The organism is Bacillus sp. 007/AIA-02/001, from assembly GCF_004634455.1.
GTDB lineage: Bacteria > Bacillota > Bacilli > Bacillales > Bacillaceae_G > Bacillus_A > Bacillus_A cereus.
On the sequence record NZ_SEIY01000003.1, the window covers coordinates 191,721 to 249,391 of the forward strand.

A 57,671-nucleotide genomic window follows, 5' to 3' on the forward strand; every position below is an offset into this window, starting at 1 on the left:
CCTTTTATTTTATACACAAAAACTGGAGAACCTTTTGAAGCATTTGCACCATCTTCAAGCCTTACTAGCTGCCGATCTCCTATTTTCCGCGTAGAAAGTATAGATGATGATGACTGTGCTGTATTGCGTGTATTAACTGTAGTTTTAGGTGATGGTACCGCTGTACCACCTGGTGACGACCCAATCTGTACGTTTTTAGCTGTACCAAATGCAAGACTAATATCAACCTCCACTTGCATTACTGTTGATTTAAGTTGCTTCTGCGCTATTCAATGCTTACGTGATGTTTCTATTTAAAACTAAATAATGAGTTAAGCATGGATTGGGTGGCAGAGTATTCTGCCACCCAATCCATGCTTAACGAGTATTCTTATGTAAATTTCTTAAAATTGGGAACTTGTCTAGAACATAGAACCTGTCCTTTTCATTAACTGAAAGTAGAAACAGATAAAGGAGTGAAAAACATGTTCTCTTCTGATTGCGAATTTACTAAAATCGATTGTGAGGCGAAGCCAGCTAGTACACTACCTGCCTTTGGTTTTGCTTTCAACGCGTCTGCACCTCAGTTTGCTTCACTATTTACACCACTATTATTACCTAGCGTAAGTCCAAACCCAAATATTACTGTTCCTGTAATAAATGATACAGTAAGTGTCGGAGATGGCATTCGAATTCTACGAGCTGGTATTTATCAAATTAGTTATACATTAACAATTAGTCTTGATAACGTACCTACTGCACCAGAAGCTGGTCGTTTCTTCTTATCATTAAATACACCAGCTAACATTATTCCTGGATCAGGTACAGCAGTTCGTTCTAACGTTATTGGTACTGGTGAAGTAGACGTATCCAGCGGTGTTATTCTTATTAACTTAAATCCTGGTGACTTAATTCAAATTGTGCCAGTTCAGTTAATTGGAACTGTAGACATTCGTGCTGCAGCATTAACAGTTGCACAAATTAGCTAGTAAAAAGCGGTATTTCTTATACAGAAATACCGCTTTTTATATATAATAAAAAACACTCACAGTAGCATGAGTGTTTCATTCTTCATATTGTTTTATTGTGTTCTTCTTTTTCCCACAATTGCATCCCTTTTTCTTCACAAATCCTTGTTGTTGTAATTGTTCTTGATATGCCTGTTGTTGTGCTTGGTGTTGTTGCTGTATATGATACCACTGCTGCAGGTCATATGAATTCTGCCTTAGATTATTGCTCACAGCAAACATCTCCTCTACTGTCAATTCTGTCTATTTACTATATGAACAACTCTTTATTTCCGTTCCCTCATTCTTTTAAACTCCGCTTTTTCTCGTATTATGAAAATATATTATTCTCCCATAAAATATCCTGTAATTGTTTCAATGATTGCTGCCGCTCCTGCAATAGCTAATAATGCAAGTAACGGTTCCGCAACGATAGGGATCCAATTATATAAGACTAATAAAAAAGCACTAACCCATACACCTGTACACCAATAACAGCTTAATAATTCGCCAATCCACTTTCTTAATCCATTACCTTTCACTTTTGTAAACGTTGATACACTTCCATCCGGCTCCGTAATCTCTAATTCATCAATAAATGGTCTTCGCAAAAAGGCTGTAATTTTATCATAAACAATTAAACGAGTGAGCCTAAAAGCAGCTAACGCAAAAATAAAAAATAAAAGCCAGCTTGTAAACAGCATAATTCCACCTACCCTTATCCTCTTTCGCCTATTTAAAAAAAAAGGTCTTGAGATTGTGACCAAATCTCCTCGACTCCAATATCTTATTAATGTAAATACAAACAAGAAGATAAGGAGTGACATTAATGAGTTGTAACGAAAATAAACACCATGGCTCTTCTCATTGTGTAGTTGACGTTGTAAAATTCATCAATGAATTACAAGATTGTTCTACAACAACATGTGGATCTGGTTGTGAAATCCCATTTTTAGGTGCACACAATACTGCATCAGTAGCAAATACACGCCCTTTTATTTTATACACAAAAACTGGAGAACCTTTTGAAGCATTTGCACCATCTTCAAGCCTTACTAGCTGCCGATCTCCAATTTTCCGTGTGGAAAGTGTAGATGATGATAGCTGTGCTGTGCTACGTGTATTAACTGTAGTATTAGGTGACGGTACTCCGGTACCACCTGGTGACGATCCAATTTGTACGTTTTTAGCTGTACCAAATGCAAGATTAATATCTACAACTACTTGCATTACTGTTGATTTAAGCTGTTTCTGTGCGATTCAATGCTTACGCGACGTTTCTATCGTAAAGTAAACTAAAAAACTATTGGGGTGGTAGAAGCTTTCTACCACCTTTACATATTTAAAAACCGGCCATACTAATCGATTGGATATCATCTATAGACAACCTAATATCTCTCATACTATTTTGCGGCATAATAGATACAATGCCATGACGATACGATATGATCGATCCAACATATGAGACTGTAGCTGTTTTTATTCTGCATCTTACTTTCGGAATGTAATGAGGGCGGTTTAGTAAAAAATGAATTTTTTCATCATTATTCATATCCTTAAATGATTTATTATACGGGACAGTTCTTACTGGTTCTGGTTCTTGCTCTTCTTGTTCTATGTGTTCTTCTTTTTCTTCTTCTATTTTTTCTTCCACTTGCTGCTCTTCTTGTTGTTCTTGTTCTATTACCTCTTCCACAGCACTTCTTACAATATTTTCCTGTCTATTACTTTTCTCTTTTTGATCTTCATTTTCAAAGTTTGTAAGGATAATCCTTTTTATTTTCGGTGCAGCAAGTTCTAAACTTACTTGCGTGATATATAACAACGGTTTTCCAACTGTTGAACTTTTATTTTTATTCTTCACACTCGTCCCTCCCACTTCCATACGTAGCTAAATAAATCGTGTACTATTATAGTTATATTCATCACGTGGTAAGAACTTTCGTTAAAAATCGTTCTTTCTAAGAACAAATAAAAAGGACAATCTCAGCATTTAGAGATTGTCCTTTAAAAATTAATATTATATTTATCCTAGGATATGATACCCTGAATCAACATGAATGTTTTCTCCTGTTACACCGCGTGCTAAATCACTGAATAGGAATACTGCTGTATCGCCAACTTCTTCTTGCGTTGTTGTACGACGAAGTGGTGCGCGCTCCTCAATTTCTCTTAAGATTGAGTTGAAATCGCCTACACCTTTTGCAGATAACGTACGAATTGGTCCTGCAGAAATAGCGTTAACACGAATACCGTGTTGACCTAAATCGTTCGCTAAATATTTCACGCTCGCTTCTAATGAAGCTTTCGCAACACCCATAACGTTATAATTTTTCACAACGCGCTCGCCGCCAAGGTATGTTAATGTTAAAATATTTCCGCCTTCTGTCATTACTTTCTTCGCTTCTCTTGCTACAGCTGTTAAAGAGAATGCGCTAATATTTTGTGCAAGTAAAAATCCATCGCGAGAAGTATCTACAAATTCACCTTTTAAGTCATCGCGATTTGCAAAAGCAATACAATGTGCTACACCGTGAATAGTACCTACTTCTTGTTTAATTGTTTCAAAGCAAGCTGTAAGTTCCTCATCATTCGTTACATCACAAGGTAATACAAGTGATTCTTGTCCTTCTAATGTGTCCGCTAATTCACGAACGTTTCTTTCTAAACGTTCTCCTGCATATGTGAATATTAATTTTGCACCTGCATTATGCAAAGAGCGAGCTATTCCCCATGCAATACTTCTTTGGTTCGCAACGCCCATAACAACAAATGTTTTCCCTTGTAATAGTTCCATGATATATCCTCCCAGAAATACTTATACTTGTTATTAGTACCTGATACTATAATTATAGTACCATAAAACCGCTTAAAGGCAAACAAAAAAGTCATTAACAGAAATTTGTTAATGACTTTTGGTTTCTATAAAAAACCGCTCTAATCCTTCTTCCCAAGACGGCATTTGTGAAAAACCATTTAATCTTAGCATGTTATGTTGAAAAATAGAATATTTGGGCCTCGCAGCCGCAGCCCCGAATTCTTCCGTTGAAACAGGTAATACATTCACTTTCATATTGGCGTACGAAAATATCTTTTGTGCAAATTCAAACCAAGAGCATGAACCTCTGTTTGATACGTGGTATGTACCGTATAAAGAAGTATGAATGAGCTTATTAATAACCATATTCAAATCCGCCACATACGTAGGAGAGCCAACTTGATCCGCTACAACAGATATTTCATCTCTTTCTTTTCCTAATCGCATCATCGTTTTCACAAAATTATTCCCATATTTACCATATAGCCACGATGTGCGAACGATAAAATATTTATTATGTAACTCTTTGACGAACTGCTCCCCCGCATACTTAGAGGCCCCATATATATTTATCGGCGCTGGACTATGAAATTCGTCGTATCCATCTGGTCTGGCACCTTGAAATACATAATCAGTACTAATATAAACTAGCTTCGCCCCTACTAATTGTGAAGCAACCGCTACATTTCGAGCTCCGATTGCATTTATTCTATACGCAAAATCCTGTTCTTTCTCCGCATGATCTACTTTCGTATAGGCAGCACAATGAATAATTATATGTGGTTTTATTTCTTGTACCACTTGTTGTATTCGGGATATATTTGTCACATCTAATAACTTTTTATCAAATGGATATATATCATATTCTTCAGAGTCTAACTCTTCAAATAGTTGCTTTCCTAATTGACCGTTTGCTCCTGTTATGATAACCCTCTCTTTCATTTAACATGCCCCTTACTAATCTTTTAGTGGTTTCCACCATTCCTTATTCTTTTCATACCATTTCACCGTCTCTTGTAATCCTTGTTCAAACGTGTATTTCGGTTCCCAATCAAATTCATTCTTCATTTTCTCTGCATCAATCGCATAACGACGATCGTGCCCTAAACGATCTGTAACATATTCAATGTCTTTTTTTGTTTTTCCTAAAAGAGTAATAATTTGTTCCACAACTTCTACATTTGTTTTTTCATTATTTCCACCTATATTATATACTTCTCCGACACGTCCCTTATGCAAAACAACGTCAATCGCACTGCAATGATCCGTTACATGTAACCAATCTCTTACATTTAAACCATCACCATATAACGGTAGTTTTTTTCCTTCTAGTGCATTCGTAACCATTAATGGAATTAATTTTTCAGGATACTGGTACGGTCCATAATTGTTAGAACAACGCGTTACTATAACCGGTAATTGATATGTTTTATAGTAAGATAGAGCTATCATGTCCGCGCTCGCCTTACTTGAAGAATATGGACTATTTGGAGCTAACGGCGTTTTCTCTGTGAACTTCCCTGTTTTTCCTAAAGAGCCATACACTTCATCCGTTGATACTTGCACAAGTTTTATATGCGAATATTTTTTAACTAGTTCTAATAAAGTGACCGTCCCAATTACATTTGTATCATAAAAAGGAATCGGATTTTCAATACTACGGTCCACATGTGATTCGGCTGCAAAATTTACAATCACTTGTACGTTTCGCTCTTTTATAACGTGTTCTAATAGCTCTCCATTTTGAATTTCTCCCTTTACAAAAGAGTAATTCGGGTGATCCAGAAGAGATTTTACGTTATTTAAATTCCCGCTATATGTTAATGCATCGTAATTAATAATTTTATATGTTTCATAACTTTGTAGCATGTAATGAACGAAATTACTTCCAATAAATCCAGCCCCACCTGTCACTAATATATTCATAAACAACGCTCCTACTTAAAAACTATCTTCATATTCCTCTAATAATGGTAATATCTGATCCTTATCGGACAATATAGGATCGGTTACTGGCCAAGGAATTGCTAAATCTTTATCTTCCCAAAGTAATCCTGAGTCATGCTCTGCGCTATAATATTCATCTACTTTATACATAACGATAGTATGCGGAACAAGCGTGCAAAATCCATGCGCAAACCCTTTTGGCACTAGTAATTGTCGATGGTTATCTGCACTTAAAATATATCCTTTCCATTGTTTAAATGTTGGTGATTTTTTTCGTAAATCAACGATAACATCATAAATTGCCCCTTGCATAACTTGAATGAGTTTCGTTTGTGCTTTCGGTTTTTTTTGAAAGTGTAGTCCCCGAATCGTTCCTGCCTTAGCCGAATAAGATACGTTATCCTGTACAAATGAATACGTTATCCCTAATGTTTCTAGCACCTGCTTATTATAACTCTCTGAAAAAAAGCCACGCTCGTCTCCAAACAACCTCGGTTCTAACAATTTTACATCGGTAAAATTTGTTTCTACAACTTTCATATTCTCACCTATTCTCCGTTAAACTGTTTCCCAAAATTAATATCACGCGCTAACGTATTCGCCTTTTGAAGCGAAGCATGAGTTCCCGCATCAGTCCACCAGCCGCTCATTTCATTATAAGTAAGTACCCCTCGTTTTAAATACCAATTATTTATATCTGTAATTTCAAGTTCTCCCCGTGCAGAAGGTTTTAATTCTTTAATATAAGAAAAGACTTTCGAATCATACAAATAAATTCCCGTAACCGCATAAGAACTTTTCGGCTCTTTCGGCTTTTCTTCAATTTCAACTATTTTTCGGTTTTGAATATGTGCTACGCCAAATCTTTCGGGATCTTCTACAGATTGCAATAGCACTTTCGCACCTTCTTTTTGATTTGCAAACTCTTCAACATACGGAAGAATATCATCTGAAAAAATATTATCCCCTAATATAACTACCATACGATCATTCCCGACGAAATCTTCACAAAGCCCTAACGCCTGTGCGATCCCGCCCGCTTTATCTTGCACACGATACGTAAAGGACACTCCAAATTCATGACCACTCCCTAAAAAGCTAACAACATCCCCCATATGCTCTTTACCCGTAATAATCATAATATCTGTAATATCGCATTGTTTTAGCTTATATACCGCATGATAAATCATCGGATACCGACCAACAGGAAGTAAATGTTTATTCGTTACTTTCGTTATTGGATATAATCTCGATCCAGTACCACCTGCTAAAATAATTCCTTTCACTTTTCATCTCTCCTTTATGATGGAGATAATATATCTTTGTAATGTTCTACAAACACTTTCCGGTACTTCTCATATGTATCCGCATCAAACTCATCCCCGTTGTAATGAATACACCATAAATTTGCTTGATTTGGGATACCAATTAAATAACCAGCCCTTTGAAACTCTAAAGACTGTGACACATCATAAAAGTGAAACCCTTGAAACAAATCTTCTCGCCACGGAATATCATACTGCGTTGCCATGAATAAACCATCAATTGCCTGAACTGACAAAAATGGTTGATTACCATAAAAAACCTGATCTAAATTTAATAATTGATAATTCCGTCTTCTATACTCAATCACTTTCCCTACTAAATTTTTTCCTTCCCACCATATCCCGTTATTCGGTAAAAACTGAGCCCCAGCGACTCCTATTAAACCAAGCTTTTCATTTTCTTTAAAAAGAGATATAAGTGTAGAAAACATGTCTCGATTAATAAGATATGTATCTTGATGTATATACACTTTGTATTTCGCTGGATATGAAAGGGCTCGGTTGTATGCACTTGCCATACTTTGCGCATCTCGTATCGGAAAAATTTGCACGACATAACCAGAGGGAACAAAAATGTTTCTTATTTGGCTCTCACATTGTTTGAAAAGCTCCTCATTATTTACACAAACAACGACTAATATTGTATGATCTTTCATTTTTGTCCCCCCTTTTATTCTTCCTTATTTACATCTGACATATAGTGTTCCACAAATATTTTCCGATACTTTTCATAGTTCGCCATATTCACATCAAAATGATAATGGATACACCAAGCATCGCGCTGTACAGGTACACCGACTGTATATCCTGCTTTTTTAAATTCAAATGATTGGGATACATCATAAAAATCAAATCCGTCAAATAAGTCTTCTCGCCACGGAACATCATATTGTGTCGCCATTAATAAACCATCAATACATTCTACAGGAATAAATGTTTTTGATTCATGATACGGTTGTTCTAAACTTGCCATATAAAACAAATCATTCATATAACCAATGACTTTTCCTACAATTCCACGCCCTTCGTTCCATACGCCAGTCGGAGGAACATATTGCGCTCCAACCATCCCAATCATCCCAAGGTCTTCATGTTCCTCAAATAATTGAAGTAATCCGTATAAAAAAGCCCTATTTATAATAAAAACATCTTGATGTAAATACACTTTATACTTTGCTGGATGCGAAATGGCTTGATTGTATCCACTCGTCATACTTTTCGCATTTCGAATCGGCATAAATTGGACAATATACCCTGGCGGTACTAACAATTGCAATATATGTCGCACGCAGTTTGCATACAATTTCCGATCATTTATGCATGTAACAAATAATATTGTTTTGTCTGCAGCACTCATAATTGTGATTTTTCAGCTTCAATAATATACTGAAATACAACTGTCTCAGCCATGAAGCCACTTCCAAGACGATATTTTTTACAAATTCCATATAACTCCTCAATAAGCGACTCATACATTTTATGATCAACATATACACGATCTACTTTACTAATTGAATATCCTGCTTTTAAAAACATTCTTAGCATTTCATTGAATGTAAAGAAACGAATATGTGTTTTATCTAATAAACCATATTCTGTATACGTCCAATTTCCAGCAAGTAAGGGAGCTAATACTGAAATATGAGCAACGTTTGGTATACTTGCTAAAATCACACCATTTTGCTTTATATATGGCTTAACCTTTTCAATCACAGCCCACGGATCAAATAAATGCTCTAATACATCCCCAAATAGGACGCAATCAAATTGCCCCTCCTCATAAGGAAGATCTATTTTTTCTATATCCCCTAAAATAACATGATCTAGTCTTTCCTTCGCTTTTTCTGCCGCCTCTGGAAATGCCTCTATTCCTGATACACGTGTACCGTTTTCTTTAATAGCTGCTCCCAATGCACCGCTCGAGCAACCAATATCAAGAACTTCTTTCCATTCCTTTTTTATATGCTTTAATAAATTCGGATTCGCTGCATTATAATAATGCTCGGATTTTTCTTCATATAAAGAACTTTTTTCGCGATTCATTTCACACACTCCTTATGCAAATTGAATTAGAAATATAAATCTCATATGAATTCTATAAAGTGCAGATTTTGTTCATCCCCCAATGATTATTAGCCCGCAAATAGCAGTATAAAATCTTTTATTTATATTGGTTACGTTACTGATACTCTAATATATAACCAATCTATTAGAGTTAGAATAGCGATAAATCATTTCTAAAAAACGAAACCTATTACACTTTATATGGTTTATCAAAAACTCCCCGAAAATATTTACGGTTATATTCAATTGCAGCATTATTCGGAACATAAGAAGCTGCTAATTCATTGTAATAATACGCTTTATCCTGCTCCCCTAACCTGCTATAACAAATACACATTTGTAAATAGGGTAGCCATGTGTAGCTAGCTGGACTATGGAAAGGACTTTCCGTTGCCATTGGTACTTCCGTGGCAAGTTTAAACCAAAATATCGCTTCATTATATTTTTCTTGTTCCATATATATATATCCTATTCTTGTACAATTCTCTCCTCTAGGGACGTCATACCGAAACGACTTCACACAAGATTCGATTGCCTTCTCCCACATTCCTAGCTTTGCATAGCAATCTCCTAACTTACCACATGCATAAATTTTCTCTTCATACCATCCTTCGTCTTGATTAAGAAATGTTTCATATAGAAGAACTGCATCATCATATTTTTGGTTATCCGTAGATTCATTTGCGTAATAAAATAAATCTCTCGGACTTAATTCTTCACCTGCCGCTACAGTATTTTGAAAAATTTTCAAATTACGATTTGTTACTTTTTTTTCTTTTTTATGTGTAATAGCAACATTACTACTAAAAACCTCACCAGAAATAGCTAAATACTCATGAACCTTTCCAAACCATTGAAATTGTTTTTCACGCTTTACAAGTCGATTTCTTTTTGTACAATATAAAGGTTTCCCGTTAGAATCCATTGCAAGATGATAAGGCATCGAAACAGCATCAATTTTAGGATCTAATTCTCTTTTTAAAAGTTTCAATGCTTCTTGAGCATCTTCTAATAAGACATCATCTGCATCTAGCCACAATATATACTCTTGCGTCGCTTTTGAAAAAGAAAAATTTCTTGCTGCTGCAAAATCATCAATCCACTGGAAATCATATATGTTAGAAGTGTATTTCTCTACGATTTCTTTCGTTCGATCGACGGAACCTGTATCAACTACTATAATTTCATCCACAATTTTTTCAACTGTTTCTAAACAACGGGCTATTGTCTCCTCCTCATCTCGAACAATCATACATAAACTAATTGTAATTCCTTGCTTGTTCAACATAATCACCCTCTTCCAAATCAATCATATGTTATACATATACTAAACTTTCCATTTTTTTAAATTGTTCAAGTAGTTTAAGATTTCTTTTCAATAATTCAAATGTCCGTGTCATTTTCTTTCGGTTTTGCATCTACTATATAATGAACGCTTTATGGAGGTGAATTTATGTCAAATAATAATTATTCAAATGGATTAAATCCCGATGAATCTTTATCAGCTAGTGCATTTGACCCTAATCTTGTAGGACCTACATTACCACCGATACCACCGTTTACCCTTCCGACTGGGCCGACCGGGCCGACTGGACCTACGGGACCTACGGGGCCGACTGTACCTACCGGGCCAACTGGACCTACGGGGCCAACTGGACCTACGGGACCTACAGGACCTACAGGACCGACTGGTGGCACTGGGACTACTGGACCTACGGGGCCGACTGGTGGCACTGGGACTACTGGACCTACGGGGCCGACTGGTGACACTGGGGCTACTGGACCTACAGGGCCGACTGGTGACACTGGGGCTACTGGACCTACGGGGCCGACTGGGGCTACTGGACCTACGGGACCTACGGGACCATCTGGACTAGGGCTTCCAGCAGGATTGTATGCATTTAACTCCGCTGGGATTTCTTTGGATATTGGACTTAATGCTCCAGTACCATTTAATACTGTTGGATCTCAGTTTGGTACAGCAATTTCTCAATTAGATCCTGATACTTTCGTAATTAGTCAAACTGGATTCTATAAAATTACCGTTATCGTATACACTGCAGCAGTAAGTCTATTAGGAGGACTTACAATCCAAGTAAATGGGGTATCTGTTCCAGGTACTGGGGCCACTTTAATCTCAGTTGGAGCACCTATCGTTGTTCAAGCAATTACGCAAATTACGACAACTCCATCATTAATTGAAGTAATCGTTACAGGGCTTGGGCTATCATTAGCTGTTGGTACAAATGCATCTATTATTATTGAAAAAATCGCTTAATTTTTTACTTAGCAGTAAAACTGATATCAGTTTTACTGCTTTTTCAATTTCAAATTCAATCATGAAACATTCGCTATCTACATAATCATATTGTTGTATGACATTTTGCAGGAGGCACAAATATGGAAAGTAAATCTGCTGTTCAGCTTTATCTCGAATTGCTAAAGAAGACCATTTTATTTGAAATATGGTTAGAATATGAGGCATACTTACCCGCATCTCTACATATTTCAAAAGAACTAGAATTCGAGCCAGTTACAGTCCCCCTCCCTTTATTCATTAAGCAATATGCTGAAAACCATAACTTAAAAATTGTAAAACCAAATGTTTCAAAAAGTGAACGCCATGATGGAATGGATTGGCCAAGAGCAGCACATAGCATGATCGGTCGAGAACGTATGAACCAATTACAAGAGGCAATGGAAACCGTTGTTCGTGAAAATATAGAGGGAGATTTTATTGAAACAGGTGTATGGCGCGGAGGATCGTGCATTTTTATGAATGGTTTTTTACAAGCAAACAACATTACGAATCGTAATGTGTGGGTCGCTGATTCATTTGAAGGTTTGCCAGCACCGAATCTAGAACAATATCCAAAAGATTACGGTGATTATTTGCACACATTCGATTACTTACGCGTCTCTTTAGAACAAGTACAAGAGAATTTCAAAAAATATGATTTACTAAATGATCAAGTGAAATTTTTAAAAGGCTGGTTTAAAGATACTTTACCAACAGCACCAATTGAAAAAATAGCAATTGCACGGCTTGATGGTGATATGTACGAATCCACAATGGATGGTCTCGTGAACTTATATGATAAAGTTTCTAAAGGTGGCTATATAATTATCGATGACTACGGGCTACCGCCATGTGCTGAGGCTGTGACAGACTTTAGAAACCAACGAAATTTAAAAGCCCCTATTACTAAAATTGATGTATTTGGCGTTTATTGGAGAAAAGAATAAAAAAGATTTAATCTATAGGAGATTTCATTTTCACTCATCCTTCTCTCACTTCTAATCCAATTAAGTATTCTTTTTCGGAATCTCCTTACATATAACAATTGTTTTCCTGTGTTCTCTCAATACAAATTGAAAATTTTATTAATAGACTTACTGCATCTTCTCATACAAGAAAGGGGTATACTCATGAGTGAACTTAACAAAGAAATGACTTTACTCCCCCCTCCTGAACTCGTCCAATATGTAGGTGGCGACTTCAAAAAAGTTGGAAAAGAGTTCCTAAAGCATTTTATTCAAATTGGCGCTTTAAAACCAAATGAAAAAGTATTAGATGTAGGCTGCGGCGTCGGTCGAATGGCTGTACCATTATTGAATTACTTAAATGATGATGGAGCGTATTATGGATTTGATTTGTTTAAAGATGGAATTACTTGGTGTCAAAATAACATTTCAACTATGCGTAATAATTTTCACTTTGAACATGTTGACATATACAATCAATTCTATAATCCAGAAGGAAAAGAAGATGCCTCTCAATATCGTTTCCCCTATGAAGACGGGACATTCGATTTTATCTTTTTAACTTCTGTATTTACGCATCTTCTCCCAAAAGAATTAGAACATTACGTATCTGAAATTGTACGTGTATTAAAAAAAGACGGGAGATGTTTCATTACATTCTTTCTTATAAATCCTGAATCGTCCTATTATTTAAATGCAGGACAAAGTACATTAGGTTTTTATCATCGAATCGAAAATTGCTACGTTGTAAATAAAGATATTCCGAATTTCGCAGTTGCTTATCCTGAGACAGATATTTGCAATCTATTGAATAAGTACGGCCTAGAAATAATCAATAAGCCGCATTACGGTTTATGGTGCGGCAGACATGAATATACAAGTTACCAAGATATTGTTCTTACAAAAAAAAGCTTCTGAAAGGAAGTTATGTATGATGAATGAAAAAAATCCACCTCTCGTTTCCATCCTTATTCCCACTTATAATCGGCCTCATTATTTCAAAATTGCTCTAGAAAGTGCATTGGCACAAACTTATTCTAATATTGAAATCATCATCGGAGATGATAGTACAAATGATGAAACAGCAACTTTAATACGCGAACAATACTTACCAAATTATAAAAATATAACATACATTCGAAATATCCCTACTCTAGGACAATTTCACAATGACCTTATGCTCATAGAAAAATCAAATGGTGAGTATATAAATTTTTTAATGGACGATGACGTGTTTTATAAGCATAAAATACAAAAAATGATGACCTATTTTGAGCAAGATCCCAATAAAAATCTTGCTCTTGTTACTTCTTATCGAGTACGCATTGATGATCATGGAAATCTAATAGGTGATTCCCATCCAACACAAAAGTTATATAGTGAAGACACCCCATTAAACGGGATATTTTTAGGTAATTGGATGTTAAAGGGTGGACACAACATTATCGGTGAGCCTACAACTACCTTGTTCCGAAAGGAATTGCTCACTGAACCTTTTGGCACCCTTAAAGAGCGACAATATTCTTGTAGTGTTGATATGGCCTCATGGATTTCTTTACTTTCTAAAGGAAATGCAATATACATTTCTGAGCCTTTAAGTCAATTTCGCTACCATGCTGGACAACAAATACACAATAAGCTCCTTCAAGGTTGTGAAGATTTCACACACCTCGTTATAACAGCAAAAGAATATGGCTTTTTACAAAATACTACAGACTATAGAGCAGCTCTACTTAGTGCTTACCAATGGTGTAAAAGTTCCTTAAAATACTATCTTCATCAACTAGATATTTTTCCTGACGCACATGTACGTCTTTCCCATTGTTTGGATATAATTATTAAAGAGTTAAACAATTAAACTACTCTGCAAAATTAAAAGTGTATGGACTATATGTGAATCATTCGTATAGTTCATACATTCTTTCTCATACTATAAAGTGAAACTTTAATCAGCTCTCACCAATCGGGCTTTTACGGGCAGTTGATCCCCCACCTAACTTCTTCGCTTTCGCTGAATTTTGAGGTAGGGGTCTTACTGCCCATTAATGCGGGATAAAATCCATTACTATAAAGAGCAGTAGAAAGGAATACCTACATTGAAAGATCCAAATTCTCAATATCAAATAGACTACGTATTACTATTTATTTTATTTGCCATTGGGATTGTTAGTTGTTGTGCTATTGCAAGTGCGCAAGCCTCTTTACCGCCATTTTTACAAAACGTCAATTTTGTACTAAAGCAAATCCAATGGTATTTCATTGGATTTATAGCCATTGGTGTTATTATGATTATCGACTTCGATCGTTATCAAAAAATTGCTTGGTATTTGTACAGCTTTGCAATGGTACTACTTATTGGACTAGAACTTCAAGTACCAGGTGCCGTTACAATTAAAGGCGCTACCGCTTGGTACAGGCTCCCAGGCATCGGAAATTTTCAGCCTTCTGAAATTATGAAATTATTTTTAATTATCGTCATTGGACGAATTATAGCAAACCATAATGAGAAATATTTTTCCCAAACAATACATGACGATTTTTTACTACTTGGAAAAATATTTGCAACAAGTTTGCCACCACTACTACTCATCGCAAAGGAACCAGATTTAGGAAATACAATGGTCATTTCAGCGATGCTTGCAGCAATGATACTAGTTTCTGGCATACGATGGCGTTTTATCTTCGGATTAGTTTCAGCTACTTTCGTTGCTGGAACTACATTAATATATATTTTTTTTACTCACACAGATTTCTTTAAAGCACACATTTTAAAAGAATATCAATTAAATCGCTTCTACGGATGGTTAGCACCTTACAAATATGATGCACAAGGCTATCAATTAAGACAAGCATTCTTAGCGACTGGATCCGGAGAAATGCAAGGAAAAGGGTGGGAAAATGGACAAGTATATTTTCCAGAACCACATACAGATTTTATTTTCACTAATGTCGCTGAACAATTTGGATTTCTAGGCGCAAGTGTCATTATTTCTCTTTTTTTCTTACTCATTTTTCGAATGATTCATATTGCTTTAGAAAGTAATGATCCTTTCGGTAGTTACATTTGCGCTGGTACAATCGGAATGTTTACTTTCCAAGTATTCCAAAATATCGGGATGACAATCGGATTACTTCCCATTACAGGGATAACATTACCTCTTATGAGCTACGGAGGAAGTTCACTGCTTACATACATGATTGCGATTGGATTCATTTTAAATGTTCGCTCAAGAACGAAAATCTTTATGTTTAAATGAACAACACAAAAACGCTATATTTTTATCTCTATCCTTTTTTAGATATACTAATGAAAAATACGATGGAGGTTTAAATATGAAATATGACATTATAGGAGATATTCATGGATGCTTCCAAGAGTTTCAAAATTTAACAGAGAAGCTAGGATATAACTGGAGTAGCGGTCTACCGGTTCACCCTGACCAACGTAAACTTGCATTCGTTGGCGATATTACAGACCGTGGTCCTCATTCATTACGTATGATTGAAATTGTATGGGAACTTGTCATACATAAAAAAGAAGCTTATTACGCTCCTGGAAATCACTGTAATAAACTATATCGATTTTTCCTTGGGCGTAATGTAACAGTCGCTCACGGACTTGAAACAACTGTTGCTGAATATGAGGCACTTCCTCCTAATAAGCAAAACATTATAAAAGAAAAGTTTATCACTCTTTATGAACAATCACCGCTCTACCACATACTAGATGAAAAAAGAGTAATCGTATGTCACGCTGGGATTCGGCAAGATTACATAGGAAGACGAGATAAAAAAGTACAAACCTTTGTATTATATGGTGATATTACAGGAGAAAAGCATGCCGATGGCTCACCTGTCCGTCGCGATTGGGCGCAAGAATACAAGGGGCAAGCTTGGATTGTATATGGACATACACCAGTAGCAGAACCTCGATTCGTCAATCAGACAGTCAATATTGATACTGGTGCTGTATTTGGTGGCAAATTAACCGGATTACGTTATCCTGAAATGGAGACTATCTCTGTCCCTTCTTCTTTACCTTTTGTCGCTGAGAAATTCCGTCCAATTTCATAACTACCTTACTTAGCGAGAGATTACCGTATTATTTAGGCAGATTTCATATGAAACTAGGTAAAGTAATTAAAAAAAGATGCAATAAAGTGCATCTTTTTTTAATTACACTACATATAATGTCGCAGGAGGTGACAGAATGAAGAAAAAATCTTCTAAACAAAAAAGAAAATTCCCCCCTTTATATCTGCCCATGTACGGAATTAACAACTGGTGTAGTATTCGGGCTGCAGCGATAGAAGAACTGGAAGAACAAGAGTCATCAAAAAAAAGCAAAGTAAAACCAACATATGTCTCTTTAGAAAATGCTGTGATGAGCCGCATAATCGATCGCAGAAAAATAAAGATGCAACAAAAAAATAAACAGCTTTCAAATCAAGATGAACAGATACTACATTCTAACCAAACAGAAGAAAAGACGGAAGAAAATATTTCTGTAGCAATGAATAAAAAAGTGGAACCAGAAATTCCAGCTGCTATTATAAACAAAGTAAAAAAAATAAAAGAAGCATTAGCTTCATCGAATGATATACAAATTGAAAAACCACTCATAATTGAGACACCTACACCTGAAAATACAAAAGTTAAAAGGGGCGGCCGGTATGCATATGCAGAGGGGCTTCACTCTCATGCGGAGGGCATGGCAGCACATGCGGAAGGCTTATTAACACACGCAAAAGGTTCTTTCTCTCATGCAGAAGGATCAAACTCAAAAGCAACTGGACATAGTTCGCATAGTGAGGGAAGTGAAACGACAGCAGGCGGGGCTTATTCTCATGCGGAGGGTAAACAGACAATTGCTTTAGGCGAAGCAGCACACGCAGAAGGAAACGCAACTATCGCTAACGGATCCTCTTCTCATGCGGAAGGTCATCATACATCAACAGCTCATTTTGCAGGTAGCCATATTATGGGGCGCTTCGGCACTGCAGAAGAAGCTTATTCTTGGTTTATTGCAAATGGTGTAAGCGACACCGACCATAATATCGGGGCTAAATGGCTTGCTCATAATGGAGAAATGTACATTGAGGGCGCGTCTTACAATGCAAGCGGAACGGATTTTGCACAAATGTTTGAAACCGAAGGTTATAAACCTATTGATGTCGGTTATTTCGTTACATTTAGTAACGAAGAAAAAATTCGGATAGCTACTTCACGCGATTCGTTCATTTTAGGAATATCTAGTGCAACCCCTGCCCTTATAGGAAATAGCGGGGCTTTAAGTTGGCAAAAACGTTATAAAACAGATAACTTTGGAAAACGCCAATATGTATGGACGGAAGCCGAAGAAATACAACCTCTTTTAAATACAGAATGGGATCCAACTTGCAAATATGTAGCAAGAAAAGATCGCGCCGAGTGGCTTCCTGTCGGATTAATTGGACAAATGTTAGTACGTGATGACGGCACTTGCGAAGCACATGGATATTGTCGTCCAAATGACAATGGCATTGCTACAAAAGCCGAAAGTGGATTTTTCGTTATAAAGCGTACGGGTGAAAACCAAATTTTAATATTATTCCGCTAAGAAAAAAGGGACCAAAATTCTTTATAATATAAGAATTTTGTCCCCTTTTTAAGTATGCCGCAACACTTCTTGCATATCGCTTGGAAGCTTTATAGTGAAAGACATCTCTTTCTCTAAAATAGGATGATAAAACGTCAAAGATTTACTATGAAGTGCTTGCCGTTTCATTTCATCCCTTCTCCCTCCATATAAGCTATCACCAAGTAACGGATGTCCTATATGAGCCATATGCACACGAATTTGATGCGTTCTTCCTGTCTCAAGCTCAAGCGCTACATGTGTCTTATGATATGTACTATCAATTACCTTAAAATGAGTAACTGCCCTTTGTCCATCCTCACAAACCGTTCGCTCAATAATGCTATCAGATTTTCGACCAATTGGTGCATCAATCATTCCTTCTCGTTCTACAATCTTTCCGTGAACAATTGCTTCATACGTTCGTTTCACAGCTTTTTGTTGATGCTGCTTCGATAAAAGATGATGCACGAAACGATTTTTTGCAATAAGCATAAGCCCCGAAGTATCACGATCTAAACGTGTTACGATGTGCACTGTACTTGCAAGGTGCTGCTTATCATAATGAGATAAAAGCGCATTGGCAACACTCCTTGTCGGATGTTCTCTAGACGGAATCGTTGACATGTTCGCCTCTTTATTAATGATAAGAACCGCGTCATCTTCATATACAATGCTTAAAGGGATATCTTCTGCCATCATCCCTTCACTTCTTTCCTCAACTGGAAAAAAGACACGTAATTCTTCACCAGCACGCAACTGATGACGAACACTCGCATGTTGACCATTTACTTCAATTGCCCCGCCGTGAAACTTTATATCCGTTAAAGCGGCTTTAGAAATACATTTCGTTTTCAAAAATTCCCTAACTAAAGTTCCCTCTTCAGCCGGACCTATATCCCATTTCAATGTAAATCTGTTCAAATATATAACCCTTTCTATTTATCTGCAACAAACGAGTCACGAACTCGTTTCCAGAACGGGAATGGACGGAAACGAACAAATCGTACTTTCTCGTTTGCGACGCGATACTGGATTGATTTCACATCTTGATGAACCATCGTTAAATGATCCACTGTAATTTGTAAGTTCATTCCTGCAGCTGGCTTTAACACACATGTATGATGCTTCGGCAATACAAGTGGAGATCCTACAGTACGAAATACACGATTGTTAATGGACGCCATTTCTGCAATTTGTATCGCTTCAATAGATGGGTGAATAATCGCTCCGCCAAGCGCTTTATTATACGCGGTACTTCCTGAAGGAGTAGAGATACAAAGGCCGTCTCCGCGGAATGTTTCAAAATATTCTCCGCGTATTTCTACTTCTGTTACTAATGTACCTTCTGCACTTTTTACAGTCGCCTCATTCATCGCTAAATACTGTGACTCTTTACTTCCATTCACATAGCGAATAATAACTTCTAAAAGCGGATATTCCACCACTTGGAATGGTGTTTTCGCAATTGCAATTACTAATTTCTCTACTTCTGTCGGTAACCAATCTGCATAGAAACCTAGATGTCCTGTATGTACACCAACAAATGCTGTTTCATCCAATCGATTATAATAACGATGAAACGCATATAAAAGCGTTCCATCTCCCCCAACAGAAATTACAATATCGGGTTCCTTTTCATCCATTATAAATCCAAAATCTAGCAAGTACTCTTTCATCGTGCTTGCCAGTGTATCTGATGATTGATCTCCCTTTGACATAATTGTAAATTTCATCGCCCAACACCCTTTAGTTTATGATTCAGAATCTTTCGTTTCTTGCTTTCTTGAAAAAGCCTTTTGCGCTTCTTGAATTTCAAGACGAATAGAAGACATTTCTTCATCTAATAAAAACGCCGCTTCAGCTGCACGTTGCAACCTTATTTTAATATCTTCAGGAAAACGTCCACTATATTTATAATTTAAAGAATGCTCAATTGTTGCCCAAAAGTTCATTGCTAGCGTGCGTATTTGGATTTCTACCAATACTTTTTGTTCACCCTGAATCGTTTGAACAGGATAACTAATGACAACATGATAAGAACGATAACCGCTATCTTTCTTTTGCGTAACATAATCACGTTCTTCCACGATTTCAAAGTCATTTCGTTTTCGAAGATATTCTACAACAGGCTTAATCTCATCAACAAATTGACACATCATTCTAAGCCCAGCAATATCCTGCATATCTTCTCTCAATCGGTCTAGCGGTACATTTCTCTTCTCCGCTTTATCAATAATACTTGCAACCGACTTTACCCTTCCTGTTACAAACTCAATTGGAGAATGCTCTGTTAACATTGCAAATTGAGTACGCATTCCTTTTAGTTTCACTTTCAGCTCTGCCACCGCTTGGTGGTAAGGTGCTAAAAATTCTTCCCAATTTCGATTCATTTCAACCACCACCAAAATCAATCCATTTGCTTATAGAAATACTTTTTCTACAGCAGTTACTAATTCTTCTCCGTAATTTGCATTACCTTCAATATTTTCAACTAAATATTCTACTTCTTCTTTTAATCCTTCTAATTCCATTTCAATGTCATTCACGCGAACGAACATAACCACATCGTTATTCATCGCTTCATGCATTGCTTCCCAGCATGTGTGCGGAATACTTACATAAATGAAAGATGATTCATTTTCTAAGATATATAAAAATGATAAATTGTCTGAGTCTACAAGTACGTGATTACGCGCACTTAACTCCTTTACCTCTATTTCACTATTTTCCGCACAAAAAATAAGAGCATTCTCTCTCTTTTCTACGCTCTTAACTTGGATTTTATTTTGCATGCTCTAACTCCTCCATCTCAACTTCCTGTCTTACTTAACAGTATTATTGTATCATAACATGGACGCAAACAAATAAAACATTGAACCAAATTTATGAAAAAGCGATAATGTGTAAAGAATTATTTTTCAAAAGGAGATTATACAATGACACAAGAAATTGAAATTGAATTCAAAAATATCGTTACAAAAGAAGAATTCGATACATTATGTAAATCGTTTTCTATTGAAGCATTTACAAAACAAGTGAATCACTACTTTGAAACACCTGACTTCTCGTTAAAAGAAGCTGGCTCTGCACTTCGTATTCGTCATAAAGGAGAAACTTATACGTTAACGTTGAAACAACCTGCAGAAATCGGTTTATTAGAAACGCATCAAGTCGTAACAGAAGATGAAGCAAAAATGATGATGGAAACAAACACAATCATTCAAGGAGCAGTAGTAGATCAATTACACAAATTACAAATTCCTGTTTCTGCTTTAACATATATGGGTAGTTTAACAACAGAAAGAGCAGAAACATTATTTAAAGGCGGAACGCTTGTCTTTGATCATAGTTTCTATTACAATCACGATGATTATGAAATTGAATTTGAAGTGCAAGATGAAGAAACAGGAAAAGTTGCATTTATTGATTTATTAACGCAACATAACATACCTGTTCGCCATACAAATAACAAAGTAAAACGCTTTTTCCTTGCCAAACAAAACAAAGCACGCTAAAGTGAAAATTCCACTAGTGAATATGTTTCACTAGTGGATACATCTCACTAAAAAAGGTTACACCCGTAGAATAAGCAAAGAATCTTTGAGAAGGCTGTTTATTTGCCCTCTCGAACATTCCATTGCTACAATAGATATACATTTCATGGAAAAAGGAGTTTATAAAGGATGAGCAAGCAACCGATGACACCATTTGAAGCAATTGGCGGTGAACAATGCATTGCAATATTAGTAGATACATTTTATTCCTATGTCAGTAAACACCCTGACTTATCTCCCATCTTCCCGGAAGATTTAACAGAAACCGCTAGGAAGCAGAAGCAATTTTTAACCCAATATTTAGGTGGTCCTAATTTGTACACTGAAGAACATGGTCATCCTATGTTAAGAGCACGCCATCTCCCGTTTGAGATTACCCCAAAACGAGCAGAGGCTTGGCTATCATGTATGGAGCAAGCAATGGATGATACTGGAGTGCATGGTCATATAAGAGAGTTTGTTTTTGAACGTTTAGCATTAACCGCTCAGCATATGGTTAATACTCCAAACGAAACAGGTGAAGTGTAATGGATAAGCAGGAAGCAAAGCATATAAATATGCCATCTCCTTCCGCATGCGAGCATAAGTCTGTAGAAGCATATTTATTTATTGATCCACTTTGTAAAGATTGCTGGGAAATTGAGCCTTTTATTATTAAACTATGGCTTGAATACGGGAAATACTTCTCTATTCGTCATATCGTAACAGGGAAAGTGGATGGAACGAACGCTTCCTCACACAAATGGAATAAACCTGCTAATATTCGATTTGTGTGGGAAAAGACAACCAGTTTACAAGGTTTTTCATGTGATGGAAAGGTACATATGCAAGAAGCATCGTCAACACCATATTTAGTTTCGATGGCAATTAAGGCAGCGGAGTTGCAAGGCCGAAAAGCAGGTTCGAAGTTTTTGCGAAAACTCCAAGAATACATTTTCCTTGAAAATGTATCAAACCCTGATTGCGAACTATTACTTGCATGTGCGAGAGATAGCAATATTGATGTAGAAGAATTTAAAAAAGATCTACATTCTGCTAGTGCAAAAAAAGCTTTCCAATGTGACTTGAAATTCACGAATGAAATGCATATTACAGAAATACCTTCCCTCGTCTTTTTTCATGCGAACTCAGATGAAGAAGGTATTAAAATCGCTGGAAATTATTCCTACGATGTATACGTACAATTATTGAAAGAACTTGTAAAATGTGAAATTGAGCCAGAACCATTACCACCTTTAGAAGTGCTACTAGAAGCAACACAATTTATATCTTCAAAAGAAGTAGCATTTATTTATGACTGTCCGCAACAAGAAATTGAACGCGAACTAAAAAAATTACAACTGAAACGAAAAGTACAAATGATAGAAGTAAAATGCGAACGTTATTGGAAATGGATAGCAAAAGAAAAAGACCTGGTGTAAACACCAGGTCTTCTTCTTTACGGCTTATAAAAATATTAAAGGGGATGGGAGAAATTTTCACGTTCAAACAAAGGGGTATATGTTTGTATGTGAATTCGTTCACGCTTATTATATTACAAGATTCGACGTCAGATGACAACCCCTTTTGTCGAATTTCACACTTTTGTCACATTCTAAACGTTTTCATTTTTGAATAAGCTATAAAAAAGGTCATTTAGGGGGTTTATTTATGAAAAAATCTTATATTGCTCTTCTCTTTCTAGCTATCATCGTTTCTTTTTTCTTGTACATCCTCTCTCTACTACAAGCTTTTCCTAAAATTATTGCCTTACCTCTTTTATTCGGAATCATCGTTATCACACTCTCTTATTTCAATTATAAAAAACGATTCAAAGGGTTTTAATTTCAAAAATCAGCCGTAAAGCTATCCTTTCAGTTAGAAAAAACAAAAAAATCCACCTTTCTCTTCAACAAATATCGACATTAAATCTATTCAACAAAAAAGACGAGGATACAATCCCTCGTCTTTTTTCATTACTTTTCTTCAAATAATAATGCTTCTAATTCATTTAATTTCTCTTCAAATACTTGTAGCGCCTCTTTTACTGGTTCAGGAGATGCCATATCTACTCCTGCTTTTTTCAGCACTTCAATTGGATAATCAGAGCTTCCTGCTTTTAAGAACTCGTTAATATAACGTTCTACTGCTGGTTGTCCTTCTTCTAAAATCTGTTTAGATAGAGCTGTCGCTGCACTAAATCCTGTTGCGTATTGATATACGTAATAGTTGTAGTAGAAGTGTGGAATACGAGACCATTCTAAACCAATCTCTTCGTCGATTACTAAAGCGTCACCGAAATATTTCTTATTTAAATCGTAGTAAATTTCCGTTAGCATGTCTGGCGTGACAGCATGTCCTTCTTGTACTTTCTTATGAATAATATGTTCAAACTCTGCAAACATCGTTTGACGGAATACAGTACCACGGAACCCTTCTAAATAATGATTTAATAAATATAGACGCTCTTTCTTATCTTCTGTCGTTTTTAATAAATAATCATTTAGAAGCGCTTCATTACAAGTAGATGCCACTTCTGCTACGAAGATGGAATAATCACCATATACGTGCGGTTGTGTTTTTCTTGTATAGTAACTATGCACCGAATGACCAAACTCATGAGCAAGTGTAAATAAATTATTTACATTATCATGCCAGTTCATTAAAATATACGGATTTGTTCCATATGCACCAGATGAATATGCCCCGCTTCGTTTTCCTTTATTCTCATACACATCTACCCAGCGATTTTCATATGCCTCTTTCAAAATATCAACATATTCATCACCAAGTACGTTTAAAGATTTTAATAAAAGGTCTTGCGCTTCTTCGTATTTCACATTCATTTTCACTTCTGGTACAAGTGGTGTATATAAATCATACATATGAAGCTCATCAAGTCCTAGTGCACGCTTACGAATATCGATGTAACGGTGTAATAAATGTAAGTTGTCATTTACTGTTTCAACGAGTTGATCGTATACTGCTTCCGGAATATTATTATTGCTCAATGCAGCTTGGCGAGCAGAATCATATTTACGAACACGCGCATTGAAATTATTACGTTTTACTGCTCCACTTAACGTACTTGCGAATGTGTTTTTAAATTTTCCGTACGTTTCATATACAGCTTTAAATGCATCTTTGCGAACACGAGGATCATCACTTTCTAAAAACTGAATGTAACGGCCATGTGTAATTTCTATTTCTTCTCCGTCTTCCCCTTTAATAGATGGGAATTTTAAATCCGCGTTATTCAACATACCGAATGTATTGCTTGATGAACTCATTACTTCAGATGCTTCCGCTAATAAAGCTTCCTCAGCTTCTGATAATACGTGCGGGCGTTGACGTGTAATTTCTTCTAATGCATGTTCATATACACTTAAATCTCTATTTTCCTTCAAGAATGTTTGCAGTGTATCTTCTGAAATCGATAAAATTTCAGGAACAATATACGCTGTGCTACTAGATACTTGTGAATATAAATTTGTTGCGCGATCATTTAATGCTTGATATACAGAGTTTGTTGTATCTTGATCGTAACGCATATGAGCATATGTATATAACTTACCTAATCGCATTGAAATTTCATCTTCATATTGCAATGCCTCAAGTAAATTGTCCGCAGAGTCACTAAGTTTCCCTTTAAATTCAGTTAACTTCGGCAATAGCTCTTTAATAGCTTGGAATTCTTTTTCCCATTCTGCATCCGTTTGGAAAATATCTTCTAATCGCCACGTACTTGCTTCTTCAATCTCGTTGCGATCTGGTAATGCTTTCACTTTGTTTTGTTCAGACATTCTTTAAGCCCTCCTTTAAATATCTCTACTTAAGTACAATTCGTTTTTTCTTATGTAATTCCTTCACAATCATTCTTTATTATATCCCCTTTTCCTCCTCTCATGTTAAAATTTGCCTCAAATAAAGATAGCGCATGTATTAAGCAAATCTCATCATGTTTCATAATTTCCTCCTCTGTTTTTAACATCACGACATCCCTTATTTTCCGGTACGTATAAGTTCCCACTTTACACAAAACACCTATATAGCATAAGAATGTCATATATTCAGTAACTGCCACTTTCCATATGTGCTTTGAAAAGTACGGAAGTATCCGCCTTTTCGTATACCTTTTTACATAACTACACACGTATTGAAGAGAAATACACTCTCCCACTGCAAGCTCCCCTATACACTTCATATAGAGGAAAGCTTGCCATATAAATGGGTTTGTTTGTAAAGCAAATGCAGAAGGGAGTGGAACACCAATTTCAGAAGGAAAGCTTGCTGGGGTACATTTAAATTGATATAAGAGGCGTAATAATGACTTATAATTATAATTCCAAATCGGCAGGGCATTTTTGCGGAAGTAGTTCTTTCTCTTCTTCCACTCTTCACCCAATCTTTCTTTCCCGAAAGGAACGGGAGAAAAAAGCATTTCAAAAGTAGTCGTATCAGTTGGTAAATATATAGTATGTGAGAAAAAGACATTTGTAGAAAAGGGAGTGACAAATGCACATTTCATAAATGATTTTTGTTTCGGACAGAAGAAAATAAGAAGTGGCTGAGGATAAGATTGTAAGGAGAAAGCCATAAGTGAGGAAAATTTCATCCAATATGCAGATTGCTTTTTCAATTGATTTCCACCAACGATCCAAATGACCTGTATACCAGCTTGCCAATACGAATATGTTCTTTTGTACAGCTGCTCTATAGCGAGGTTTGCACATTGGTATTCAATTGCAATTTTTCTGCCCGCCCTCTCTACAAAAACATCTGGTCGTTGCTTAATTTCTGGAAGGTAGTACTCTATATCCACCTGAAAGTTTTGACGCTTGAACCATCTATATAACAATTCTTTACCGTGCATATGATACGTTGATTCCGCTTCATAAAAGGCAAGACATGAATTCACTTTTTTATGAGCAAAATGCCAACTTTTTTGTTTCCCTAATTTCATTTGCACTTCCTTCCCACAAGCTACACAAAAGAATCGTTCTTGTTGACGCATACGGCGCAAAAGCTTTTCATTACAATTATAGAGTAAATGAATTTTCTCTCCGTTTTCTCTTTTAGCGATAAATATCGTAATCACACCCTTTCAGCTCCTTATATTCTACAATTTGTTACAAATTCCTTTTAAAAAAGAGATGTCCCAATTTCGGACATCTCTTTTTATAATAAAGGTGATAATAAGCGGTATGTTGATTCAACAATTCGTCTATGAAGACGTCTTTTATGAAAATGATCAACATGAATTTCACTTGATTCTTCTAAATCATCTTTAAAGTCTTGAACAAGTTTTCGAATGCTATCTGTATCATATAAAAAGGCATTTACTTCAAAATTCAAATGAAAACTTCTCATATCCATATTAGCTGTCCCAATTGAAGCTAAATCAGAATCGACGATGACAACTTTACTATGAAGAAAACCTTTTTCATATTCATATATCTTTACACCTGCATCTAAAAGCTCTGGGAAGTAAGATCTCGATGCGTAAAAGACAGTACGCTTATCCGGTTTACTCGGCATTAATAAACGAACATCAATACCAGCAAGTGCAGCAACCTTTAATGCGGATAAAATATCATCATCCGGAATAAAATACGGCGTTGCAATCCAAATGGATTTCCGAGCAGAAGCAATCATGGCAAAATATAAATGCTTAATCGTTTCCCATTTATTATCAGGCCCACCTGCAACAAGCTGCACGCCTCCCCAATGCTCCCCCTCAACTGCTTTCGCTTGTAAATATTCAGGGGCTAGCACAGCCTCACCAGTCATATAAAACCAATCTTGAAGGAAAATAAGCTGCAAACTTTGTACAGCTTCACCACGCAAATATAAATGTGTGTCTCGCCAAAAGCCGAAGTACTTATCCTTCCCTAAATATTCATCACCAATATTTAATCCACCTACAAAGCCTTCATTTCCATCAATAATAACGATTTTTCGATGATTTCGATAATTAATTTTATCGTTTAGAATCGGAAAGCGTACAGGGAAGAACGGAATCATTTCGACTCCTGCATCGTTTAATTCTTCAATATACGATTTTGATAATTTAAAACTTCCAACCGCATCATACAAAAAACGAACGACTACGCCCTCTTTTGATTTTTGTATTAAAATATCTTTAATTTCCGTTCCAAGCTTATCATCACGCACAATGTAATATTCCATATGAATGTGATGTTTCGCTCGTTTTAATCCATCTAAAATGGCCTGAAACGTTTCATCTCCATTTGTTAATGTTCTCGTTTCAGTTTGAAATGAAATATTTAAAGCGCCTAAGCGATCCGCTAAACGAAATAACAGCTCTTGATGCTTATGATTGCGTAAAATCCGTTCTTCGTAATCTTCATGCCCCTTATATTGTAAAAACGCTTGTTCATCGAGCAACGCCTTCTTTTGGAACATTCTCTTCCTCCGAAAGTTCTGTCCGAATAATAAATAAGCGAAGAATCCAAATACCGGAAAAATACCTAACACAATGAGCCATGTAAGTGTTTTTGACGGATGACGGTTCTCTAAGAAAATAACGCAACCAATTAAAAACGCAGATACTGTAAATAAAATACTAATAATACCTAAAACCGAAACATCTTTTATCCCAATCACATCTGAATAAAATGCTACATCAATAAACATACGTAACGAAACAAATAATGCGAACAATAGCAGTATAAAGAAAATCAGCTTTAACGTATTTTTCATCTCTTACCTCCTAACTAAGAAAGCTTTCCTATTCTTCATATAAAAAGCCGATTTCATACTACAGAAATCGGCCTACGTTTTAGCAGGAAAATTATTGCGAATCGTTTCAAGCGCATGCTCTTTCACAATTTGTTTTCCATACTCACTTACACGATGAATTGTTAAAGTTGATTCTTCTCCATATTCTAAAATAATACTTAAAATACGATCGATTTCTTCTTCATCATGTAGCACTTCATCGAATTCCACATATACATAATAGCGGTTCTCAAATGAATACAGCTCATCTTTTATATCTTCAAAGATAAGACGATGACTTAATGAAATGACATCTTCAAAATCATTAAACTTAATTAAAAAGCCAAACGTACCATCTTCATTAAAGTTTGTTCCTGTTTGTTCTTCTACCTCTTCGACTAATTCTTGCTGGAATAATGATTCGATGCCTTCATCTAGAGGAATATCTATAATTTTGTCTACCCCTATCGGTAGTTCCAGCTTTTGCCCGTCCTTTGAAAGCTCTGCTTTCGTGACAAGTACTTCAATCCCTTTATCGACTGCTTGCACTTGAATCCATAACGGCCCATCAATAAAGAAATCGTCATGATCACGAGCTTCGTCCATCATCTCCCAAAAGAGCTCTTCACTTCGTTCGCGATCATACCAAATCTCTTCACGATTAAATCCTCTATCCTCTATATCAATGTACGTAATAAAAAATTTCATCGTATGATCATTAATTCTTTCAATATCCAAAATACAACTCTCCCTTCCTGCTTAGAATTGTTATGAAGGGATTCCCCACTCATATGACAAATCAATAGATTCTTGTACTCTCATTTTATGATAAGATTCTCCAGAATGGAAATAAAATCGATTTATTTTACAAAAATAGTTATATGCCTATCTTTACTCGATAAACTACATAAATATATTATTATAGCGATTTCTTACTTACAAAAAATTTGGACATACATTTCCACATTCCCCCGTACACTGTAATAAAGTGAAACTTCTATTAGAAGAGATTATTTAACAACAACTTTCTTCATCACATACATATAGTTCGCTTATTAAAACATCATAAATGGAGGCAGACGAATGGACTTAGAGTTTTTAACATCCGTACTAATGATTGTCGGTATCGATGTTGTATTAGGTGGTGACAATGCAATCGTCATCGCACTAGCTAGCCGAAATTTACCTGAATCGAAACGAAATAAGGCTATTTTGATCGGTACTCTTTTAGCGATTGTACTAAGAATTGTCCTTACTATACTAGCTGTCTATTTACTCGACATTCCATTTCTACAATTGATTGGCGGGGTTTTACTTACATTAATTGCAGTCAATTTATTAACCGATAATAGCAACGATCTTTCTTCTATTCAAGGAAAAACAACTTTATTTCAAGCTGTGCGGACAATTGTTTTCGCGGATCTCGTTATGGGGTTTGATAATGTTATTGCCATTGCAGGTGCAGCTCACGGGAGATTTTTACTCGTCATAATCGGCTTACTCATTTCTATCCCGATTATTATTTGGGGCAGCAAACTTATTTTAATACTTATGGAACGATTTCCATTCCTCATTTATTGCGGTGCAGCGATTCTTGCCTATACTGCAGGAAAAATGGTTACACATGAAGACAGACTTGCAACCTTTTTTCATAACAATCCAAGTTTCACTGCAAGCATTCCTTATTTGTTCATTTTCACTATTTTATGCATCGGCTTTATTGTACAACAAGTTCGATTACGCAATGTGAAACATTAAAAAAAACCTTCTACTATATAATAGGTAGAAGGTTTTCATATTATTATAATTAATTTACAAGACGTTGTGCTTCACGTAATTGGAACGTTCTTACTGTACGTGGTAAGAAACGACGAATTTCGTCTTCGTTGTAACCAACTTGAAGGCGTTTCTCGTCAATCATAATTGGACGACGTAAAATCCCTGGATAGTCACGAATCATCTTATATAAATCTTGAAGTGGTAAAGATTCTAAGTTTACATTCAATTCTTGGAAAACTTTCGAACGAGTAGAAATAATCTCATCCGTTCCGCTTTCTGTCATACGTAAAATCTCTTTAATTTCCTCAATCGTTAATGGATCTGAGAAAATATTACGTTCTGTATAGGGAATATGATTTTCCTCTAGCCATAATTTCGCCTTTCTACAAGACGTACAGCTTGGAGAACTATATAATGTTACCATACAAAGCTCACTCTCCTTAAAGAGTACAAATTCTGTACTAAATACAGTTTTAATTTCTAACTTCAGCAATTTTTCGTGATAACTTGTCTTATTGAAAAGTACAAAAATCACATTTCATGTAAGCAACAACTTATAATAAACAACAATTACTTTTAATAAGTAACTTCTATAATCATTATACAATAGATTTTGCAAGAAATATACAGTAAATTTCCTGCTAGTTGAGAAAACTCTCCCGTGTATTTCACTGCTATGTAACATGATTACGCTCATTTCAGCTGTACTTTAACAATAACTTTCAACCCTTTTACTACTCACTTCCCATAGATTTTTCATATAATATATAGTTATTTATCTATAATCTTCCCTATGAAAAAGAGAACGTTTTCTTACTTTTTCTTGATAAATCAATTAAGAAATGTAAGACTATACAAATGAGAATAAAAAGGAACATTTGTTCTTATTTTAACAAATATCCTCCCTCCTGTCTACATGATTTCTAAAGTAAATTAAATATTTTTCTGACATTTCTTTCTTTTTCATTTTTTATCTCATACAATAAACATACAGACAGGCAAAGGGGGAGTTTTCAAATGATTGCTTTTTTTATTGATTTTATTACGGTTGCTGCCCTCATCATCGGAATAACAGCATTGATTGGTGTCATTACAAATAGCATCGGCGAAAAGCTCTTTGGTGGAAAAGAAAAAATGAAGTTTGTTAACAAAAGTTTGGATGTACAATCTGGCTGGAACCAAGTTGGCGGAAAAGGCATTTATAAGAAACGAACGTATTAAAAAAAGCAGGTGATCACCTGCTTTTTTTCTTATTTCTCTACTGACGCCCATTTAAAGCTTAAATCGCCGCCATATTTATGGTTATACATATTTTTAATTGAATCTCTTTGTAAATATGCTCTACCACGTTGATATACTGGAACGATCGCAGCATCATCAAGTAACATTTTTTCTGCTTCTAATAAGTTCTTCCAACGAGCATTTACATCGCTTCCATCTTTTTTCGCCTTCATAATGATTTCATCGTATTTTGGATTAGAGTACTTCATCTTATTTTGTGACCCATCTGTTACAAACATATCAAGATATGTAATTGGATCTGGGAAGTCCGCACTCCATCCAGAGAATGACATGACATAATCGCCCGCATCTTCTAATTTTAGTTTTTGTGCGAATGGTTGTTGTTTAATTTTTACTGTTAAACCTGGTAAATTCTTTTCTAATTCACCTTTTAAATATTCACCAGTTTTCTTTGATAACTCTACATCTTCATTTAATAATTCTAATTCGATTTCATTTTTACCAAGTTCTTTTTTACCAGCTTCCCAATATTTCTTCGCTTCTTTCACGTTTGGTTTTACAATATCCCCGTTTACAGCACGGAAATCTTTTTTATCTGGTCCTTTAATGAAGTTATCAGGAATTAATCCTGTCGCTGGCTTAGAACCGTTATTTAATAATGTATCCACGAATGGCTTACGGTCAAAAGCAAGTGAAATTGCTTTACGAATATTTTTATTTGCTAAAGCTGGATCTTTTTGATTTAAACGAAGGAAGAATACAGATGTATCTTCTACTGTTTGGAAATCTGGTTTTCCTTTATATTTATCAATAAACTCCGCTAATAACGACGCTCGATCAATTGCATTTGTTTCATATAAGTTAATTGGCGTAGATGTATCTTTTACAATATTAAAGTTTACTTCTTCAATCTTCACTTCTTTATTGTCCCAATATGACGCGCTCTTTGTCATTTTAAAGCTACGTTCATGTTGCCAATCACTTAATGTAAATGGCCCGTTATAAAGCGTTGTATTCGCTTCCAAACCAAACTTCGTACCTTGCTCTTTCACAAACTTTTCATTCACAGGATAGAAGATTGGATATACCATTAAATCTACAAGGTATGGAATTGAATTATCTAATTCCACTTCTAATGTATAATCATCAATCGCCTTTACCCCTAATTGATCCGGACTCATCTCTTTTTTATTAATTTTCTCTGCATTTTTTATATCATACATAATGTACGCTGATTTCGCAGCTGTATCTGGGTTAATCGCTCTTTGCCATGCATATACGAAATCTTTTGCCGTCACAGGCTCACCATTTGACCATTTTGCGTCTTCACGTAATTTAAATGTATATTTTTTACCATCTTCTGATTTTTTGAATTCCTTCGCTACACCAGGAACTAGCTTATCATCTTTTCCTAAACTGTATAAGCCTTCCATCGTATTAGTCATTACTCTTGAAGAAACTGCATCAGCTGATAACGCTGGATCCATCGTTGGAATTTCTTGTGTTTCAATTAAGTTAATAACTTGCTTCGCGCCGCTTTTTCCGCTATCCCCTTTAGCGTTTGCTTGCGATTCATCTTTTTGATAGCTACATGCCCCTAACATCATGCTCATCGCTACTGTTGATGCTACAAAAACTGGTATCTTTTTTTTCATACTTCCACCCTCCAAAAAAATGTTAACCCTTTCATTTTCAAACAAAAAGAAATATATATATGTTCTAATAATTCATATTATACACACAAATATATTTTTTGTATATTTATATTTCTATTTCATTAAAATTTTTCGTTAAAAAATATACCTTTGTAAACGTTTCATATTGCTGATTATTCATACTAAAGTGTTAAAAATAATATTTTTTATACTTTTCTAAATTATCAGAGAAAAATGAATTTTATATCTCATAATATTTTATGTATAATTATCCTTTTGTTTTTATCATAAAATAGCACTCTCTTCATAATAAAAATATGTAGGCTAAAATGAGTGCAAAGGTTAAGAAAGTATGTTACGATACATTTTGCTAAAAATAGATATCGGTAAAGAGGGGACGGACATGGCAGCAATTCAGGCAAAAAACGGGCCTACTGAGAAATTAAGTTTATTCTTATTAACATGGCCTATTTTTCTAGAAGTTTTTCTTTTTATGTTAATGGGGATCGCTGATACTTTCATGTTAAGTGCATTATCAGACGATGCTGTATCTGGGGTTGGTGCAGCGAATCAATATCTTCATATTGCGATTTTGGTATTAGAAGTCATCGGGAACGGCGCTGCTATCGTTGTATCTCAATACCTCGGTTCCAAACGCTTTATGGAAGCATCTAAAATATCAGCATTAGCCGTCACATTAAATTTAATAGTTGGGCTCGTTATAAGCGCTGGTTTTCTTTTATTTTCGAAACATATGATGCTCGCAATGAACTTACAAGGCGATGTGCTAACGTATGCGCAAAACTACTTATCTATCGTCGGAGGAGCCATCTTCCTACAAGCTATTATTAACTCATTAGCCGCAATTATCCGTGTACACGGTTTTACAAAGCAAGCGATGTTTATTTCACTCGGAATGAATATGATTCATATCGCTGGAAACTACGTACTCATTTTCGGGAAATTTGGTTTCCCTGAGCTCGGTGTACAAGGGGCTGCAATTTCTTCCGCTATCAGTCGATTGATCGCACTTATTGTTTTCTTCTGGTTACTATACCGCGTTATGGAATATCGTGTGAAATTACAATATTACTTCACTTTATCCAAAGAATACATTGGGAAAATTTTAAAAATTGGCATTCCATCTGCATTTGAACAAGTGATGTATCAAGCTTGTCAAATCGTCTTCCTTTATTACGCAACGTACTTAGGAACGGAATCATTAGCTGCTAGACAATACGCTACTAACATTTCCATGTCCACTTATTTATTTGCAATTGCAATTGGTATGGGAACAGCCATTATTATTGGCCGCCTCGTTGGTGGTGGCGAAAAAGATGAAGCATACGAACGCTTGTGGAAAAGTGTAAAATGGGCAATTGGTGTAACTTTATGTATGGTCGCTCTCGTTATTACATTCCGTACACAATTAATGGGACTGTTTACAGATAATCCGCACATTATCGGGTTAGGCGCAAGTGTTCTTTTACTAAGTGTACTACTTGAAACGGGACGTACGATGAACATCGTCATCATTAATTCGCTTCGTGCAGCTGGTGATGCAAAATATCCTGTTTTAATCGGTGCATTCTCTATGGTGTTAATGAGTTTACCACTAGGTTACTTTTTCGCCTTTCATTTAGATATGGGGCTCGTTGGTATTTGGCTAGCAATCGCCATCGACGAATGGACACGTGCCATTATTATGTTCTTCCGCTGGAAAAGTAGAGCATGGGAGCGTTATGCGCTTGTTAAACCTGAAGAACAAGAGGAGAATGTTTCTGTTCAAGTGCAGTAATTTTGCATATGGATATCACTAATGATACATGAGATTTATATCGGCGATTCTTTAAATATATCGACTGACCGACAAATGTATACAATTCTTTTATATAGTAGAAAAAGAGCCATCCTTCCATAACAGAAGAATGGCTCTTTTTCTTATTGATAAATCTCTTTATATTTCTTGTACTCCGCTTCCGAACATAGTACGAAATGTCCTGGGCGAATTTCACGCATTGTTGGTGCTTCACTACCATAATTATGCTGTGATGGATCATATACGATACGTTTACGATTGCGCTCATAATCTGGATCTGGAAGTGGAATCGCTGATAATAGTGATTTCGTATATGGATGAATTGGATTCGCATATAATTCATCACTTGTTGTTAACTCAACGATTTGGCCACGATACATTACACCAATACGGTCACTAATGTATTTTACCATTGATAAATCATGGGCGATGAATAAGTATGTTAAACCTTTTTCTTTTTGTAGCTTTTTCAGTAAGTTTACAACTTGCGCCTGAATCGATACGTCAAGTGCTGAGATCGGCTCATCGGCAATGATAAATTCTGGGTCTACAGCAAGCGCTCGAGCGATACCGATACGCTGACGTTGTCCACCTGAGAATTCGTGTGGGAAACGGTTTGCGTGCTCTTTATTTAAACCAACTGTGTTTAATAGTTCATGAACACGGTCCATGCGCTCTTTTTTACTTTTCGCTAGTCCGTGAATATCGATACCTTCTGCAATAATATCCCCTACTGTCATACGAGGGTTTAATGATGCATATGGATCTTGGAAAATCATTTGCATTTTACGGTTGAATTTCTTCAGCTCTGCGCGTGATTTTTTACCATGTACATTTTCACCATCGAATAACACTTCACCAGCAGTTGCATCATATAAACGAATAATCGTTCTTCCAGTTGTCGATTTACCACAACCTGATTCTCCTACAAGACCAAATGTTTCTCCGCGGTAAATATCAAATGAAATATCATTAACCGCTTTGACAACACCACCACTCACGTCGAAGTGCTGCTTTACATTTTTTACTTCAATTAATTTCTCACGTTGTTTAGTCATGTTGTTCACCTGCTTTCATTTGAAGAATGCGTTTTTCAACGACTGCCGGCGGTTTTACTTCTGGAGCTTGCTCGTGAAGTAACCAAGTTGCCGCATAGTGCGTATCACTTACTTTAAATAAAGGTGGGTCCATTTCAAAATCAATTTTCAGTGCCTGTGGGTTACGTGGTGCAAAAGCATCTCCCTTTGGCGGCTTCAATAAATCTGGAGGTGTTCCAGGGATTGCATATAACTCTTCTTCTGAACCATCTAAACTTGGCATAGATGCGATTAAACCCCAAGTATATGGATGTTTCGGATTGTAGAAAATTTCATCTACAGTTCCAATTTCAACAACTTTACCAGCGTACATAACTGCCACTCGGTCCGCAACGTTTGCTACTACACCTAAGTCATGCGTAATGAAAATGATTGCTGCTTCTGTTTTTTGCTGAATGTCTTTCATAAGTTCTAAAATTTGCGCCTGAATCGTAACGTCTAGCGCTGTTGTCGGCTCATCGGCAATTAATAATTTCGGGTTACAAGCTAACGCCATCGCAATAACTACACGCTGTCTCATACCACCTGAGAATTGGTGAGGATATTGTTTTAAACGAGCTTCTGGATTTGGAATACCTACAAGGTCAATTAACTCTAAAGCAACTTTACGTGCATCTGCTTTACTCATCCCTTGGTGTTTAATTAGACCTTCCATAATTTGATTTCCAATTGTCATCGTTGGGTTTAATGATGTCATTGGATCTTGGAAAATCATCGCAATATCTTTACCGCGTACTTGCTGCATTTCTTTTTCTGTTAATTTTGTTAAGTCACGACCTTCAAATACGATTTCACCATTTTTAATGCGTCCAGGAGGATTCGGAATTAATCCCATTAACGCTTTAGAAGTAACTGATTTCCCTGAACCAGATTCTCCTACAATCGCCAATGTTTCTCCTTTTTTCAAATCAAAAGTAACGCCGCGTACAGCTTGTACTTCACCTGCATGTGTATCAAAGGAGACTTGTAAATCTTTTACCTCTAACAATGTTTTCATCTTTGCCTCTCCCCTCTTTTACTTACGCATTTTTGGATCTAACGCGTCGCGTAATCCGTCTGCCATTAAGTTAAACGCTAAAATTAATATACTGATGACAACCGCAGGGATGAACATCATATGCGGATACGTTTGAATAGATTTATAACCATCATTTACAAGAGAACCTAGTGACGCAAATGGTGGCTGAATTCCTAAACCGATGAAACTTAAGAACGCTTCACCAAACACCGCTGATGGAATTGTAAACATCGTCATTACGATAATAGGTCCCATTACGTTTGGAATTAAATGTTTCACAATTAATTGTGTATTTGTTGCACCTAATGTACGAGATGCTAATACATATTCTTGGTTTTTTAACTTTAAGATTTGTCCACGAACAATACGCGACATCCCTATCCAACCTGTAATCGCCATCGCAAGTGTAATTGACCAAATACCAGATCCCATAATGATTACCATTAAAATAACGATGATTAAGTATGGAATACCGTTAATAATCTCCATAATACGTTGCATAATGTTATCTACTCTACCGCCGTAGAATGCTGAAATACCTCCGTATGCAACCCCAATTACTAAGTCAATTGCTGCCGCTAAAAGAGCGATATATAATGATACGCGTGTACCTTCCCATGTTCTTGTCCATAAGTCACGGCCAAGGTCATCTGTACCAAACCAGAAGTACTCTTTAATATCACGTTTTTCATATTGGTCAACACCATATTGATCTGTACCGTCAAATGGTAACCAATGAACATTTTCAATAACTGGAATTTTTGGTGGTAATTTCGCACGACCTAAATCTTGCTCTTTATACGAGTGTTTACTTACCATCGGTCCAAAAATCGCTAATAGCGCAATGATAACTAACAATACAAGGCCAAGCATCGCACCTTTATGTTGGAATAAACGTCTTCTTACATCTTGCCAAAACGTTAAGCTTGGACGGGCAATGACTTCATTATCAACATTATTTTGATTGGCTTGTTGAAATAAATCTGGAGATAATTTTTGTACATCTTTCATCATTTTTTCCCTCCCGCTAAACGAATACGAGGATCAATAATTCCGTATAAAATATCGACAATGAAAATAACTAAAATGAAGATCGCACTATAGAAAATCGTAGTTCCCATAATAACTGTATAGTCATTTAAAGTAATCGATTTAACGAATTGTTCCCCAAGTCCTGGTACAGCATAAATTTGCTCGATAACAAGTGTTCCTGTAATTAATGCCGCAACCATTGGTCCTAAAATTGTTACAACTGGAATTAACGCGTTACGAAGTGCATGTTTGACAATGATAACGCCTTGGCTAATTCCTTTCGCTTTCGCTGTTAAAATGTAATCGGCTTGCATAACTTCAATTAATTCTGCACGAGAGAAACGTGCGATTGTTGCGATAACTCCCATCGATAATGCAATTGTAGGCATTACAGTAAACTCTGGTCCTTTCCAGAATGCTACTGGGAACCAGCCAAGTTTTACCCCTACGAAATATTGCAGTAATGCGGCGAATACGAATGATGGTACCGACATTCCGAGTACCGAAATAACTGTTGCACTATAATCTACCCACGTATTATTACGAAGTGCGGCAACAATACCTAAAATTAAACCGATAAATGTTCCTAATATAATCGCTTGTAAACCTAATTGGGCTGATGGTCCAATACGATCCACAATCATGTCTGTTACTGGGCGGTTATCATATTGGAATGATACCCCTAAATCACCTTTTGCTAAGTTACCTAAGTAACGTGCATATTGAACTGGTACCGGATCATTCAATCCGTATTTTTCAAGAATGATTTCTTTTTGTGCCGGTGATAGCTTCTCCTGGTTTTTAAGCGGAGAACCCGGAAGTAATTTCATCAAAAAGAAAGTCATTGTAGTAATTAAAAATAATGTCAAAGCCATGTACACGAAACGTTTTAATACATAACGTCCCATAGTCAAGCACCTCCCCGTTTTTCTCAAAAGCAATAAGATAGTTTAAAATATTCTTACTTTTATTTTTTTAAAATAAGAGCATATGCCCATCATAGGCATATACCCTTGTAAACGATGGAAAAAAAAGATTATTTTTGTTCAACAGATGCCCATTTGTAAGTTAATTTACCACCATAGTTAATTGGGATAATATCTTTTACGGCACCTTTTACTACATACGCTGAACCTTTTTGGAAGATTGGAGTGATAACTGCATCCTCTTTAATTAACATCTTCTCTACTTCTAGAAGGTTGTCCCAGCGAGCTTGTAAATCTTTTGTATCTGTTTTAGCTTTTAGGATTAACTCATCATATTTCTGATTAGAATACCCTGTTTTATTTTGAGAACCATTCGTAACAAACATATCTAAATATGAGATTGGATCTGGGAAATCTGGTCCCCAAATACCAAACGCAATATCATATTGCTGAGAATCTTCTAATTTATTTTTTTGTGCGAATGGTTGCTGTTTAATTTTAATTGATAAACCTGGTAAGTTCTTTTCCATCTCACCTTTTAAGAATTCCCCAACTTTTTTAGCATCTTCATTATCAAAGTTTAAGAATTCTAGTTCGATTTTATCAGTTCCAAGCTCTTTCTTCGCTGTTTCCCAAAGCTTTTTTGCTTCTTTTGGATTTGTTTCAACTAGCTTTCCATTTTCAGCTCGGAAATCTTTTTTATTTGGACCTTCAGCGAAATCTTTTCCAACAAATCCGTAAGCTCCAATTGCGCCGTTATTTAAAATAACTTTTGCAATGTTATCACGGTCAAAGGACATTGAAATTGCTTTTCTTAAGTTTTTATTACTTAAGTACTGATTACTTTGATTAAATCTTAAGTAAGCAACCCCTGCCTCTTTTCTTGTTTGGAACTCTGGGCTTTTTCTAAACTTATCAACAAATTCAGACGTTAAAGCCGCCCGATCAATCGCGTTTGTCTCATATAAATTTACATCAGTTGCTGTATTTTTTACAATATTAAAGTTGATTTCTTCGATTTTAACCGTTTTATTATCCCAATATGAAGGATTCTTCTTGAATTGGAAACTTTGTTCATGTTTCCAATCACTCATAACGAATGGACCGTTATATAATGTTGTATTTGCCTCTAAACCAAATTTATCACCTTGTGCTTTTACAAAGTTTTCATTTAGTGGGTAAAATACTGGATAAACTGTTAAATCGATAAAGTAAGGAACGGGATTGTCTAATTCTACTTCTAATGTATAATCATCAATCGCTTTTACACCTAATTGGTCAGCAGGTAATTCTTTTTTATGAATTTTCTCTGCATTTTTAATATCGAACATAATGTATGAATACGTTGCTTTTGTATCTGGATTTACTGCTCTTTTCCATGAATACACAAAGTCTTTAGCTGTTACAGGTTCCCCATTCGACCATTTCGCATCTTTTCTTAATTTAAATATGTATTTCTTCCCATCATCTAGCTTTTCGACATCTTCTGCAACTCCAGGCATTCTCTTTTGATCTTTGCCAATACGATATAAACCTTCCATCGTATTATTTAATGCTGTAGAAGATGAAGAATCAGATGCTAATGATGCATCCATTGACGGAATTTCAGATAACTCTGTTAAATTAAGAATCTGTTTTCCGTTACTACTACTCGTAGCGTTCTCTTTCCCTTTTGCTTTTGCGTCATCTTTTTGGTAGCTACACGCACTAAGCAACATACTTGCAGTTAAAGTTGATGCAAGTAATAACGGTATCTTTTTCTTCATGTTGTGTTGCCTCCCCTAATTGCACTTCCTGTACCCTCACTTGTTAAAAAGTAGAATTGAAAGAATAATCTCCAAGTTTCTACAATTTTCATTATACATATAATATAACAATTGTGAATATAGTTTTTTGTTTTTTTGTTAAAATTTTTAATAAAATATTTATATTTTTAATTTTTCGTAAAGGGATACATTAACATTGCTACCATCATCTTAAAATCAGACCTTTAATTGCGTATAATTTTCAAAAAATTAATCCTAGTACTTATTATAGCTTTTATAGTATAATAATTCTAGTAATATTTTGACGGAGGGGAATATTTTGAATAAAGTTTTTTTTCATACTTGTATACTAATTTTTATAGCGATGATTGCTTCTAGTATTGGTGCATTCCTCATTTCATCTCAATTTTTGTTGAACTTTGTCAACATTTTGTTTTATATTGCACTGTTTTTTATTCTTATCGGCGGTTTTTTATACATATTTCAAAATGGTTTTTTCAATGTAACCATTTACGCATTCCAAAGAGTATTTGGTACGAACAAAAAGATTGACTCTTTAATTGAAGAAGTCGAGGAACCTACAGATAAGAAAGAACGTATTTATAAAACATATTCATTCAAATGGACATATCCAATTTGTATTACAGGTATCTTCCTTGGGTTGTTCTCGACCCTCATTAGCTTTACTATTTTGATGTAGTTTGCAAACACTATCCCATATGATATAATAATCAGCAAAACATTTTGTTATAAAACTTTAGTTCTTTCATATTAAAAGAGCTCAAGTAACAATAAATAAATTTATATGTATGCGATGATAAAGAAGAGTACATATTGAGGCAATTTCAGAGAGCTTGTGGTTGGTGTGAACAAGTAATTGTACAGTATGGAATGGGCTTTTGAGCACCAAACCGAACCGAAAGTAGTAGGCTTTGGCGTTATATCCTAACGTTATTATGGATTAGAGAGATTTCACAGTAGTGAAATAATTAGGGTGGTACCGCGGTCCATTCGTCCCTATAGTTTTTGGGATGAATGGGCTTTTTTGTTTGCCTTCTCTTCCCCCCATCACGCATTCAATTTTAGGAGGAATTACTTATGTCAGTTATCTTTTCTGGTATTCAGCCAAGTGGAACGATTACACTTGGAAACTATTTAGGCGCAATGAAGCAGTTTACAGAGCTTCAAAATGAACACGACTGTTATTTCTGTATTGTAAACCAACATGCGATTACAGTACCTCAAGATCCCGTCGGACTTCGTAAAAACATCCGCAGTCTTGCTGCACTTTATGTAGCATGCGGCATCGATCCTGAAAAAGCTACTTTATTTGTACAATCAGAAGTACCAGCACACGCTCAATTAGGATGGATCATGCAATCTGTTGCTTACGTTGGAGAATTAGAACGTATGACGCAATATAAAGATAAAGCTTCGGGTAGAGATTCAGTTCCAGCTGGATTACTTACGTATCCACCATTAATGGCTGCTGATATTTTACTTTACAACACTGAAATCGTACCAGTTGGTGATGACCAAAAGCAACATATGGAATTAACACGCGACCTAGCAGAGCGTTTCAACAAACGCTTCCGTGAAGTGTTCACAATTCCTGAAATTCGTATTCCAAAAGTAGGCGCTCGCGTTATGTCATTAACAGAACCTACGAAGAAAATGAGTAAATCTGATCCGAATCCAAAATCAATGATCAGTATGCTTGATGAACCAAAAACAATTGAAAAGAAAATTAAGAGTGCTGTTACTGACTCTGAAGGTATTGTGAAATTTGATAAAGAAAACAAACCTGGTATCTCTAACTTATTAACAATCTACTCTTCATTCTCTGGAAAAACAGTTGAAGAAATTGAAGCAATGTACGAAGGAAAAGGATACGGCGACTTCAAAGGCGACCTAGCGCAAGTAGTCGTAGAAGCAATTCGTCCAATCCAAGACAAATATAACGAACTAATCAACTCACCAGAACTAGACGAAATTCTAGACAAAGGTGCAGAAAAAGCAAACCGCGTTGCATTCAAACAACTACGCAAAGTAGAAAACGCAATGGGGTTAAGCAGAAAACGTAGGTAACATATAAAGTGGAAGCGGCTCGTTCAGCTCTGACTGGCTAAGGTTCTTTCGCATAAAAGGAGCTTTTTTCCTTCTTATGCAGAAGGTTCTTAGACACGAAGAGCTTGCCGCTGGAGCTGGATTACATATAAAGCGGAAGCGGCTCGTTTAGAATGCGAGGGGGATGGAGCTCCTGACGTAGAGGCGCTTTTTGCCTCGCAGGAAGGCGCGAAGCCACCGAACATTCTTGCCGCTGGAGCTGGATTACTACAAAATTAAAAAACCGCCAATTGGCGGTTTTTTAATTTACCTTTTGCTCATTTTCCATTTCCCATAACTTTTCAAAAAATGGCTGTCCTTTTACGAGACGCTCGCATAATTGTTCATGCTTATCAGACCAGCCTGTTTTCGCTTCATCATACAGCTTAACCCAAATATCTTCAAATTCCATATGTTGAACCATTCCATATGCTGATGGATCCCACTCTGTGAACCAATAGCGAATTTCTGCTGTATTTTTCGTTGTATGTAATTGATCTAACGCCATAAATAATAATTGTTTTAGCTGTCTTTCTTTACGAGTCAAGCCATTCATAATGAAAGGCGATGGTGATAAAATGTGATGTTCTTTTTCTGTTTCTTCTACTTGGAACTCATACTTTTCTGCTTGTACGTTTTCTACCATCTCATATACCATCTGCTCTTGGCGTGGTATAAGTCTGCTTTTGCGAATTGGTACATTGTAGCCAATTGTGTCAATCGCAATAATTCCTTTTCCATCTGTAACAACAAAGCAATACTCTTGCTGCAAACGTTCATGATTTTTACGAATATAAGCCTTATGATGTACGTCTTCCAGCATTTTTTGCGGAAGCTCTAACAATTCGTTCTCGATGTAATGATATAATGTGGCATCTACTTTTAATAATGGCACTTGATCTAATAGCTCAATCGTATCATCTTTCCGCCATTCGTAAAAATGACAAACGTTATACCCATTTTCTTCACCTTCAAACCAATTTACCCATACATCATGTAGATATAACATTCACTACCCCTCACTTCACTACTGTTTGTACCAATCATTATGTTCATTTTTGCTTAACTTTATTCCACTTGAGGAAATATATTCTAATTATTATTTTTTCTTCTATTAATACTAAAAAAACAGGAAATAGAACTCCTGTTTTTTTATATATGAAATGTACTTGCTTTATTCAATATTTCTTTTGCATCTATAGATAATAAAGAAAGTGTATCTTCTCCTTCCAAAGTTACACAATCTTTGACAATATGAAATCCAAGCGCATAGCCAAGCATCTTCGGATAAGAGTGAAAGCCATTTAATAAGATGTCATGTTCCCTTGTTCCTCGTTTTATACTTATTCTTTCATGTACAATATTTTTCCAATAATAAATAGCCTCTTCCTTTGAAAGATACGCCGTCCACGGTGCATTGTTTTTTTCTGTATACCTTTCTGTTACTGCTTGTTCAGCTAGCCCTTCCATAATCATCGTATCAAGTAATGTATATTCTGTTTCTTTCGTCTCAATTTGATGTAACCTGCATATGTGATGATATTCATGCGCTAATAACACTTTTAATTCTTCTACCGAATTCCGTCCACATACGAATAAGAAAATAACATGACGCATAGATAATCCAGCCCTACCGTTATACTCTTCTTGTACAGTTCGATTATAGGAATCTGATAATAAAATAAAGACAGGGACATCTGGACCTTTTAACCAGTTTTTCAGTTTATCATACTCCAGGCTCAATTCTTTCCAAATTTCCTTTTCCTCTAATTCTTTAATTTCCTTTTCTCCGCGCATGATCGGGCGATACATCCCTTTTGAAATTAAAAAGCGATACAACCTTTCTTTTGGCAACGGAATATACTTCGTAAATTTCTCACAAAGTTTTTCTGGCCGCCCATAATATAAATGTAGCCATTCAGCTGTTTCAACAATCCCCATCTTTATCCCTCCTTTTTCTTATGTATATGCTACAGGAGAAAAAGGCGTAAAAATAAATAAGGAGTTTTTTCGCAATATATTGCGAAAAAACTCCTTATTTTATCTATTATTTATACGATTTAAATACTAATACTGCGTTATGACCACCGAATCCTAATGAATTACTTAACACCGCGTTTACTTCTTGGTGTCTCGCTTGATTCGGTACGTAATCTAAGTCACATTCTGGATCTGGTGTCTCATAGTTAATTGTTGGCGGAATTACTCCGTCTGTAATTGATTTAATAGAGAAAATCGCTTCAACAGCACCAGCTGCTCCTAATAAGTGACCTGTCATTGATTTCGTTGAGCTAATCGCTACTTTATACGCGTGCTCACCGAAAGTTTCTTTAATTGCCATCGTTTCATATTTTTCATTCGCATCCGTACTTGTACCATGCGCATTAATGTAATCAATATCTTCTGGCTGTAGGCCTGCATCAGCTAAAGCTTGACGCATTGCACGCACTCCGCCTTCACCACCAGGAGCAGGCATTGTAATATGGAACGCATCTCCAGTTGCACCATAACCAGCAATTTCCGCGTAAATGTGAGCACCACGCGCTAATGCGTGCTCTAATTCTTCAAGAATTAGAATACCTGAGCCTTCACCCATTACAAAACCGCTACGATTTTTATCAAATGGACGGCAAGCCGTTGCTGGGTCTTCATTAAATGTTAATGCTTTCGCTGAGCTAAATCCTGCGAATGCCATACTTGTTAGCGGTGCTTCTGCTCCGCCTGTAATCATTGCATCAGCATCACCACGCTGAATTGCTTTAAATGCATCACCAATTGAGTTTGCACCAGATGCACAAGCCGTTACAGAACAAGTGTTAATTCCTTTTGCTCCTGTTGCGATTGATACTTGACCTGCTGCCATATCCGGAATCATCATCGGTACGAAGAATGGGCTCACGCGGCGTGGGCCTTTCTCAGTAAAAATCTTAAATTGTTCTTCGTATGTTTCCATACCGCCAATACCTGATCCAATCCATACACCAATTCGAGGTCCGTTTTCTTCTGTAATTTCAAGCTTTGCATCTGCAACTGCCATTTTGGCTGCTGCTACTGCATATTGTGTAAAGCGGTCCATACGGCGCGCTTCTTTTTTATCAATATATTTCTCGACTTCAAAGTCGTTAATTTCCGCTGCTACTTTTGCTGGAAATAGTTCTGGATCAATTCTTGTAAGTCGCCCGATTCCAGATACACCCTTTTTAATGTTTTCCCATGCTGTTTCAACATCTGTTCCGACCGGTGTAACAGCTCCTAGTCCTGTAATTACGACCCTCTTTTTTTCCATACAAAATACACTCCTTTTTTTCTCTCAGTCCTTATTTACCCCAACGAAGAGCGACTGCTCCCCATGTTAATCCGCCACCAAAACCAACAAGTATAATTAAATCACCATCTTGAATACGTCCATTTTGCAATTCCTCTACCATTGCAATTGGAATTGAAGAAGCTGATGTATTACCAAACTTTTCAATTGTCATACTCATTTTTTCTTGTGGTAAATTTAATCTCTCTCTTGCAGATTCCATAATACGAATATTCGCTTGATGCGGTACTAAGAAATCCACATCCTCTTTTGTAAGACCAGCCTTATCTAAAACGCGAAGACAAGATTCACCAAGTTGACGAACGGCAAATTTAAAGACTTCTCTGCCATTCATCATAACATACTCGTCTTGATATAGATGCTTACCGCCGCTTCCGTCTGCTCCTAATTCGAAAGATAGAACGCCTCTTCCTTCTGAAACTGCTCCCATTACGATAGCACCGGCTCCGTCTCCAAATAATACCGCTGTATTTCGATCATTCCAGTCTACAATTTTAGATAGCTTATCACTACCAACTACTAATACGTTTTTATAAGTCCCCGTTTTAATAAATTGCTGCGCTGTAATCATTCCGTACATAAAGCCAGCGCATGCTGCACCTACATCCATTGCAGCTGCATGTTTCGCTCCAATCGCTTCTTGAATGACACAAGCTACTGCTGGAAACGCACGATCTGGTGTTACTGTCGCCACTAAAATAAGATCGATATCTTCTCCGCTAACCCCTGCATCTTCAAGTGCTTTTTTTGCAGCCTCTACGGCCATATATGAAGTATCTATTGTATCATCGGCAATGCGTCTTTCTGCAATTCCCGTTCTCGTACGAATCCATTCATCGGATGTATCCATTATTTTTTCTAAATCGTGATTTGTGACTACTTTTTCTGGCACATATCTTCCGATCCCTAAAATGCCCACGTTCACATCGCAGCCCTCCGTTTTATATCAATTATTATGACTTGGTACTAATTTTAAAACATAAATGTATTTTTGTCTAGAATATATTTCGCATAAAACAGAAAGCTAACGCATTATCCACTTTATTTTTCATTAAAAGAAACAGAATCATACCTTTTCGTGTTTCATTCCAAATAAAAAGGCCCGAACCGCTTCTACTCACGATTCGAGCCTCCCCTCCATCAAAAAAGAAGGATTTTATTCTTTATCTGCTTTCCCAAGCTCATAAGCCTCGTTCATAACTTTCATTAACAACTCTAACACCGGCTGTGCCTTCTCCATATCAAGTGCAATTCCATTATCATCTAAAATTGCCTTTGCTTCCGGTAAATGCTTCATTGCGATTTGTAAAAACTGCATGCTTTTTTCGTTCATATTATACTCTTCCTCTCCATTAAAACTTTCACATACAATAGTGTAACACGCGTACTACCCTTCGTATAACTCTTTATATTTTTTCATGTGTGCCAGTTGCTTATTTAAACCGTATTCTAACGGAGTATTTCTTTTTATTGAAATTACTTCGATAGCCTCATCTCTTACTTCGTTATTATTTTTATTTACTTTATCATCCGCGCGTAAAAGATTCATACCTTTTTCCCATAATGACTGTTTACCACTAAGTAAATTGTATATACCAAGATGCGCCCCGTTCGTTCCATGTTCCCATAAGTATTCACATACATCTTCAACGTAAAGTAAATCATTCCCCTTTTCCTCAATCGTACAACGCCACTCTTTTTCAACTAATTCTGATAAAATAAGCTGATGAAACATCATAAAGGACGGTTGCCACGGTCCATATAATGTTGGAACTCGAAATACACTATATTGTAAATTCCCTTTTTTCAATCCTTCTTCTACTTTCAAAAATAGGCGCTTATTTTCGGATTCATCTGTACTGCCTACTTCAATAGAAGAAATTAAATTTAACTTCACTTTTTGTTCTTCACACATTCTTATAATTCGCTTTAAATATTGTAATATGACTCTTTCATTCCGAAATCCACTTTGCTGATTTGGCTCATATAAGCAAAAATAAACAGTATCGAATCTCTCTTCCTCAACCGATCTCCATCCATCTTCATCTCTTATCGAATAATACGTAAATAACGCATTTCGCCCAATTAATAATAACTTCTCTTCATTAATTTTGGTCATACTATCGAATTCATCAAAATCAAGACCATAGACTTCCACTTCTTCTGCAATCATTTTATTTACAAGGTGATAACCTACAAACGTAAGTGCACCTATTATCAGCACGCGTTCCATACCACCAACCCTTTCCCTCTGAAACAAATAGCTCCTCATTTATGTATATGGGAGCTTCATAATTCTTCTTCATATTTTTTAAAGAAATCAGTCGTTTGCCTAACCATTTTATATTTCACATCTTGCAGATGGAACAAGACAGAAGTATCACATTGATTTAGTTGCCTCATTTTCTCATATCTACGCAACTGCTGTTTTCTTCCTCTTTTTTCTTGTGTTGATACGAAAATTTTAACAGGTACACAAGATGGAAGAAGCGTAAATGATTTCTTATTTATTTTTGATTCTAATTCTTCTTCTTTGGCATCATACGCCAAACTTAATTCCTTCACGAGTCTCTTGTAAAAAAATTTATGCTCTTTCTCAAAACTTACATATTCCGGTAAATCTAAACACGGATTTAGCATAACAACAGAACGAATACATTCAGGATATTTGTTCATCATTTCAAGTGCTACAAGCGCTCCCATACCATCTGCCATAATGTGCATTTTCGCATTTAACGTCTCTTTTCTCAAAACAACATCATATAAACGTTTTGCCAGACGAACAGATTGATCGTTTCCCCAATGTCTTCCGTATAAATTAGAGGAAAAGACCGTGTAGCCTTGTTCAATAAGACCATGTAAAAAATAAGATTTACCCGCATGTTGTGTCCATAAACTTGTACCATTCTCAATAAAGTAGTTATAATCACCGAGGAGCATAACAGAAAATCCATTTGGCTTCTCCGGTAAATAAATGACACATGGTTCTTTTTCTAAGTAAAAAAAACGTTCCGTAATACTCATTTTTCCCCCGCCTTATTTTCTAAACATATAAAAGTACTCTTTTATAATGTATGAACGGAATGCAAATTTGCGTTGAAAAATCTACAAATATTTTTCTATATTCTTTTTTCAATTGTGTTACAATAAGGACAGATTGAACGAATAGAGGTGTAAAATATGCGTTTCATTTGGGCATTAATTTGGTCGTTCTTACTTGTACATATGATGAGCTATGTAATCGGCTCTATGACTGGCGGTACATACGACTTTAACCAAGCGTCTATTTTCTCAGTTGTTCTTGCTGTGTTAGTACTAGCAATTTCAGCTGCAATTCCAAACGAGCCAGTAGAACAACACTAAAAAAAGAGTCCGGATTTTATCCGAACTCTTTTTTATTTTTATTTCACATGAACGACTAATTCGTTATTTTCTACATCAACAACTACGTGACTATTGTCAGTAATTGTTCCTGCAATTAATTCTCGTGCTAATTTCGTTTCCACTTGACGCTGTACGTATCGTTTTAATGGACGAGCTCCGTACATTGGGTCGAAACCAGCTTCCACAACAAATTCTTTTGCTGCATCTGTTAATTCTACTGTAATGTGACGGTCAGCTAGACGACCTTGTAGTTCTTTTACAATTTTATCAACAATGCTTTTAATTTCATTCGTTGTAAGAGGTTTGAATAAAATAATTTCATCAACACGGTTTAAAAATTCAGGGCGGAAATGTCCTCTTAATTGCCCCATTACAAGGTCTCTTGATTCCTCTTTAATCGAACCATCTTCTTCTAATCCATCTAGTAAATGAGCAGATCCGATATTTGAAGTCATAATAATAACTGTATTTTTAAAATCCACTGTACGACCTTGCGAATCTGTAATGCGTCCATCATCTAACATTTGTAATAAAATGTTGAATACTTCTGGATGTGCTTTTTCAATTTCATCTAATAAAACAACGGAATATGGTTTACGTCTTACCGCTTCTGTTAATTGACCGCCTTCCTCATATCCTACATATCCAGGAGGTGCACCAATTAAGCGTGACACTGCGTGTTTCTCCATATACTCAGACATGTCAATGCGAATCATTTGCTCTTCACTATCAAATAAAGACTGGGCTAACGTTTTTGCAAGTTCTGTTTTACCAACACCTGTTGGTCCTAAGAAGATGAAAGAACCAATCGGGCGGTTCGGATCTTTAATACCAGCGCGAGCACGAAGAACTGCGTCTGACACTAGGCTTACTGCTTCCTCTTGTCCGATAACACGCTCTGATAAGATTTGCTCTAAGCGTAATAATTTCTCGCGTTCACCTTCCACGAGTTTCGCAACAGGAATACCAGTCCAGCGTGAAACAATATCTGCAATTTCTTCTTCACTTACTTCCTCACGTAATAACCGATTTTCTTGTTTATTATGCCCGCCCATTTCTTCCGCTTCTTTTAACTCTTTTTCAATTGCTGGAATTTTTCCGTGACGAAGTTCGGCTGCTTTATTTAAATCGTAATTACCTTCTGCTTCTTCTAATTCACGACGCAGACGTTCTAAATGTTCACGTAAGTCACGAACTTTGTGAATTTCTTCTTTTTCTTTCTCCCATTTCGCTCTCATACCACTTGCAACTTCTTTTAAATCCGATAATTCACGTTGCAATGTTTTTAGACGCTCTTGGCTACCACGATCCGTTTCTTTTCCAAGAGCCGCTTCTTCAATTTCCAGCTGCATAATGCGGCGCGTTACTTCATCTAATTCTGTTGGCATAGAATCGATTTCTGTACGAATTGTTGCACACGCTTCATCAACAAGGTCAATTGCTTTATCAGGTAAGAATCGATCTGAAATATATCGATCTGATAAAACTGACGCTGCTACAATCGCACGGTCATGAATATTTACACCGTGATAAATTTCAAAGCGTTCTTTTAATCCACGTAAAATTGAAATTGTATCTTCAACAGTTGGTTCTTCTGCTAATACTTGTTGGAAACGTCTTTCTAGCGCTGGATCTTTCTCAATATATTTGCGATATTCATCGAGCGTCGTCGCCCCGATACAATGCAGTTCACCACGCGCAAGCATCGGTTTTAACATATTTCCTGCATCCATGGCTCCTTCTGTTTTACCAGCTCCAACTATTGTATGAAGTTCATCAATGAATAATAAAATGCGTCCTTCACTCTTTTTAATTTCATTTAATACAGCTTGCAGACGCTCTTCGAACTCACCACGGAATTTCGCACCAGCTACGAGTGCACTCATATCTAACGCAAAAATCGTTCTATCTTTCAATCCTTCAGGTACATCCTTTTTCACAATACGCTGTGCTAGCCCTTCAACGATTGCTGTTTTACCAACACCTGGCTCCCCAATTAAAACCGGATTGTTTTTCGTTTTACGTGAAAGAATACGAATTACACGTCGTATTTCACTATCACGGCCGATTACAGGATCAATTTTCCCTGCTCTCACTTCCGCCACTAAATCACGACCATATTTTTCTAACGCTTCATAAGTTGCTTCTGGATTTTGACTCGTCACTCTTTGATTCCCCCGAACTGTCATTAAAGACTGTAATAAGTTATCTTTCGTAATATGCAATCTTGTAAATAATTGATTTATATCGCCTTTTTCTTCAGAAAAAGCAAGCAACACATGTTCTACTGAAATGTAATCATCCTGCAGTTTTTCTGCTTCTTTCCCTGCTCTTACAAGCAGTTGTTGCAGAGCGCTCGTTACATACAATTTTCCAACTTCTGCACCGCTCCCCGTTACAGAAGGTTTCTTTTTAATTAAACTTTCAGCACCTTGCTTTAATGCTTCTATATCAACATTCATTTTTTGAAATATACGTACTGCTAATCCATCTTGCTCTTCTAATAATGCAAGTAATAGATGAACAGTATCCACCTCTTGGTGATGATGAGATACCGCTAAAGATTGGGCACTCATAATCGCCTCTTGTGTTTTTGTTGTCATTTGATTTAAGTCCATCTTTACAGCCCTCCAAAAGTTTGACTTTCTTTGACCTTTGATTTGATTATACGCCAACTGACTTTTTTATACAATAATTTTGCCTATGTATTTTCAAACTTATTATTTGAAAAAGAAAAAGAGAGCATTCATTATACTGCTAAAAATACGGTAAATGAAATTACAATGTGTAACGACAAAAAAGCCGCAATAATGATTGCGGCTTCTGTTACGGTTTTCTTTTATATGTCCACTGGCGGTTATGATTCGTGTTATCCGGAAACTTTTCACCGGCAGTTAATTTCACCATTTGCGGATCTTTCACCATACTTCCCGTTTCACCAATTTCTACGTAAATGCCATCATTCGGCGCTTTTTGTCCAGAACGAAACCTGCGATTTTGTCCCATCTTCATTCTCCTTCCATGACGTCTTGCCTCATTAGTATATCCATTTTAAAAGAAAGCTTTTCTGTCATGTTTAGGAAACAGTACTACATCTCATTCTTGTACATATATATGAATGACACAAGCGTAAGCAGGGATTTCTTTCCTACTTGTAGAAAAAAAAAGAAACCAACCTACTCTAGGCTAGTTTCAAAGGAGAGTCAAACATATACGAGAAGATTACATGTTCATTATATGCCTCACCACACGAGCAATGTAACCCTTTTCACAATTTGTACATAATGAAAGAAACATTGTTTGAACTTTCTAAAAAGATGTTGACTTTTCTTAATTTCCAACGATAAATAGTAGACACCACAGCACTTTGAGACGTAAGATGGATATATAGTGAAATTTCCATCTATGGTGATTTCACCGAGCCTAACCTCTTATTTCTGCATATTAAAAACGGAAATACAGATAGATACAAAAAATTATTATAAGAGGTGAAATTATGAACAAACAACATTTAATCGCATTAGACTTAGACGGCACTTTATTAACAGACAACAAAATAATTTCCACTCGAACGAAACATACAATTGCAAAAGCAAAGGAACAGGGACATATTGTTGTTATTTCAACAGGACGTCCATTCCGTGCTAGTTACGATTACTATAAAGAACTTGATCTTAACACACCTATCGTAAACTTTAACGGCGCTTACGTACATCATCCTCTTGATTCAAACTGGGGAACACATCACTCTCCTCTTGAGCTAGCAACAGCGCAAGAAATTGTCCGAGCTTGCTTTGATTTTGGCGTAAAAAATATATACGCGGAAGTAATGGACGATGTGTATGTTCGTGAAATTGATGAAGATAAAAAACATATTTTCGAATTCGGCTCTCCTAAGATTTTTACCGGAGACTTATTAAATATTTTAAACGATCATCCAACTTGCTTATTAATTGACGCACATGACGAGCATTCTACTGCAATTCGTCAACATTTAACGGATATGCATGCGGAAGTAATCGACCATAGAAAATGGGGCGCACCTTGGCCGATTATTGAAATTGTGAAAAGCGGATTAAATAAAGCAGTTGGATTACAAAAAATTTCTAGTCATTACAACATTCCACAAGAGCGCATTATCGCTTTCGGTGATGAAGATAATGATTTTGAAATGATTGAATTTGCTGGTCATGGCATCGCAATGGGAAATGCCATCCCTGAATTAAAATCACTCGCAAACCATACGACGTTAACGAACGAAGAAGATGGTATTGCTTTATATTTAGAAGAGGTTCTTGGGTTGTAATCTAAAAATTCCCTACTTATAGTTTCCTGCCAAATGTCCATACTATAAGTAGACGCATGAGACTTTGCGTCGATTGTTTTCAGCTAAATAAAGGGGGTTTTTCGAATGGGTAAAAAGAACAAATCAAAACGTTTTATCCAACAAGGAGCCGATGCTGTTATGAAGCATGATGCAAGATTCCCGTACAGAGGTACATTAGCTGAGGCAGAAAAAGCAAGAAGTAACTCTTCTTTTGGAGGGGTTTAAATGGGGAACTTACTATTCCAACAAGCTAGAGATGCTGTTGAAAATGCCGTATCTTGTTCAAGCGGTACTGAGCAACAAGATCTCGTGTATAGAGCAAAAAATGCTTTGCAATCCGCTTACGCAAACTCTTCAACTGCTGAAAAAGTTCAGCTCCGTGAAATGCAAGAGCAATTGCAAAACATTACGAATTTACATTAAAAAAGAGGACCAACTTTGGTCCTCTTTAATCTTTCCGAAACAATCCGAACACCCCAACTGTTTGCAGTATATTTGTAAATGCACCTGGGTCCACTTGTCTAATAATCCTCTCTAATTCGTATAACTCGTAACGGGTAATAACCATCATTAACATTTCTTTATTTTCATTCGTATAAGCACCTGTTGCTGGTATCGTTGTAATCCCTCTTACTAATCGCGAGTGAATCGCCTTTCTTACGTCTGCCCCATTCTTCGTAACAATTAATGCTGTAATCTTTACATGACGAGTATGAATTGCATCAATAATTCTCGTTGATACATATAAAGTCACTAGCGTATACAACGCTTTTTCCCATCCATATACATAGCCAGCAGCGATAATGATAATTGCATTAAAAAAGAAAAAGTATGTACCGACAGGCTTATCTTTTATTTTTGATAAAATCATGGCGATAATATCTAATCCACCTGTAGAAGCACCCCACTTTAAAGCAATCCCTACTCCAATTGCCGAAATAATCCCACCAAAAATCGCATTTAATATGATATCATTCGAAACCGCTCTAACAGGGATGATTTCTAGAAACAGAGTCATAAATATAACACAAAGAAAACTAAAAAAGGTGAAGGCCTTTCCAACCTTTTTCCACGCTAAAATAACGACAGGAATATTAAATAAGCTAAACAATACTCCCGTAGATATGTGAATCGATAAAAAATCACCTAATATTTGCGATAATAATTGAGACAATCCAGCAAAGCCGCTCGCATACACTTTTGCTGGTGTTAAAAATAAATTCATCCCAATCGCGTTTAATAAACCTGCGATGATTACAACGATTAACTTCTTTATAAGTTCAGTATAATTCAACTTCAAATCCATTTCGAATCCACCTTTACCCTTCATAAATGCACCGCTATACATAGTCTTTACGAAAAAGGAAATGATAAACGTACAACGTTTAGAAATGGAGTTGATACATATGCCACATACGAGTGATAACGACAAAAAAGCACGCGATAATAACGCAAAACGCACACAAAAAAATGAGCAAGAGCAAAAAAATATTCAGCAAGGTAAACGTGCATACTCTAAAAAGACCGATCACCTTTGATTCCATCGTACATCAACAATTATGTTGATGTACTTTTTTACATTTTAAAGGAAAAAAACATTAAAAATTCACTTCATGTTCACTTCTATATTCTACAATAGCGATAACATATTCGGATGAGGTGTTGGCATGAGAGGGAAACATATTTTCATTATTACTGCACTAATAAGTATATTGATGTTATCTGCTTGCGGACAAAAAAACGGCTCAGCTACAGTCGCTACAGCAACAGACTCGACCATTACAAAGGATAACTTCGAAAAACAATTGAAAGATCGTTACGGAAAAGACATGCTATACGAAATGATGGCACAAGACGTCATCACAAAAAAATATAAAGTATCTGATGAAGAGGTAAATAAAGAAGTAGAAAAAGTAAAAAAACAATATGGAGATCAATTCAAAAAAGTATTAGAAAATAATGGTTTAAAAGATGAAGAGGATTTTAAAAATCAAATTAAGTTCAAACTTGCTATGAATGAAGCGATTAAGAAAAGCATTACAGAGAAAGACGTAAAAGACCACTATAAGCCAGAAATTAAAGCGAGTCACATTTTAGTAAGTGACGAAAATGAAGCGAAAGAAATAAAGAGTAAACTAGATGCTGGTGCTTCATTTGAAGAATTAGCAAAACAAGAATCACAAGATCTACTATCAAAAGATAAAGGCGGAGACCTTGGATACTTCAATTCAGGTACAATGGCTCCTGAATTCGAAACGGCTGCCTACAAACTAAATGTTGGACAAATTAGCAATCCCGTAAAATCATCAAACGGTTATCACGTTATTAAATTAACTGATAAAAAAGATTTAAAACCTTACGATGAGGTAAAAAACTCTATTCGCAAAAACTTAGAGGAAGAACGTACTGCTGATCCTGTATTCAGCAAAAAATTGTTACAAGAGGAATTAAAAAAGGCAAATATTAAAATAAATGATAGTGATTTGAAAGATACATTTACTCTTGTTTCTCCGCAAGGAAATTAAAAAAAGCACACCCTTATCTTTTTAGATAAGGGTGTGCTTTTTAATCTTTCATCTTATTTCTTAAAGTACGTCCAACCTTCTTCTTGGTAAACCTTTTCTTCTTTCATCAACTTACCAAGTGCGCGCTTAAATGCAGCTTTACTCATGTTAAAGCGTTCTTTAATATCTTCTGGATGGCTCTTATCCCAAAACGGCATTGCTCCGCCTCGTTCTTCCATATATGCATAAATTACTGCAGCATCATCTTCCATTCCTTCTTCTTTACGAGGAAGAAGTGAAATGTTAATTGTACCGTCATCTTTTACGTCAATAATACGGCCCGTTACACGCTGACCGATGCGGACTTGTTCTTTTCTTTCTGTATGGTGTAGGAAAGCACGGAAATGCTCATCCGTTAGTATGAATGAACCAACTTGAAGTGAACGATATACACGTCCGTTTACGTTTTTATTACGCATAGATGGCGTTGCATCTACGATAATTTCTTGCATATCACTGTCTCTTGCCGGAAGAGCAATTAAACGATCACGATTCGTTAATTTTAACGTACAATATAATTCGTCGCCTACTTCTGGCCATACCGGCATATAAATCGGGAACTCATCAGCTGGAATTAGTATATCTTTTGACACACCAATATCAACAAACACACCTAAACTAGGAATAACTTCTACAACCTTTACCCAGTTCCAATCATAAGTTGTAATAATCGGTTCCTTCATTGTTGCTGAAATACGATTTTGGTGATCAAGGTATAAGAATACATCAATCGTATCGCCTTCTTCAATTTCTCCAGCCACTTCGTTTTTATGTAGGAAAATTTCTTCTTCTTCATTCCCAACCATATATCCGATTTCCGTTTCGCGTAAAACAGTTACCTGTTCAATCGATCCTATTTGCAAATACATATTTTTTAATTCCCTTCTATATATATAAAATTATCTTTTTTATCATTCCAAACAAAAGTTAATTATAACATGATTTTTCCTATATTTGTCCAACTGCCCAAAATTCACTATAATAAAATGAGGTTACATGAATATAAGTACGAAAACACTTAAGTCTAGACTCGTTTTCAGCTATACTTTAGTATGTACAGTACATAAAAAGATTAGAAATTTATTTGGAGGTGCTAACTATGGCAAAAGATAGTTCTTTTGACATCGTTTCGAAAGTAGAATTACCTGAAGTAACAAACGCAATTAATATCGCATTAAAAGAAATCCAAAACCGATATGACTTTAAAGGAAGTAAAAGTGATATTAAATTAGAAAAAGAAGTACTTGTTTTAACTTCTGATGACGAGTTTAAATTAGAGCAAGTAAAAGACGTTCTTATCTCTAAACTTGTAAAACGTAACGTTCCAATTAAG

Annotated in this window: 63 protein-coding genes, 1 pseudogene and 1 other annotated feature (1 of these 65 only partly in view); of the genes and pseudogenes, 26 read left to right on the plus strand and 38 right to left on the minus strand. The window is 36.1% G+C overall.

Features of this window, described 5'->3' with window-relative positions; all coding sequences use genetic code 11:
- Both cotY and exsF read left to right on the plus strand, forming a co-directional pair.
- Window positions 1–297: pseudogene (gene cotY / locus ES895_RS10225) on the plus strand (spore coat protein CotY); the annotation flags it as partial.
- A 167-nt stretch (window positions 298–464) separates the two neighbouring features.
- The gene (gene exsF / locus ES895_RS10230; protein ID WP_000492943.1) at window positions 465–968 is read left to right on the plus strand and encodes an exosporium protein ExsF; all 504 of its coding nucleotides are present in this window, start codon (window positions 465–467) and stop codon (window positions 966–968) included.
- A 75-nt stretch (window positions 969–1,043) separates the two neighbouring features.
- On the opposite strand, the gene ES895_RS10235 is transcribed toward exsF, so the two are convergent.
- Window positions 1,044–1,229 (minus strand): hypothetical protein, encoded by a 186-nt coding sequence (locus ES895_RS10235; RefSeq protein ID WP_021727509.1) that lies wholly within the window; start codon window positions 1,227–1,229, stop codon window positions 1,044–1,046.
- A 101-nt stretch (window positions 1,230–1,330) separates the two neighbouring features.
- On the minus strand, window positions 1,331–1,690 hold the full coding sequence (locus ES895_RS10240) for a DUF1360 domain-containing protein (protein WP_000899664.1): 360 nt from the start codon (window positions 1,688–1,690) through the stop codon (window positions 1,331–1,333).
- A 125-nt stretch (window positions 1,691–1,815) separates the two neighbouring features.
- Between ES895_RS10240 and exsY the strand changes: the two genes are divergently transcribed.
- Window positions 1,816–2,280, plus strand: a complete 465-nt coding sequence (gene exsY / locus ES895_RS10245) for an exosporium assembly protein ExsY (RefSeq protein ID WP_001277743.1) — start codon at window positions 1,816–1,818, stop codon at window positions 2,278–2,280.
- 48 nt (window positions 2,281–2,328) lie between these two features.
- On the opposite strand, the gene ES895_RS10250 is transcribed toward exsY, so the two are convergent.
- The 10 genes from ES895_RS10250 to ES895_RS10295 all read right to left on the minus strand — a co-directional run bounded on the left by ES895_RS10250 (window position 2,329) and on the right by ES895_RS10295 (window position 10,428).
- Window positions 2,329–2,871 carry a spore coat CotO family protein gene (locus ES895_RS10250; protein ID WP_002196304.1) on the minus strand — a complete coding sequence of 181 codons (543 nt, stop codon included), beginning with the start codon at window positions 2,869–2,871 and terminating at the stop codon, window positions 2,329–2,331.
- 141 nt (window positions 2,872–3,012) lie between these two features.
- Window positions 3,013–3,783 carry an enoyl-ACP reductase FabI gene (gene fabI / locus ES895_RS10255; protein WP_000421886.1) on the minus strand — a complete coding sequence of 257 codons (771 nt, stop codon included), beginning with the start codon at window positions 3,781–3,783 and terminating at the stop codon, window positions 3,013–3,015.
- 108 nt (window positions 3,784–3,891) lie between these two features.
- Complete coding sequence (gene rfbD, locus ES895_RS10260; protein WP_000664647.1) at window positions 3,892–4,746, minus strand: dTDP-4-dehydrorhamnose reductase; 855 nt, start codon at window positions 4,744–4,746, stop codon at window positions 3,892–3,894.
- Between the two features lie 15 nt (window positions 4,747–4,761).
- Window positions 4,762–5,730 (minus strand): dTDP-glucose 4,6-dehydratase, encoded by a 969-nt coding sequence (rfbB, locus tag ES895_RS10265; protein ID WP_001024163.1) that lies wholly within the window; start codon window positions 5,728–5,730, stop codon window positions 4,762–4,764.
- 15 nt (window positions 5,731–5,745) lie between these two features.
- Entirely contained in the window at window positions 5,746–6,291 is a 546-nt protein-coding gene (gene rfbC / locus ES895_RS10270) for a dTDP-4-dehydrorhamnose 3,5-epimerase (protein ID WP_000869431.1), read from the minus strand.
- A gap of 8 nt (window positions 6,292–6,299) precedes the next feature.
- On the minus strand, window positions 6,300–7,037 hold the full coding sequence (locus ES895_RS10275; protein ID WP_000676160.1) for a sugar phosphate nucleotidyltransferase: 738 nt from the start codon (window positions 7,035–7,037) through the stop codon (window positions 6,300–6,302).
- Window positions 7,038–7,051: 14 nt separating this feature from the next.
- On the minus strand, window positions 7,052–7,732 hold the full coding sequence (locus ES895_RS10280) for a glycosyltransferase family protein (RefSeq protein WP_000651529.1): 681 nt from the start codon (window positions 7,730–7,732) through the stop codon (window positions 7,052–7,054).
- A 14-nt stretch (window positions 7,733–7,746) separates the two neighbouring features.
- The gene (locus tag ES895_RS10285; RefSeq protein ID WP_135238331.1) at window positions 7,747–8,433 is read right to left on the minus strand and encodes a glycosyltransferase family protein; all 687 of its coding nucleotides are present in this window, start codon (window positions 8,431–8,433) and stop codon (window positions 7,747–7,749) included.
- Window positions 8,430–9,119 (minus strand): class I SAM-dependent methyltransferase, encoded by a 690-nt coding sequence (locus ES895_RS10290; RefSeq protein ID WP_053513441.1) that lies wholly within the window; start codon window positions 9,117–9,119, stop codon window positions 8,430–8,432. The genes ES895_RS10285 and ES895_RS10290 overlap by 4 nt, the downstream gene beginning before the upstream one ends.
- A 211-nt stretch (window positions 9,120–9,330) precedes the next feature.
- Complete coding sequence (locus ES895_RS10295) at window positions 9,331–10,428, minus strand: glycosyltransferase (RefSeq protein ID WP_000932913.1); 1,098 nt, start codon at window positions 10,426–10,428, stop codon at window positions 9,331–9,333.
- A gap of 165 nt (window positions 10,429–10,593) precedes the next feature.
- Here ES895_RS10295 and ES895_RS10300 point away from each other — a divergent pair, with 165 nt between their 5' ends.
- From ES895_RS10300 to ES895_RS10330, 7 genes are all read left to right on the plus strand, one after another.
- Window positions 10,594–11,418 carry a BclA C-terminal domain-containing protein gene (locus ES895_RS10300; protein ID WP_097842727.1) on the plus strand — a complete coding sequence of 275 codons (825 nt, stop codon included), beginning with the start codon at window positions 10,594–10,596 and terminating at the stop codon, window positions 11,416–11,418.
- Between the two features lie 122 nt (window positions 11,419–11,540).
- Window positions 11,541–12,386: a TylF/MycF family methyltransferase gene (locus ES895_RS10305; protein WP_000444386.1), complete on the plus strand. Its 846-nt coding sequence runs from the start codon at window positions 11,541–11,543 to the stop codon at window positions 12,384–12,386.
- A gap of 183 nt (window positions 12,387–12,569) precedes the next feature.
- Window positions 12,570–13,322 (plus strand): class I SAM-dependent methyltransferase, encoded by a 753-nt coding sequence (locus ES895_RS10310; RefSeq protein ID WP_001292838.1) that lies wholly within the window; start codon window positions 12,570–12,572, stop codon window positions 13,320–13,322.
- A 13-nt stretch (window positions 13,323–13,335) separates the two neighbouring features.
- A complete protein-coding gene (locus ES895_RS10315) occupies window positions 13,336–14,262 on the plus strand; it encodes a glycosyltransferase family 2 protein (protein WP_098218417.1) in 927 nt (308 codons plus the stop codon).
- A gap of 238 nt (window positions 14,263–14,500) precedes the next feature.
- Window positions 14,501–15,661: an FtsW/RodA/SpoVE family cell cycle protein gene (locus ES895_RS10320; protein ID WP_000654700.1), complete on the plus strand. Its 1,161-nt coding sequence runs from the start codon at window positions 14,501–14,503 to the stop codon at window positions 15,659–15,661.
- Window positions 15,662–15,737: 76 nt separating this feature from the next.
- Entirely contained in the window at window positions 15,738–16,478 is a 741-nt protein-coding gene (gene prpE, locus ES895_RS10325; RefSeq protein WP_000872694.1) for a bis(5'-nucleosyl)-tetraphosphatase PrpE, read from the plus strand.
- A gap of 136 nt (window positions 16,479–16,614) precedes the next feature.
- Window positions 16,615–18,003, plus strand: coding sequence for a peptidase G2 autoproteolytic cleavage domain-containing protein (locus ES895_RS10330; protein WP_058839332.1), 1,389 nt, complete (start codon window positions 16,615–16,617; stop codon window positions 18,001–18,003).
- Between the two features lie 48 nt (window positions 18,004–18,051).
- Here ES895_RS10330 and ES895_RS10335 read toward each other — a convergent pair whose 3' ends face one another.
- From ES895_RS10335 to ES895_RS10350, 4 genes are read right to left on the minus strand one after another with little or no spacing between them, the layout of a single operon-like run.
- Window positions 18,052–18,945, minus strand: a complete 894-nt coding sequence (locus ES895_RS10335; protein WP_001079131.1) for an RluA family pseudouridine synthase — start codon at window positions 18,943–18,945, stop codon at window positions 18,052–18,054.
- Window positions 18,946–18,959: 14 nt separating this feature from the next.
- Window positions 18,960–19,757: an NAD kinase gene (locus ES895_RS10340; RefSeq protein ID WP_000673190.1), complete on the minus strand. Its 798-nt coding sequence runs from the start codon at window positions 19,755–19,757 to the stop codon at window positions 18,960–18,962.
- An 18-nt stretch (window positions 19,758–19,775) separates the two neighbouring features.
- Complete coding sequence (yjbM, locus tag ES895_RS10345) at window positions 19,776–20,414, minus strand: GTP diphosphokinase (RefSeq protein WP_001081482.1); 639 nt, start codon at window positions 20,412–20,414, stop codon at window positions 19,776–19,778.
- A gap of 30 nt (window positions 20,415–20,444) precedes the next feature.
- A complete protein-coding gene (locus ES895_RS10350) occupies window positions 20,445–20,816 on the minus strand; it encodes a UPF0738 family protein (RefSeq protein ID WP_001180003.1) in 372 nt (123 codons plus the stop codon).
- 144 nt (window positions 20,817–20,960) lie between these two features.
- Between ES895_RS10350 and ES895_RS10355 the strand changes: the two genes are divergently transcribed.
- From ES895_RS10355 to ES895_RS29220, 4 genes are all read left to right on the plus strand, one after another.
- Window positions 20,961–21,539: a CYTH domain-containing protein gene (locus ES895_RS10355; protein WP_135238332.1), complete on the plus strand. Its 579-nt coding sequence runs from the start codon at window positions 20,961–20,963 to the stop codon at window positions 21,537–21,539.
- Between the two features lie 168 nt (window positions 21,540–21,707).
- On the plus strand, window positions 21,708–22,106 hold the full coding sequence (locus ES895_RS10360) for a globin domain-containing protein (protein ID WP_000043386.1): 399 nt from the start codon (window positions 21,708–21,710) through the stop codon (window positions 22,104–22,106).
- Window positions 22,106–22,999 (plus strand): ClpXP adapter SpxH family protein, encoded by an 894-nt coding sequence (locus tag ES895_RS10365; protein WP_000360656.1) that lies wholly within the window; start codon window positions 22,106–22,108, stop codon window positions 22,997–22,999. The genes ES895_RS10360 and ES895_RS10365 overlap by 1 nt, the downstream gene beginning before the upstream one ends.
- Before the next feature lie 229 nt (window positions 23,000–23,228).
- Window positions 23,229–23,402: a hypothetical protein gene (locus tag ES895_RS29220; RefSeq protein WP_098279294.1), complete on the plus strand. Its 174-nt coding sequence runs from the start codon at window positions 23,229–23,231 to the stop codon at window positions 23,400–23,402.
- Window positions 23,403–23,533: 131 nt separating this feature from the next.
- Here ES895_RS29220 and pepF read toward each other — a convergent pair whose 3' ends face one another.
- The 4 genes from pepF to mecA all read right to left on the minus strand — a co-directional run bounded on the left by pepF (window position 23,534) and on the right by mecA (window position 29,036).
- Complete coding sequence (pepF, locus tag ES895_RS10370; RefSeq protein WP_000003366.1) at window positions 23,534–25,360, minus strand: oligoendopeptidase F; 1,827 nt, start codon at window positions 25,358–25,360, stop codon at window positions 23,534–23,536.
- A 50-nt stretch (window positions 25,361–25,410) separates the two neighbouring features.
- On the minus strand, window positions 25,411–26,655 hold the full coding sequence (locus ES895_RS10375; RefSeq protein WP_000628332.1) for a competence protein CoiA: 1,245 nt from the start codon (window positions 26,653–26,655) through the stop codon (window positions 25,411–25,413).
- 80 nt (window positions 26,656–26,735) lie between these two features.
- Window positions 26,736–28,280, minus strand: a complete 1,545-nt coding sequence (locus ES895_RS10380; protein WP_000799198.1) for a cardiolipin synthase — start codon at window positions 28,278–28,280, stop codon at window positions 26,736–26,738.
- 72 nt (window positions 28,281–28,352) lie between these two features.
- Complete coding sequence (mecA, locus tag ES895_RS10385) at window positions 28,353–29,036, minus strand: adaptor protein MecA (RefSeq protein ID WP_000350716.1); 684 nt, start codon at window positions 29,034–29,036, stop codon at window positions 28,353–28,355.
- Between the two features lie 345 nt (window positions 29,037–29,381).
- Between mecA and ES895_RS10390 the strand changes: the two genes are divergently transcribed.
- Window positions 29,382–30,056, plus strand: a complete 675-nt coding sequence (locus ES895_RS10390; protein ID WP_000362615.1) for a TerC family protein — start codon at window positions 29,382–29,384, stop codon at window positions 30,054–30,056.
- A gap of 49 nt (window positions 30,057–30,105) precedes the next feature.
- Here the strand turns inward: ES895_RS10390 and spx are convergent, their stop codons facing one another.
- Window positions 30,106–30,501, minus strand: a complete 396-nt coding sequence (spx, locus tag ES895_RS10395; protein WP_000258267.1) for a transcriptional regulator Spx — start codon at window positions 30,499–30,501, stop codon at window positions 30,106–30,108.
- A 593-nt stretch (window positions 30,502–31,094) separates the two neighbouring features.
- On the opposite strand from spx, the gene ES895_RS10400 reads away from it, so the two are divergent.
- Complete coding sequence (locus ES895_RS10400; RefSeq protein ID WP_000559971.1) at window positions 31,095–31,298, plus strand: hypothetical protein; 204 nt, start codon at window positions 31,095–31,097, stop codon at window positions 31,296–31,298.
- Window positions 31,299–31,327: 29 nt separating this feature from the next.
- On the opposite strand, the gene ES895_RS10405 is transcribed toward ES895_RS10400, so the two are convergent.
- Complete coding sequence (locus ES895_RS10405; protein WP_000727250.1) at window positions 31,328–32,974, minus strand: peptide ABC transporter substrate-binding protein; 1,647 nt, start codon at window positions 32,972–32,974, stop codon at window positions 31,328–31,330.
- Window positions 32,975–33,326: 352 nt separating this feature from the next.
- Between ES895_RS10405 and ES895_RS10410 the strand changes: the two genes are divergently transcribed.
- Window positions 33,327–34,772, plus strand: a complete 1,446-nt coding sequence (locus tag ES895_RS10410; protein WP_135238333.1) for an MATE family efflux transporter — start codon at window positions 33,327–33,329, stop codon at window positions 34,770–34,772.
- A gap of 143 nt (window positions 34,773–34,915) precedes the next feature.
- On the opposite strand, the gene ES895_RS10415 is transcribed toward ES895_RS10410, so the two are convergent.
- The 5 genes from ES895_RS10415 to ES895_RS10435 form a co-directional block, all read right to left on the minus strand.
- Complete coding sequence (locus ES895_RS10415) at window positions 34,916–35,851, minus strand: ABC transporter ATP-binding protein (protein ID WP_000166348.1); 936 nt, start codon at window positions 35,849–35,851, stop codon at window positions 34,916–34,918.
- Entirely contained in the window at window positions 35,844–36,887 is a 1,044-nt protein-coding gene (locus ES895_RS10420) for an ABC transporter ATP-binding protein (protein WP_000854346.1), read from the minus strand. Before ES895_RS10420 ends, ES895_RS10415 begins: the two co-directional genes overlap by 8 nt.
- An 18-nt stretch (window positions 36,888–36,905) precedes the next feature.
- Window positions 36,906–37,922 (minus strand): oligopeptide ABC transporter permease, encoded by a 1,017-nt coding sequence (gene opp3C / locus ES895_RS10425; protein WP_000974106.1) that lies wholly within the window; start codon window positions 37,920–37,922, stop codon window positions 36,906–36,908.
- On the minus strand, window positions 37,919–38,848 hold the full coding sequence (gene opp3b, locus ES895_RS10430) for an oligopeptide ABC transporter permease (RefSeq protein ID WP_000534172.1): 930 nt from the start codon (window positions 38,846–38,848) through the stop codon (window positions 37,919–37,921). Before opp3b ends, opp3C begins: the two co-directional genes overlap by 4 nt.
- A gap of 128 nt (window positions 38,849–38,976) precedes the next feature.
- Window positions 38,977–40,632, minus strand: a complete 1,656-nt coding sequence (locus tag ES895_RS10435; RefSeq protein WP_000727217.1) for a peptide ABC transporter substrate-binding protein — start codon at window positions 40,630–40,632, stop codon at window positions 38,977–38,979.
- 319 nt (window positions 40,633–40,951) lie between these two features.
- Between ES895_RS10435 and ES895_RS10445 the strand changes: the two genes are divergently transcribed.
- A complete protein-coding gene (locus ES895_RS10445; protein ID WP_001044997.1) occupies window positions 40,952–41,332 on the plus strand; it encodes a DUF3899 domain-containing protein in 381 nt (126 codons plus the stop codon).
- A 105-nt stretch (window positions 41,333–41,437) separates the two neighbouring features.
- Window positions 41,438–41,654: a binding site (T-box leader), on the plus strand.
- 76 nt (window positions 41,655–41,730) lie between these two features.
- The gene (gene trpS, locus ES895_RS10450) at window positions 41,731–42,720 is read left to right on the plus strand and encodes a tryptophan--tRNA ligase (protein WP_000110985.1); all 990 of its coding nucleotides are present in this window, start codon (window positions 41,731–41,733) and stop codon (window positions 42,718–42,720) included.
- A 280-nt stretch (window positions 42,721–43,000) separates the two neighbouring features.
- On the opposite strand, the gene ES895_RS10455 is transcribed toward trpS, so the two are convergent.
- The 7 genes from ES895_RS10455 to ES895_RS10485 all read right to left on the minus strand — a co-directional run bounded on the left by ES895_RS10455 (window position 43,001) and on the right by ES895_RS10485 (window position 49,087).
- On the minus strand, window positions 43,001–43,747 hold the full coding sequence (locus tag ES895_RS10455; protein ID WP_000966128.1) for a YjbA family protein: 747 nt from the start codon (window positions 43,745–43,747) through the stop codon (window positions 43,001–43,003).
- A gap of 143 nt (window positions 43,748–43,890) precedes the next feature.
- On the minus strand, window positions 43,891–44,679 hold the full coding sequence (locus tag ES895_RS10460; protein ID WP_000513275.1) for a DUF2268 domain-containing putative Zn-dependent protease: 789 nt from the start codon (window positions 44,677–44,679) through the stop codon (window positions 43,891–43,893).
- Between the two features lie 106 nt (window positions 44,680–44,785).
- Window positions 44,786–46,024 (minus strand): beta-ketoacyl-ACP synthase II, encoded by a 1,239-nt coding sequence (gene fabF / locus ES895_RS10465; protein WP_000412656.1) that lies wholly within the window; start codon window positions 46,022–46,024, stop codon window positions 44,786–44,788.
- A 31-nt stretch (window positions 46,025–46,055) separates the two neighbouring features.
- Window positions 46,056–46,988 carry a beta-ketoacyl-ACP synthase III gene (gene fabH / locus ES895_RS10470; RefSeq protein ID WP_001100532.1) on the minus strand — a complete coding sequence of 311 codons (933 nt, stop codon included), beginning with the start codon at window positions 46,986–46,988 and terminating at the stop codon, window positions 46,056–46,058.
- A 231-nt stretch (window positions 46,989–47,219) separates the two neighbouring features.
- Window positions 47,220–47,396, minus strand: coding sequence for a ComZ family protein (locus ES895_RS10475; RefSeq protein ID WP_001986215.1), 177 nt, complete (start codon window positions 47,394–47,396; stop codon window positions 47,220–47,222).
- Between the two features lie 54 nt (window positions 47,397–47,450).
- Window positions 47,451–48,323 (minus strand): NAD-dependent epimerase/dehydratase family protein, encoded by an 873-nt coding sequence (locus ES895_RS10480; protein ID WP_002102826.1) that lies wholly within the window; start codon window positions 48,321–48,323, stop codon window positions 47,451–47,453.
- A gap of 29 nt (window positions 48,324–48,352) precedes the next feature.
- Complete coding sequence (locus ES895_RS10485; RefSeq protein ID WP_000028691.1) at window positions 48,353–49,087, minus strand: lipase family protein; 735 nt, start codon at window positions 49,085–49,087, stop codon at window positions 48,353–48,355.
- Window positions 49,088–49,243: 156 nt separating this feature from the next.
- Between ES895_RS10485 and ES895_RS10490 the strand changes: the two genes are divergently transcribed.
- Entirely contained in the window at window positions 49,244–49,426 is a 183-nt protein-coding gene (locus tag ES895_RS10490; protein WP_001211116.1) for a YjzD family protein, read from the plus strand.
- 38 nt (window positions 49,427–49,464) lie between these two features.
- On the opposite strand, the gene clpB is transcribed toward ES895_RS10490, so the two are convergent.
- Together clpB and ES895_RS10500 are read right to left on the minus strand one after the other, a co-directional pair.
- Window positions 49,465–52,065 carry an ATP-dependent chaperone ClpB gene (clpB, locus tag ES895_RS10495; RefSeq protein ID WP_098330260.1) on the minus strand — a complete coding sequence of 867 codons (2,601 nt, stop codon included), beginning with the start codon at window positions 52,063–52,065 and terminating at the stop codon, window positions 49,465–49,467.
- 208 nt (window positions 52,066–52,273) lie between these two features.
- A complete protein-coding gene (locus tag ES895_RS10500; protein WP_000531421.1) occupies window positions 52,274–52,453 on the minus strand; it encodes a YjzC family protein in 180 nt (59 codons plus the stop codon).
- Window positions 52,454–52,943: 490 nt separating this feature from the next.
- On the opposite strand from ES895_RS10500, the gene ES895_RS10505 reads away from it, so the two are divergent.
- The 3 genes from ES895_RS10505 (at window position 52,944) to ES895_RS10515 (ending at window position 54,197) form a co-directional block, all read left to right on the plus strand.
- Window positions 52,944–53,753, plus strand: coding sequence for a Cof-type HAD-IIB family hydrolase (locus ES895_RS10505; RefSeq protein WP_001041232.1), 810 nt, complete (start codon window positions 52,944–52,946; stop codon window positions 53,751–53,753).
- A gap of 105 nt (window positions 53,754–53,858) precedes the next feature.
- A complete protein-coding gene (locus tag ES895_RS10510; protein WP_000516816.1) occupies window positions 53,859–53,999 on the plus strand; it encodes a hypothetical protein in 141 nt (46 codons plus the stop codon).
- Window positions 54,000–54,197, plus strand: coding sequence for a DUF3813 domain-containing protein (locus ES895_RS10515; RefSeq protein WP_000527407.1), 198 nt, complete (start codon window positions 54,000–54,002; stop codon window positions 54,195–54,197).
- A 25-nt stretch (window positions 54,198–54,222) separates the two neighbouring features.
- Here ES895_RS10515 and ES895_RS10520 read toward each other — a convergent pair whose 3' ends face one another.
- Window positions 54,223–55,080, minus strand: coding sequence for a YitT family protein (locus ES895_RS10520; RefSeq protein WP_000364432.1), 858 nt, complete (start codon window positions 55,078–55,080; stop codon window positions 54,223–54,225).
- A gap of 100 nt (window positions 55,081–55,180) precedes the next feature.
- Between ES895_RS10520 and ES895_RS10525 the strand changes: the two genes are divergently transcribed.
- The gene (locus ES895_RS10525) at window positions 55,181–55,312 is read left to right on the plus strand and encodes a DUF3941 domain-containing protein (protein WP_001120851.1); all 132 of its coding nucleotides are present in this window, start codon (window positions 55,181–55,183) and stop codon (window positions 55,310–55,312) included.
- 129 nt (window positions 55,313–55,441) lie between these two features.
- Entirely contained in the window at window positions 55,442–56,299 is an 858-nt protein-coding gene (prsA, locus tag ES895_RS10530) for a peptidylprolyl isomerase PrsA (protein ID WP_001214216.1), read from the plus strand.
- Between the two features lie 53 nt (window positions 56,300–56,352).
- Here prsA and ES895_RS10535 read toward each other — a convergent pair whose 3' ends face one another.
- Window positions 56,353–57,207 carry a CvfB family protein gene (locus ES895_RS10535; protein WP_000281260.1) on the minus strand — a complete coding sequence of 285 codons (855 nt, stop codon included), beginning with the start codon at window positions 57,205–57,207 and terminating at the stop codon, window positions 56,353–56,355.
- Between the two features lie 230 nt (window positions 57,208–57,437).
- On the opposite strand from ES895_RS10535, the gene ES895_RS10540 reads away from it, so the two are divergent.
- A protein-coding gene (locus tag ES895_RS10540; RefSeq protein ID WP_001040149.1) for a YajQ family cyclic di-GMP-binding protein crosses the window boundary here: on the plus strand, window positions 57,438–57,671 show its beginning. The gene runs 258 nt beyond the window's last position; only the first 234 of its 492 coding nucleotides appear in the window; the start codon lies at window positions 57,438–57,440; its stop codon lies off the right edge, out of view.

Excerpts from the sequence above, each read along its gene's own strand:
- ES895_RS10305 (WP_000444386.1), top strand. The coding sequence starts at position 11,541 with ATGGAAAGTAAATCTGCTGTTCAGCTTTATCTCGAATTGCTAAAGAAG.
- ES895_RS10250 (WP_002196304.1), bottom strand. The coding sequence starts at position 2,871 with ATGGAAGTGGGAGGGACGAGTGTGAAGAATAAAAATAAAAGTTCAACA.
- fabI (WP_000421886.1), bottom strand. The coding sequence starts at position 3,783 with ATGGAACTATTACAAGGGAAAACATTTGTTGTTATGGGCGTTGCGAAC.
- ES895_RS10510 (WP_000516816.1), top strand. The coding sequence starts at position 53,859 with ATGGGTAAAAAGAACAAATCAAAACGTTTTATCCAACAAGGAGCCGAT.
- ES895_RS10460 (WP_000513275.1), bottom strand. The coding sequence starts at position 44,679 with ATGGGGATTGTTGAAACAGCTGAATGGCTACATTTATATTATGGGCGG.
- ES895_RS10285 (WP_135238331.1), bottom strand. The coding sequence starts at position 8,433 with ATGAGTGCTGCAGACAAAACAATATTATTTGTTACATGCATAAATGAT.
- rfbD (WP_000664647.1), bottom strand. The coding sequence starts at position 4,746 with ATGAAAGAGAGGGTTATCATAACAGGAGCAAACGGTCAATTAGGAAAG.
- prpE (WP_000872694.1), top strand. The coding sequence starts at position 15,738 with ATGAAATATGACATTATAGGAGATATTCATGGATGCTTCCAAGAGTTT.
- yjbM (WP_001081482.1), bottom strand. The coding sequence starts at position 20,414 with ATGAATCGAAATTGGGAAGAATTTTTAGCACCTTACCACCAAGCGGTG.
- ES895_RS10310 (WP_001292838.1), top strand. The coding sequence starts at position 12,570 with ATGAGTGAACTTAACAAAGAAATGACTTTACTCCCCCCTCCTGAACTC.
- trpS (WP_000110985.1), top strand. The coding sequence starts at position 41,731 with ATGTCAGTTATCTTTTCTGGTATTCAGCCAAGTGGAACGATTACACTT.
- exsF (WP_000492943.1), top strand. The coding sequence starts at position 465 with ATGTTCTCTTCTGATTGCGAATTTACTAAAATCGATTGTGAGGCGAAG.
- rfbB (WP_001024163.1), bottom strand. The coding sequence starts at position 5,730 with ATGAATATATTAGTGACAGGTGGGGCTGGATTTATTGGAAGTAATTTC.
- ES895_RS10515 (WP_000527407.1), top strand. The coding sequence starts at position 54,000 with ATGGGGAACTTACTATTCCAACAAGCTAGAGATGCTGTTGAAAATGCC.
- ES895_RS10525 (WP_001120851.1), top strand. The coding sequence starts at position 55,181 with ATGCCACATACGAGTGATAACGACAAAAAAGCACGCGATAATAACGCA.
- ES895_RS10360 (WP_000043386.1), top strand. The coding sequence starts at position 21,708 with ATGAGCAAGCAACCGATGACACCATTTGAAGCAATTGGCGGTGAACAA.
- opp3b (WP_000534172.1), bottom strand. The coding sequence starts at position 38,848 with ATGGGACGTTATGTATTAAAACGTTTCGTGTACATGGCTTTGACATTA.
- ES895_RS10500 (WP_000531421.1), bottom strand. The coding sequence starts at position 52,453 with ATGGGACAAAATCGCAGGTTTCGTTCTGGACAAAAAGCGCCGAATGAT.
- ES895_RS10295 (WP_000932913.1), bottom strand. The coding sequence starts at position 10,428 with ATGTTGAACAAGCAAGGAATTACAATTAGTTTATGTATGATTGTTCGA.
- ES895_RS10535 (WP_000281260.1), bottom strand. The coding sequence starts at position 57,207 with ATGTATTTGCAAATAGGATCGATTGAACAGGTAACTGTTTTACGCGAA.
- pepF (WP_000003366.1), bottom strand. The coding sequence starts at position 25,360 with ATGTCTGAACAAAACAAAGTGAAAGCATTACCAGATCGCAACGAGATT.
- ES895_RS10235 (WP_021727509.1), bottom strand. The coding sequence starts at position 1,229 with ATGTTTGCTGTGAGCAATAATCTAAGGCAGAATTCATATGACCTGCAG.
- ES895_RS10365 (WP_000360656.1), top strand. The coding sequence starts at position 22,106 with ATGGATAAGCAGGAAGCAAAGCATATAAATATGCCATCTCCTTCCGCA.
- ES895_RS10415 (WP_000166348.1), bottom strand. The coding sequence starts at position 35,851 with ATGACTAAACAACGTGAGAAATTAATTGAAGTAAAAAATGTAAAGCAG.
- ES895_RS10315 (WP_098218417.1), top strand. The coding sequence starts at position 13,336 with ATGATGAATGAAAAAAATCCACCTCTCGTTTCCATCCTTATTCCCACT.
- ES895_RS10420 (WP_000854346.1), bottom strand. The coding sequence starts at position 36,887 with ATGAAAACATTGTTAGAGGTAAAAGATTTACAAGTCTCCTTTGATACA.
- ES895_RS29220 (WP_098279294.1), top strand. The coding sequence starts at position 23,229 with ATGAAAAAATCTTATATTGCTCTTCTCTTTCTAGCTATCATCGTTTCT.
- ES895_RS10290 (WP_053513441.1), bottom strand. The coding sequence starts at position 9,119 with ATGAATCGCGAAAAAAGTTCTTTATATGAAGAAAAATCCGAGCATTAT.
- ES895_RS10350 (WP_001180003.1), bottom strand. The coding sequence starts at position 20,816 with ATGCAAAATAAAATCCAAGTTAAGAGCGTAGAAAAGAGAGAGAATGCT.
- ES895_RS10410 (WP_135238333.1), top strand. The coding sequence starts at position 33,327 with ATGTTACGATACATTTTGCTAAAAATAGATATCGGTAAAGAGGGGACG.
- rfbC (WP_000869431.1), bottom strand. The coding sequence starts at position 6,291 with ATGAAAGTTGTAGAAACAAATTTTACCGATGTAAAATTGTTAGAACCG.
- fabF (WP_000412656.1), bottom strand. The coding sequence starts at position 46,024 with ATGGAAAAAAAGAGGGTCGTAATTACAGGACTAGGAGCTGTTACACCG.
- ES895_RS10330 (WP_058839332.1), top strand. The coding sequence starts at position 16,615 with ATGAAGAAAAAATCTTCTAAACAAAAAAGAAAATTCCCCCCTTTATAT.
- ES895_RS10475 (WP_001986215.1), bottom strand. The coding sequence starts at position 47,396 with ATGAACGAAAAAAGCATGCAGTTTTTACAAATCGCAATGAAGCATTTA.
- ES895_RS10435 (WP_000727217.1), bottom strand. The coding sequence starts at position 40,632 with ATGAAGAAAAAGATACCGTTATTACTTGCATCAACTTTAACTGCAAGT.
- prsA (WP_001214216.1), top strand. The coding sequence starts at position 55,442 with ATGAGAGGGAAACATATTTTCATTATTACTGCACTAATAAGTATATTG.
- ES895_RS10490 (WP_001211116.1), top strand. The coding sequence starts at position 49,244 with ATGCGTTTCATTTGGGCATTAATTTGGTCGTTCTTACTTGTACATATG.
- ES895_RS10455 (WP_000966128.1), bottom strand. The coding sequence starts at position 43,747 with ATGTTATATCTACATGATGTATGGGTAAATTGGTTTGAAGGTGAAGAA.
- ES895_RS10355 (WP_135238332.1), top strand. The coding sequence starts at position 20,961 with ATGACACAAGAAATTGAAATTGAATTCAAAAATATCGTTACAAAAGAA.
- spx (WP_000258267.1), bottom strand. The coding sequence starts at position 30,501 with ATGGTAACATTATATAGTTCTCCAAGCTGTACGTCTTGTAGAAAGGCG.
- ES895_RS10505 (WP_001041232.1), top strand. The coding sequence starts at position 52,944 with ATGAACAAACAACATTTAATCGCATTAGACTTAGACGGCACTTTATTA.
- ES895_RS10300 (WP_097842727.1), top strand. The coding sequence starts at position 10,594 with ATGTCAAATAATAATTATTCAAATGGATTAAATCCCGATGAATCTTTA.
- ES895_RS10520 (WP_000364432.1), bottom strand. The coding sequence starts at position 55,080 with ATGGATTTGAAGTTGAATTATACTGAACTTATAAAGAAGTTAATCGTT.
- ES895_RS10340 (WP_000673190.1), bottom strand. The coding sequence starts at position 19,757 with ATGAAATTTACAATTATGTCAAAGGGAGATCAATCATCAGATACACTG.
- ES895_RS10405 (WP_000727250.1), bottom strand. The coding sequence starts at position 32,974 with ATGAAAAAAAAGATACCAGTTTTTGTAGCATCAACAGTAGCGATGAGC.
- ES895_RS10390 (WP_000362615.1), top strand. The coding sequence starts at position 29,382 with ATGGACTTAGAGTTTTTAACATCCGTACTAATGATTGTCGGTATCGAT.
- opp3C (WP_000974106.1), bottom strand. The coding sequence starts at position 37,922 with ATGATGAAAGATGTACAAAAATTATCTCCAGATTTATTTCAACAAGCC.
- ES895_RS10240 (WP_000899664.1), bottom strand. The coding sequence starts at position 1,690 with ATGCTGTTTACAAGCTGGCTTTTATTTTTTATTTTTGCGTTAGCTGCT.
- ES895_RS10485 (WP_000028691.1), bottom strand. The coding sequence starts at position 49,087 with ATGAGTATTACGGAACGTTTTTTTTACTTAGAAAAAGAACCATGTGTC.
- exsY (WP_001277743.1), top strand. The coding sequence starts at position 1,816 with ATGAGTTGTAACGAAAATAAACACCATGGCTCTTCTCATTGTGTAGTT.
- ES895_RS10400 (WP_000559971.1), top strand. The coding sequence starts at position 31,095 with ATGATTGCTTTTTTTATTGATTTTATTACGGTTGCTGCCCTCATCATC.
- ES895_RS10280 (WP_000651529.1), bottom strand. The coding sequence starts at position 7,732 with ATGAAAGATCATACAATATTAGTCGTTGTTTGTGTAAATAATGAGGAG.
- ES895_RS10380 (WP_000799198.1), bottom strand. The coding sequence starts at position 28,280 with ATGAAAAATACGTTAAAGCTGATTTTCTTTATACTGCTATTGTTCGCA.
- clpB (WP_098330260.1), bottom strand. The coding sequence starts at position 52,065 with ATGGACTTAAATCAAATGACAACAAAAACACAAGAGGCGATTATGAGT.